The organism is Microbacterium sp. (assembly GCF_047607225.1).
In the GTDB taxonomy this organism is placed as follows: domain Bacteria; phylum Actinomycetota; class Actinomycetes; order Actinomycetales; family Microbacteriaceae; genus Microbacterium.
Genome location: NZ_JASGDO010000018.1, coordinates 1 through 42,504 on the forward strand (window position 1 = coordinate 1; position 42,504 = coordinate 42,504).

Annotated in this window: 42 protein-coding genes and 1 riboswitch; of the genes, 21 read left to right on the forward strand and 21 right to left on the reverse strand. The window is 69.9% G+C overall.

Translation table 11 applies throughout. The features are described from left to right. Both QM591_RS03170 and QM591_RS03175 read left to right on the forward strand, forming a co-directional pair. A partial coding sequence (locus QM591_RS03170) for a phage tail tape measure protein (RefSeq protein WP_415129534.1) occupies positions 1-3,314 on the forward strand: 3,314 nt, incomplete at its 5' end. Beyond that, on the forward strand, positions 3,308-3,649 hold the full coding sequence (locus QM591_RS03175; RefSeq protein ID WP_415129536.1) for a hypothetical protein: 342 nt from the start codon (positions 3,308-3,310) through the stop codon (positions 3,647-3,649). The genes QM591_RS03170 and QM591_RS03175, both read left to right, overlap by 7 nt. Before the next feature lie 535 nt (positions 3,650-4,184). On the opposite strand, the gene QM591_RS03180 is transcribed toward QM591_RS03175, so the two are convergent. The 3 genes from QM591_RS03180 to QM591_RS03190 all read right to left on the reverse strand — a co-directional run bounded on the left by QM591_RS03180 (position 4,185) and on the right by QM591_RS03190 (position 6,813). Then, positions 4,185-4,796: a hypothetical protein gene (locus QM591_RS03180; protein ID WP_415129538.1), complete on the reverse strand. Its 612-nt coding sequence runs from the start codon at positions 4,794-4,796 to the stop codon at positions 4,185-4,187. A gap of 299 nt (positions 4,797-5,095) precedes the next feature. Next, a complete protein-coding gene (locus QM591_RS03185) occupies positions 5,096-6,289 on the reverse strand; it encodes a hypothetical protein (RefSeq protein WP_415129540.1) in 1,194 nt (397 codons plus the stop codon). Beyond that, a complete protein-coding gene (locus tag QM591_RS03190) occupies positions 6,280-6,813 on the reverse strand; it encodes an RNA polymerase sigma factor (protein ID WP_415129542.1) in 534 nt (177 codons plus the stop codon). Before QM591_RS03190 ends, QM591_RS03185 begins: the two co-directional genes overlap by 10 nt. Positions 6,814-7,327: 514 nt before the next feature. Between QM591_RS03190 and QM591_RS03195 the strand changes: the two genes are divergently transcribed. Together QM591_RS03195 and QM591_RS03200 are read left to right on the forward strand one after the other, a co-directional pair. Beyond that, positions 7,328-7,531 carry a hypothetical protein gene (locus QM591_RS03195; protein WP_415129544.1) on the forward strand — a complete coding sequence of 68 codons (204 nt, stop codon included), beginning with the start codon at positions 7,328-7,330 and terminating at the stop codon, positions 7,529-7,531. A gap of 89 nt (positions 7,532-7,620) precedes the next feature. After that, a complete protein-coding gene (locus tag QM591_RS03200; protein ID WP_415129546.1) occupies positions 7,621-9,702 on the forward strand; it encodes a bifunctional lysylphosphatidylglycerol flippase/synthetase MprF in 2,082 nt (693 codons plus the stop codon). Between the two features lie 23 nt (positions 9,703-9,725). On the opposite strand, the gene QM591_RS03205 is transcribed toward QM591_RS03200, so the two are convergent. From QM591_RS03205 to QM591_RS03225, 5 genes are all read right to left on the reverse strand, one after another. Further along, positions 9,726-10,052, reverse strand: coding sequence for a DMT family transporter (locus tag QM591_RS03205; RefSeq protein ID WP_415129611.1), 327 nt, complete (start codon positions 10,050-10,052; stop codon positions 9,726-9,728). 8 nt (positions 10,053-10,060) lie between these two features. Continuing rightward, positions 10,061-10,124, reverse strand: a riboswitch (guanidine-III (ykkC-III) riboswitch). 58 nt (positions 10,125-10,182) lie between these two features. Further along, on the reverse strand, positions 10,183-11,064 hold the full coding sequence (locus QM591_RS03210; RefSeq protein ID WP_415129548.1) for a zinc-ribbon domain-containing protein: 882 nt from the start codon (positions 11,062-11,064) through the stop codon (positions 10,183-10,185). Between the two features lie 46 nt (positions 11,065-11,110). Then, positions 11,111-11,962, reverse strand: coding sequence for a CPBP family intramembrane glutamic endopeptidase (locus QM591_RS03215; RefSeq protein ID WP_415129550.1), 852 nt, complete (start codon positions 11,960-11,962; stop codon positions 11,111-11,113). Next, positions 11,959-12,624, reverse strand: coding sequence for a tRNA (guanosine(46)-N7)-methyltransferase TrmB (gene trmB / locus QM591_RS03220; protein ID WP_415129613.1), 666 nt, complete (start codon positions 12,622-12,624; stop codon positions 11,959-11,961). The genes QM591_RS03215 and trmB overlap by 4 nt, the downstream gene beginning before the upstream one ends. Positions 12,625-12,709: 85 nt before the next feature. Next, positions 12,710-13,561 carry a DUF3097 family protein gene (locus tag QM591_RS03225; protein WP_415129552.1) on the reverse strand — a complete coding sequence of 284 codons (852 nt, stop codon included), beginning with the start codon at positions 13,559-13,561 and terminating at the stop codon, positions 12,710-12,712. 204 nt (positions 13,562-13,765) lie between these two features. Between QM591_RS03225 and QM591_RS03230 the strand changes: the two genes are divergently transcribed. The 4 genes from QM591_RS03230 to QM591_RS03245 all read left to right on the forward strand — a co-directional run bounded on the left by QM591_RS03230 (position 13,766) and on the right by QM591_RS03245 (position 17,942). Continuing rightward, positions 13,766-15,727, forward strand: coding sequence for a TPM domain-containing protein (locus QM591_RS03230; RefSeq protein ID WP_415129554.1), 1,962 nt, complete (start codon positions 13,766-13,768; stop codon positions 15,725-15,727). 81 nt (positions 15,728-15,808) lie between these two features. Next, entirely contained in the window at positions 15,809-16,546 is a 738-nt protein-coding gene (locus tag QM591_RS03235) for a PspA/IM30 family protein (protein ID WP_415129556.1), read from the forward strand. A gap of 128 nt (positions 16,547-16,674) precedes the next feature. Further along, complete coding sequence (locus tag QM591_RS03240; protein ID WP_415129558.1) at positions 16,675-17,484, forward strand: arginase family protein; 810 nt, start codon at positions 16,675-16,677, stop codon at positions 17,482-17,484. After that, a complete protein-coding gene (locus QM591_RS03245) occupies positions 17,481-17,942 on the forward strand; it encodes a Fe-S oxidoreductase (RefSeq protein WP_415129560.1) in 462 nt (153 codons plus the stop codon). The genes QM591_RS03240 and QM591_RS03245 overlap by 4 nt, the downstream gene beginning before the upstream one ends. Here the strand turns inward: QM591_RS03245 and QM591_RS03250 are convergent. The 3 genes from QM591_RS03250 to QM591_RS03260 are packed head-to-tail and all read right to left on the reverse strand — an operon-like array spanning position 17,926 to position 19,657. Beyond that, complete coding sequence (locus QM591_RS03250) at positions 17,926-18,393, reverse strand: SIP domain-containing protein (protein ID WP_415129562.1); 468 nt, start codon at positions 18,391-18,393, stop codon at positions 17,926-17,928. The genes QM591_RS03245 and QM591_RS03250 overlap by 17 nt on opposite strands. A gap of 39 nt (positions 18,394-18,432) precedes the next feature. After that, positions 18,433-19,158, reverse strand: coding sequence for a tyrosine-protein phosphatase (locus QM591_RS03255; protein WP_415129564.1), 726 nt, complete (start codon positions 19,156-19,158; stop codon positions 18,433-18,435). Beyond that, positions 19,151-19,657, reverse strand: a complete 507-nt coding sequence (locus tag QM591_RS03260; RefSeq protein WP_415129566.1) for a carboxymuconolactone decarboxylase family protein — start codon at positions 19,655-19,657, stop codon at positions 19,151-19,153. Before QM591_RS03260 ends, QM591_RS03255 begins: the two co-directional genes overlap by 8 nt. Before the next feature lie 87 nt (positions 19,658-19,744). Between QM591_RS03260 and QM591_RS03265 the strand changes: the two genes are divergently transcribed. The 8 genes from QM591_RS03265 (at position 19,745) to QM591_RS03300 (ending at position 27,316) form a co-directional block, all read left to right on the forward strand. Beyond that, entirely contained in the window at positions 19,745-20,686 is a 942-nt protein-coding gene (locus tag QM591_RS03265) for an alpha/beta fold hydrolase (RefSeq protein ID WP_415129568.1), read from the forward strand. Positions 20,687-20,857: 171 nt separating this feature from the next. After that, entirely contained in the window at positions 20,858-22,369 is a 1,512-nt protein-coding gene (locus QM591_RS03270) for an ABC transporter substrate-binding protein (protein WP_415129570.1), read from the forward strand. Further along, positions 22,366-23,316 (forward strand): ABC transporter permease, encoded by a 951-nt coding sequence (locus QM591_RS03275; RefSeq protein WP_415129572.1) that lies wholly within the window; start codon positions 22,366-22,368, stop codon positions 23,314-23,316. The genes QM591_RS03270 and QM591_RS03275 overlap by 4 nt, the downstream gene beginning before the upstream one ends. After that, a complete protein-coding gene (locus QM591_RS03280) occupies positions 23,313-24,218 on the forward strand; it encodes an ABC transporter permease (RefSeq protein ID WP_415129574.1) in 906 nt (301 codons plus the stop codon). The genes QM591_RS03275 and QM591_RS03280 overlap by 4 nt, the downstream gene beginning before the upstream one ends. Then, positions 24,215-25,003, forward strand: a complete 789-nt coding sequence (locus QM591_RS03285; RefSeq protein ID WP_415129576.1) for an ATP-binding cassette domain-containing protein — start codon at positions 24,215-24,217, stop codon at positions 25,001-25,003. Before QM591_RS03280 ends, QM591_RS03285 begins: the two co-directional genes overlap by 4 nt. Then, on the forward strand, positions 25,000-25,791 hold the full coding sequence (locus QM591_RS03290) for an ABC transporter ATP-binding protein (protein ID WP_415129578.1): 792 nt from the start codon (positions 25,000-25,002) through the stop codon (positions 25,789-25,791). Before QM591_RS03285 ends, QM591_RS03290 begins: the two co-directional genes overlap by 4 nt. 75 nt (positions 25,792-25,866) lie before the next feature. After that, positions 25,867-26,979: a M4 family metallopeptidase gene (locus QM591_RS03295; RefSeq protein ID WP_415129580.1), complete on the forward strand. Its 1,113-nt coding sequence runs from the start codon at positions 25,867-25,869 to the stop codon at positions 26,977-26,979. Further along, positions 26,963-27,316 (forward strand): protealysin inhibitor emfourin, encoded by a 354-nt coding sequence (locus QM591_RS03300; RefSeq protein WP_415129582.1) that lies wholly within the window; start codon positions 26,963-26,965, stop codon positions 27,314-27,316. Before QM591_RS03295 ends, QM591_RS03300 begins: the two co-directional genes overlap by 17 nt. Here the strand turns inward: QM591_RS03300 and QM591_RS03305 are convergent. From QM591_RS03305 to QM591_RS03315, 3 genes are read right to left on the reverse strand one after another with little or no spacing between them, the layout of a single operon-like run. Next, positions 27,299-27,910 (reverse strand): GNAT family N-acetyltransferase, encoded by a 612-nt coding sequence (locus QM591_RS03305; protein ID WP_415129584.1) that lies wholly within the window; start codon positions 27,908-27,910, stop codon positions 27,299-27,301. The genes QM591_RS03300 and QM591_RS03305 overlap by 18 nt on opposite strands. A 29-nt stretch (positions 27,911-27,939) precedes the next feature. Next, complete coding sequence (locus tag QM591_RS03310; RefSeq protein ID WP_415129586.1) at positions 27,940-28,641, reverse strand: uracil-DNA glycosylase; 702 nt, start codon at positions 28,639-28,641, stop codon at positions 27,940-27,942. Further along, positions 28,641-29,141 (reverse strand): phosphoribosyltransferase, encoded by a 501-nt coding sequence (locus QM591_RS03315; protein WP_415129588.1) that lies wholly within the window; start codon positions 29,139-29,141, stop codon positions 28,641-28,643. The genes QM591_RS03310 and QM591_RS03315 overlap by 1 nt, the downstream gene beginning before the upstream one ends. A gap of 173 nt (positions 29,142-29,314) precedes the next feature. Here QM591_RS03315 and QM591_RS03320 point away from each other — a divergent pair, with 173 nt between their 5' ends. Beyond that, positions 29,315-30,751: an MFS transporter gene (locus QM591_RS03320; RefSeq protein WP_415129615.1), complete on the forward strand. Its 1,437-nt coding sequence runs from the start codon at positions 29,315-29,317 to the stop codon at positions 30,749-30,751. Positions 30,752-30,775: 24 nt separating this feature from the next. Here QM591_RS03320 and QM591_RS03325 read toward each other — a convergent pair whose 3' ends face one another. Next, positions 30,776-31,549 carry an SDR family oxidoreductase gene (locus QM591_RS03325; protein WP_415129590.1) on the reverse strand — a complete coding sequence of 258 codons (774 nt, stop codon included), beginning with the start codon at positions 31,547-31,549 and terminating at the stop codon, positions 30,776-30,778. Between the two features lie 157 nt (positions 31,550-31,706). Between QM591_RS03325 and QM591_RS03330 the strand changes: the two genes are divergently transcribed. After that, a complete protein-coding gene (locus tag QM591_RS03330; protein ID WP_415129592.1) occupies positions 31,707-33,029 on the forward strand; it encodes a bifunctional o-acetylhomoserine/o-acetylserine sulfhydrylase in 1,323 nt (440 codons plus the stop codon). 208 nt (positions 33,030-33,237) lie between these two features. Then, positions 33,238-34,440 (forward strand): homoserine O-acetyltransferase MetX, encoded by a 1,203-nt coding sequence (gene metX / locus QM591_RS03335; RefSeq protein ID WP_415129594.1) that lies wholly within the window; start codon positions 33,238-33,240, stop codon positions 34,438-34,440. 4 nt (positions 34,441-34,444) lie between these two features. On the opposite strand, the gene QM591_RS03340 is transcribed toward metX, so the two are convergent. The 3 genes from QM591_RS03340 to QM591_RS03350 are packed head-to-tail and all read right to left on the reverse strand — an operon-like array spanning position 34,445 to position 36,885. Next, positions 34,445-34,753 (reverse strand): thiamine-binding protein, encoded by a 309-nt coding sequence (locus tag QM591_RS03340; protein WP_415129596.1) that lies wholly within the window; start codon positions 34,751-34,753, stop codon positions 34,445-34,447. Positions 34,754-34,773: 20 nt separating this feature from the next. Further along, complete coding sequence (locus QM591_RS03345) at positions 34,774-36,009, reverse strand: hypothetical protein (RefSeq protein ID WP_415129598.1); 1,236 nt, start codon at positions 36,007-36,009, stop codon at positions 34,774-34,776. Between the two features lie 42 nt (positions 36,010-36,051). Next, positions 36,052-36,885, reverse strand: coding sequence for an ADP-dependent NAD(P)H-hydrate dehydratase (locus QM591_RS03350; protein ID WP_415129600.1), 834 nt, complete (start codon positions 36,883-36,885; stop codon positions 36,052-36,054). Positions 36,886-36,926: 41 nt separating this feature from the next. Here QM591_RS03350 and QM591_RS03355 point away from each other — a divergent pair, with 41 nt between their 5' ends. Beyond that, positions 36,927-38,000 (forward strand): NADH:flavin oxidoreductase/NADH oxidase, encoded by a 1,074-nt coding sequence (locus tag QM591_RS03355; RefSeq protein WP_415129602.1) that lies wholly within the window; start codon positions 36,927-36,929, stop codon positions 37,998-38,000. A gap of 58 nt (positions 38,001-38,058) precedes the next feature. Here the strand turns inward: QM591_RS03355 and QM591_RS03360 are convergent, their stop codons facing one another. The 3 genes from QM591_RS03360 to QM591_RS03370 all read right to left on the reverse strand — a co-directional run bounded on the left by QM591_RS03360 (position 38,059) and on the right by QM591_RS03370 (position 42,039). Continuing rightward, positions 38,059-39,114 (reverse strand): hemolysin family protein, encoded by a 1,056-nt coding sequence (locus QM591_RS03360; RefSeq protein WP_415129604.1) that lies wholly within the window; start codon positions 39,112-39,114, stop codon positions 38,059-38,061. Then, a complete protein-coding gene (locus QM591_RS03365; protein WP_415129606.1) occupies positions 39,111-40,454 on the reverse strand; it encodes a hemolysin family protein in 1,344 nt (447 codons plus the stop codon). The genes QM591_RS03360 and QM591_RS03365 overlap by 4 nt, the downstream gene beginning before the upstream one ends. Positions 40,455-40,581: 127 nt before the next feature. Then, entirely contained in the window at positions 40,582-42,039 is a 1,458-nt protein-coding gene (locus QM591_RS03370; RefSeq protein WP_415129608.1) for a GuaB1 family IMP dehydrogenase-related protein, read from the reverse strand. Positions 42,040-42,228: 189 nt separating this feature from the next. Between QM591_RS03370 and QM591_RS03375 the strand changes: the two genes are divergently transcribed. Continuing rightward, on the forward strand, positions 42,229-42,504 hold a 276-nt coding region (locus QM591_RS03375; RefSeq protein WP_415129610.1), incomplete at its 3' end, for a 2-oxoglutarate dehydrogenase E1 subunit family protein.

Here is a 42,504-nt window from a genome sequence, read left to right on the forward strand (position 1 = left end):
CGTTCGCGTCGCAGGGTCTCCTCGGGTCGGACGCTGGCACGTCGCTGAAGACGATGCTGCTGAACCTGAACCCGACGACGAAGAAGGCCGCGGATCTCGTCGAGCAGTACAACCTGCAGGCGTTCGATCAGCAGGGGAACTTCATCGGTCTCGCGGAGTACGCGGGGAAGCTGCAGGCCGCGCTCGGTGGGATGTCGGCGGAGCAGCAGTCCGCGACTCTGAAGACGATCTTCGGGACCGACGCGTACCGTGCCGCCGCCGTCATGCTCGACGAAGGCGAGGGCGGGATCCGGAAGTGGATCACCGCCGTCAACGACCAGGGGTACGCGGCGGACACGGCCCGGGAGCGTCTCGACAACCTGAAGGGCGACATCGAGGCGCTCGGCGGGGCTCTCGACTCCGCGATGATCACGATGGGTGCCGCGGCGAACGGTCCGCTCCGTGAACTCGTGCAGGGGCTCACTGCTCTGGTCGACGGGTTCAACGAGCTCCCTGACGGCGCGAAGGATGCCCTGTTCTGGGTGAGCGCGGCCGGCGCGGCCGCTCTGACCGCGGGCGGCATCTACCTGAGCATGGTCCCGAAGATCGCCGCGTACCGGGCGAACATGAGCGCGCTCGGAGCGACCGTGTCGACGACGACGAAGATCGTCGCAGCGTCCGCGGCGACGCTGTCGGTCGCGCTGCTGGGCGCGTCGGCGGTCGTCGGCGTGTTGGCTCAGGCGCAAGCGGAGGCGCGGGAACGGGCCGAGTCCTACGCGGACGCGTTGACTCGCGGTGGCGACGCGGTGCGGAAGCTCGTGGTTGAGAGCTTGCAGGCCGAAGAGTCGTTCCTGTGGCTGAACAAGGGTTCCGCGTACGACGCGGCGGAGCGTTTCGGGATCAGCCTCGACACGCTCACCGACGCGGTGATGGGCAACCGGGACGCGATGGCCGAGCTGAAGCCGTTGTACGACGCGCTCAACGGTGACCTCGACGCGTATAACGCGTTGATGGCGAAAGGCACCGGCAGCAACGTCGAGAAGCAGCTCTCGTTCGAGGTGCTCACGCAGGTGCTCAACGAGCAGAAGGACGCGCAGGCTGAAGCGAACCGGCTCAACGAGCAGTCCGCGAAGGCGAACGCGGGAGCCGCCGCCGGCGCCGACGAAGCCGCGGCCGCGTCGCAGCGGCAGGAGGAGGCGCTGCGGGGCGTCGCGGGACAGGCCGGCTACACGCAGGACGAGATCGAGGACCTGTCCGACACGATCCGGAAGTTCGGGTCGGCCGCGCTGGACGTGCGGTCGGCGCATCGGGAGTTCGAGGCGGCTCTGGACGACGTGCAGTCCAAGCTGAAGGAGAACGGGAAGACCCTCGACATCTCGACCGAGAAGGGCCGCGACAACCAGGCCGCGATCGACGACCTTGCGAAGGGGGCTCTCGAGTACGCGGCGGCGCTGTACACGCAGACGGGCGATCAGAACAAGGCGTCGGCAGCGATCCAGAAGGGCCGGGACAGCCTCATCGACATGCTGGGCCGGTTCGGGATCACGGGCAAGGCGGCCGAGGAGTACGCCGACAAGCTGGGGCTGATTCCGGATCACGTGGAGACGTACGTCGAGGCCGTCACCGACCCCGCGAAGCAGGACATCGAACGGTTCATCAGCGCGATGGAGGGGCGCCGAGTCACCGTGTACGTCGACACGAAGGGCGGCTTCAAGTACCGGTTCCCGAACGGGAACGTCGCGTCGTTCGCCGGCGGCGGCGCGGTGAGCGGGCCGGGTACGTCGACGTCGGATTCGGTCCCGGCGATGCTGTCGAACGGTGAGCACGTCATCCCGGCGGACGAGGTGCAGGCCGCCGGGGGGCAGTCGAAGATCTATGAGTGGCGTGCGGCGATGCGTGGTGGTCTTCCCCGGTTCGCTCGGGGCGGCGCGGTCACGAAGACCGATGCCGACAAGGCGGTGCGTGACGCTGAGGCTGACGTGCGGCGTGAGAAGCGGGACTACGAGGACGCGAAGCGTGCGCGTGACGCGACTCGGAAGGGCACGAAGGCGCGGACGCGGGCTGAGAAGAAGCTCGACAAGGCGAAGGACGACTACGAGAAGGCCAAGGACGACCTGCAGGACGCGAAGGACGACGCGGCGCAGATCCGCGCGACGTACAAGCGGCAGCAGACGGACTGGAACACCGGGAACCGTCGGGGTGAGAACCGCGAAGCGGGGATGAACGGTCGTGGCCTGCAGCTGGTCGACGAGCTGCTCGATATCGCGGCGTTGCGGGGCGGGAAGGCCGGGAAGGCTCTCCGCGACGAGGCGCTGCGGTCGGAGAAGCAGTACCTCAGCCTGCAGAAGTCCGCCGCTGACGCGGCCGACGCGCTCGACGAGGCGGACGGGAAGCTGACCGGGTTGAAGGACTCGGCGGCGCGGATGGCTCAGGCTGTCGCTGATCAGATCCGGTCGGTGTTCAACCTGGCGTCGCTCGGGCAGTCGAAGACGGAGACCCGCTCGAAGGTGCAGAAGCAGTCCGTCACGGTCGGCGGCCGCACGTACCAGTTCGAGGGCGTGTCGACTGAGGAGGTCACGACCAAGCCGACGGCCGGCTCGTTCCTGGCTGGGTCGAAGGCGGCGGAGGCGCGGATCCTGGGATTCGGCGACAAGCTGAAGCGCCTCGCGGACAAGAAGTTCGATCCGAAGCTGCTCGAGGAGCTCGCGCTGTTGGGCGTGGAGAACGGGGAGCCGATCGCGGACGCGCTGCTGGGTGCGACGGCGTCGCAGGTGTCCCAGATCAACGCGTCGTACGGGAACATCGGCACCCTGTCTGCCGTGGCGGGTCAGACCGTCGCGGACGCGAACTTCGCTGCTCTCATCACCGAGGCGCAGAAGGACCGCGACGCGGCGAAGAAGAACGCGGACGACATCAAGAAGAAGCTCGAGACGGAGACGACTCGGATCATCACGAAGATCACCGACGCGCTGAAGGCGGGCGTGAAGAAGGCCGGCGGCGGTCCGATCATCGGCCCCGGCACGTCCACGTCGGACTCGATCCAGGCGTGGCTGTCGAACGGTGAGAACGTGTGGGACGCGGCGTCGGTGGACCGGTGGGGTGGGCAGGGCAACGTTGAGCGTCTGAAGAGGATGCGTCCCACGTCGTTCGGGTCGTCGACGTCGTCGACGGGCGACGGTACCGTGAGGGTCGAGGTGCAGATGCCGTCCTCGATGACGCTGCGGGATCAGGATGGTCAGGTGATCGGGCGGATGCGGGTCGAGGCTGACCAGCTGATGACGCGACGGCTGTCGCACGCGATGCAGGGTCTCGGGCAGGAGGTAGCGGAGTGGTGAACGACGACGGCGCCGTGCCGGACTTCGAGATCCCGGACGGGATGATCGACCACGACGTGTTCTTCGCGCAGTGCACGTTGGTCTACGAGACGCTCCTCGCGGGGAAGGACGCCCGCCCCTTGCTGTGGCAGTTCGTGAAGGAGTCCGGCGACGCATACGCCACGCTGGTCTCGCGGGCCGTGTTCCAGCCGGTGGGCGTCTTCCTGTATCGCTACTCGACGCCGGGTGAGGCGTTCAAGGTGTCGCGGGTGTTCGCGGATCTGATCGTGCTCGCTCGTGAGCTCACCCTCCGCGAAGAGCTCCGGAAGGCCCCAGAATCTCCATCGGAGGCCTGACCCTCACCGGGACACCTGCTGTGGCTGTGGTGGAGGTTCACGGGGCGCACACGGCTTCCTGCACGGTGCCCACGGGCACCGCCACCAGGAGCATGGGCAGGTGGGACATTTGCCCCACGTCGGAGGTGTCACGTTCGGTTATGCTCTCCCTGTGGAGCCACCTCCCCGCGCCAGTCTTGAAATAACAGAACGTCGGAACGCGCGGGCTTCGGGTGGCTCTACGCACGTCCACGGCCCGGTGGTAACCTCGGCGAGGTAGGGCACTCCCCCGCGCTAGTCCTGAGATAACGGACCGTCAGAACGCGCGGGCCTTGGGTGCCCTACCCACGTCCGGGTGCTGATGCTACGATCGAGGCCGATACCGGTACCCTCCCTGCGTCAGTCCTGAAATAACGGACCGTCAGAACACGCGGGCTCGAAGGAGCCGGTATCGCTTTGTCCGAGGGGTGGGGCCATGCCCCCTGACGACAACACCGACAGGACCGCCGGGGAGGTGCGTCGCCGGTCGAGCGGGTTAAGAGATTTTTCGGGAGGGCTACGACCAGCGTTGCCCGGCCCAGAATCCCGCCGGCCTGGCAACCTCCGCGAATGCTCGGCATTGGACGAACACGGGGCATCCGAGGCAGATCGACTCCATCTCCGCCTCTCGCCGTTCGTCGAGCTTCCCGTCTGAGACGAACACCCGGTAGCCGTCGCATGCCGGTCGGACGCGCTTCAGGGTCTCGTGCAGCACGTCGAACTCGTCACCGCCCCGCATAGGCTTCACGTTCACGAGCGGCTCGGGTGCACGAGTGGGTGCGGGAGGCCCTACGGGACGATCTGAGGTACACCCCAGCACCCCGGAGGGTTCCGGGCTCACGGTGCGGTTGGTGCGGTTCAGAGAGGCAGGAAGCGGCGGCGCGGACCAGCCCTCCTCTGCCGCGCGCTTCCGCATCCGGTAGTAGTGCACCGGCGACGCCTTCATTCGCTCATGCCACCACGCCTGCAGCACCGTCTTCTCCACGACCCGCTCACGCTGCCCGTCGACGACGCGCCACCCCATCGGCATGCCCTCTTGACGCCACCGTCGGATGTTCCGGTCAGTGCAGCCGACGAGCTTCGCGGCCTCCGTGTACGACAACCAGGTCTTCGAATCCAGATCCGCCATGACCGGCATCATGACACGCGGCGCGCGTGGCAACACGGTGGCAACACGTTGCCGCGAACATCGTGATTCAGCGTCGATCATGTGACCGAAAACTCCCGCAATCACAGCGATCTGCGGAAGCCGACCGGCGCGCCTGGGCGTGGTCTAGAGTTCCGGTACCAAAGGTCGCAGGTTCGATTCCTGTCGGGGGCACTCCGGGTTGTACGCGGAACGGGTGTGAGTTCGTCCGCGGAACCTCATGGCATGAGAAGACGCCGCCTGATTTCCAGGCGGCGTCTTCTCATTGTGCCGAGGCTCGGTCAGCGGGCCTCTAGCAGCTCCGCTGCGACCTCCCGGAGATCGCGGGCGAGCTCACGGGACTCGAGGACGACGATGCTCTCACCGTCTCTCAGGAGAAGCCGGGTCAGCGGATCCGCCGTGCCGACCTGGTCCGCCTGGTCTTCCCGATCGTCGATGACGGCTTTCTCCGCACCCGCGACCGTGGTGTCCACGGCCGCCGGCGCCAGCTCCTGGACGAGGCGGTCCCATCCCGCCGCCCCACCCGGGTAGATGGTCACCCAGAGCGTGGGGAAGGATGTCGCCTCGGACTGGTCGGCGTCCTCCGTCCACGCGCACGAGCCGATGACCGCTCCTGCACCGGCAGCGATCTCGTGCAGCGGGTCGGGCCTCGAGCCATCGGCGCTGACGGGACCCTCCACGGGGGTACCGCCCAGCGCGGACGGGAGATCGATCGCTGCTCCGATGTCATCGCAGCCCGCGAATCGCTCCCAGCCCGTCCGCTCCCCCGGTGCGCCCGGGGACAAACCGGGAAGAACCGCCCCGACCGCGTCCGCGACCTGATCCACGAGTCCCTCGGGGACATCCTCGCCGTACGTGGTCGCGCCGGGGCCTACGGTCACGAGGGCCCAGAGCTCATCCGTGGCACGAGCGACGCGGCAGCCGTAACCGTCGTAGCCGATCGGCTCACACCGCGCCGATGCATATCGGTCTGCGACACCTTCCGCGACCACCTCGGCGGGGAAGAGGTCCACCTGCACCTGCCAGGTCCCGCTCCATCGGCAGCTCAATGCTCCAAGGGTCTGCAGGGATGTCGAGGTGACGTCGTCCACGGTGCCTTGCCCGACGGCGGCGGGCAGCTCGGCGGACGGAATGACGTCATCGCACGAGCCTCCCGCGACGGCGACCGGCGTCTGCGGCGCTGTCGGCGGTGGTGCCGTCGGTGGCGGAGAGGACGGCGACGGCGCCGACGATCCGGTGGGGGTCGGACTCGCGGTCGCGGTCGGGCTCGGCGTCTGCGCGATGTGCGGCGGCGCCGGACGGTAAAGCGCCAGCGCCGACGCACCGACGACGATCGCGACAGCCACGGTCGCACCCGCGGCAGCGGTCAGTCGGGCCCTCCGCGCCCTCCGGACGCTGAGCGAGCGCGCTCCCGCGGTGATACGGGACCGGAGCTCGAGCTGCTCCGCCTGGTCAAGTTCCTCGTTCAGGCCCATGTCTCCTCCACGGTGGTGAGCTCATCGCGCAGTTTCGCCTTGGCCCGGGACAGACGCGATTTGACCGTGCCCGGAGGGATGCCGAGGATCTCCGCGGTCTCGCGCTCCGCGTACCCCTCGAGAATCGCGAGCACGACGACGTGCTGCTCGGCAACGGGCAGCCGCTTCAACGCCGCCAGCACACCTGTCTCGTCCGATGAGACCACTTCCTGCGTCGCCTGAGCCACGGGGACGCGGGCGATGAGCGACCGATACCGCCTTCGCGAGCGTTCCAGGTTGCGCGCCGCATTGCCGACGGTCACCAGCAGCCACGGCAGCGGGGAGCCATCGACCAGACGCACGCGGCGGCGGTGACGCCAGAGTTCGAAGAAGGCGATCGTGACCGCGTCCTTCGCGTCCTCGCGATCGTTGAGCAATCGGCGGGCGTGCGCGAAGAGCCTCGTGCGGTGGCGGTCGAAGAGCGCCCCTAGCGCATCCTCGTCGTCAACGAGCACGCGGCGCCAATCCGAGGAATCGTCATGCATCACACCTTGTATTGTCCGGCGACGCACGATCGGTTCACGCCGGGCACGGAAGACACAGATCTCCGACTGCGCAACCTCTTCTCAGAACTTTTCGCGAAGTCGCGTAATAGATCCGTCCTCGCCCGCTCTCTTCAGTTGGGTCCAGCGTTCGGGGGGAGGCGGACTCCTGCGGGGCCGGTCACCATCGGGGGAAGGTGACGGGCCCCGCCAAACTCAGCCGCGACATCGTCGCCGCACATGAAGATCGCCCCGGGGCCGAGGCCCCGGGGCGATCATTCTGCGGATTCGGTGTCTGTGTCCGGATCCCTTTCGAGTTCCTTCTGTCTCCGTTTTCCTTCGCGATGCCTAAATTACTCAGCCTCGGCCGGCCGTCAAGACGTGGCCACCAACTCGTCTCACGTTCATGTTGAGGCTCAGGTGGCCGCTCGCCCGACGACGGAATCATCCTCTCGATGGATACCGGTCCGCCCCGCGGGCGACGCGGGAGAACCAGCCCGGTTCGTACCGTCGAATCATGGCCACCGCAACCCTGCCCCGCGTTCCCGCGTCAGCGATCTCCGCGCCCTCGGCGACTCGTCGCACGGCGTCGGCCGGAGGAGCGGCGGTGCTGTCGATTCTCGGCACAGCAGTGGCGATCGGCATCGCCGCTCTCGGCCTCTTGGTCGTCCCGGCCGCCGCCGCGATCGTCTTCGGCCCCGCGCTCCTGAAACTGCTCTGACCTCAGGCGCCCGGGCTCACGCGGACCGGGAAAGACGGTGCCGCGTTCCGAGACACCCGCTCACGGAGGTCCACGGTTAGGGTGACATCATGACGGTCACGTCAGCCCGCGCACCGTCCCGCTCCCGTCTGGTCGCAGCCCTCGTGAGGCGTGCACCCGTCACACTCGGGTTCGTCCTCGTCCTGCTAGTCGTGGGGCTGGTCTCCGGCGGCCTCTGGCGCCCGGTCGGTGAGACACCCCTCATGGACCTCTTCGGCTACGGCGTTCCCGCCTTCGAGGCCGGCCGCTGGTGGACGCCGGTGACCGGGGCGTTCCTCGTCGTCACCCCGTGGGGGTACGTGCCGACGCTCGCGACCATGGTGTCGGTTGGTCTCCTGGAGGCCACGCGCGGGTCGCGCGTCGCTTTGAGCTACTTCTGGATCGGACATCTGTTCGCGGTGGCCGTGACCGCGCTGATCGTCTCGGTGTGCGCGGGCGCGGCCGATTGGGCGTGGGCACAGGAGCAGGTGCAGACGCTCGACGTCGGTCCGAGCGCCGGAGCGCTTGCCTGTCTCGCGGCCTTCCTCGGCACGCTGCGCACGTCCTGGCGCCTTCGCGGGTGGCTGATCCTCCTTGCGACCCTCACGATCGGTGTGCTGGTCCTCGGCACGCTCGCCGACCTCGAGCACATGGCCGCCGTCCTCCTGGTGCTGGGCGTGGACCGCAGTCTCACCCCGCGGCGCGCGTCGCTGCGCGAGCAACGCCTCGTCGCGCAAGTGGGGATGGTCTCCTTCGCCGCGATCGAGGTGATCCTCGCGTTCGTTCCCACCGACGGCCCGCTGGGCACCACCGCACCGCTGGGCGGATCCCCCTGGAGCACGGCGATCGATGTCGCCATCGTCTCCCTCGTCGTCAGCGGTCTGCGCCGCGCCCGTCGGTGGGCCTGGCGGATCGCGACCGCACTCGTGGGGCTCAACACTCTTCTCGCTGCCGCGCTCTGGGTCCTCCTCGTCGCCGACTCTGCGAGCGACGCGAGCGACCTCATCGACGGCGATGCCCGCATCGAGATCGCCGCGGGCATCCTGTCCTTCCTCCTCCTCGTCTACCTGCTCAGCGTGCGGCGGGCCTTCCAGGGCGATCGACACTCCCGCGTCGGCCGATCGCCCGAACCCGACGTACGCGAGGTCCGCCACGCGTTGACGACATACGGCGGCGGCACACTCTCATGGATGTCGCTGTGGGAAGGAAACTCCTACGCACGCACCTCCGGCGGGATCGTCGTCTACCAGCGCCGAGTCGGTGTCGCGATCGCCCTGGCAGATCCCCTGGGGCCCGTCGCCAGTCGCTCGGCGTCGGCGAGGGAGTTCATCGCAGCGGCTGAGCACGCCGGTCTCGTTCCCTGCTTCTTCAGCGCCGGCGCCGACACGCGCCGGGCCGTGCCGAGAGAGTGGCGCAGCCTCGTGGTGGCCGACGACACGATCGTCGACCTTCCCGATCTGGCCTTCCGCGGCAAACGGTGGAACTCGGTGCGGACCTCGCTCAACCGCGCCGAACGCGAGCAGGTCACGTTTCGGATGACCCGCTACGCGGATGAGCCCTGGGCAATCCACGCCCAGCTCCACGCGATCTCCGAGCAGTGGGTCGGCGACAAGGCCCTGCCCGAGATGGGGTTCACTCTCGGCACCCTCGCCGAGGCGGCCGATCCGGACGTGCGTATCGCTCTCGCCCTCTCGGCGGAGGGGAACGTCGAGGGTTTCCTGTCCTGGCTCCCCGTCTACGGCGAGGGCCGGGTCCGCGGCTGGACCCTGGATGTCATGCGCCGCCGCGAGGGCGGGTTCGGGCCCGTCATGGAATTCCTCATCGCGCAGTCCGCGCTGACCTTCCGCGACGAGGGGGCTGCTCTCATGTCGCTGTCCGGCGCCCCGCTCACGCACGAGTATCCGCCAGAGGCGCGGCTGCTCACCGATTTGAGCACTCGACTCGCAGACGCCCTCGAACCGGTCTACGGGTTCCGCTCCCTCCACCGGTTCAAGGCCAAGTTCCACCCCCGCTACGAGACGATGTACCTGCTCTTTCGTGATGAGGCGGACCTGACGCGGATCGCGGCGGGACTCACCCGGGCTTTCCTCCCCAGTGCGACTCTCGGACAGTTCGCGCGGGCGGGGGCGGAGCTTCTCCGACGCGACGAGTGACTCCGTCGCCGCGGCGGCAACGATCAGTGCTCGGCGCCGCCCACGAGCTTCAGGCCGACGACGCAGCCCACGAGACCGAGGATCAGGAGAGTTCGGAGGAGCGAGAACTCCTCGTCGCCGGTGATCATCGCCCAGGCGACGGTCAATGACGCACCGATTCCGACCCAGACCGCGTACGCGGTTCCCGTCGGGATGTCTCGCATGGCCCAGGCGAGGCCACCCATGCTCGCCGCCAAGGCGACGCCGAACACCACGGTCGGCCAGAGCCGGGTGAAGCCCTCCGACTTGCCGAGAGCAGTGGCCCACACGGCTTCCAGCACACCCGAGACGATGAGGATGACCCACGACATAACGACCTCCTGGCCAGTCTTGTCGCTCACCGGGTACTGATCCGTCGTCCGGGGACCCTGTCGAGGTCCGGGACCCAGCTTACGGCGGCAACCTGCTCACCCTCTGTGCACCGCTTACCCGTCCGCCCCCTCAGCGCAGGTACGCATCGACCATCAGGGGGCCGCGAATGTCTCGGAGAGCATCGACCAGCCTCGCGAGAGCGCGCGCGTTCCAGGCGCCTATCCGCACGTCGTGCGGCCCGAGCGGCGGCAACTTCCCCGTCCGCAGGCGGATCACCTCCCATCCGGCAGCGCGGACGGCGCGGTCCTTCCGGCGGTCGGTGGCCTCCCGCTCCCCGACGTGCTCGAGCCCGTGGCGACCGATGGAGTCGTACTCGACCGCGATGCGCAGCTCCGGAAGTAGCAGGTCCGGCCAGACCTCGAGGTGGCGGAAGAAGGGGCGGGCCACCCTCAGGGCGGTCAGTCCCGGCGTGAGGGCCAGCGCGCCGAAGACGTCGGCACGCACCCGTTCCTCCACCGCCGAGGCCGGCGGGGGTGCACACACCGACTCGAACGGCTCTCCGACGGGGAGCGACGGAGTCTTGTCGCACACCTCGAGCGCCGGACGCGGCCGAGCCGGGCGCGCTCGCAGCACCGCGGTCTCCTGGACCATGGGCTCGCCGGGCAACGGCACGCGGTCCCGCATCGGAAGGGCCAGAGTCCGTGAAGGACGAGCGTTCTCGGCACACTCCGGGCACCAGGCACTCCGCCGACGCTGCCGTCCGGGACGGGAGCGCTGCTCCGCCGGGGTCGCGGCGAACCGGTGCCCGCGCTCGCATTCCCACAGCAACAGCACGTCGGCGGCCGGCGGGACCTGCGAGAGCGAAAGGCCGGCGTTGAGCTCCGGATGATACTGGCGGATCAACGCCGGATAGCTGGCCCAAGCCTCCCGGTAGGTACCGATGGGATACGGCACCGCGAGCGCCTTCGACCACTGCCGACGCGACCACCACGCTTCCACCCGCTCCGGCATGCCGGGAGGCTACCGCCCACCATCGACACGGTCGCGAGGCGCCGGGTCAGGGACTGATGAAGAAGATCGCGTCCAGGAGACCGGGGTTGTGGGCATGGACGAGCACGGCGAACACCACCGCGTCGAACAGCAGGTGCACCGTCACGACGTAGCCGAGGGAGCGGGTGCGCAGGAAGATGATCGCCTGGAGGAGCGCGAAGGGGATCGTCAGCACGGGTCCCCACGCCTGGTAGCCGAGCTCCCACAGGAAGGAGACGAACACGATCGCCTGCAGAACGTTGGCCGTGGCATCGGCGACGTGACGGCGCAGCAGGGCGAAGCAGGTGCAGATGAAGAACAGCTCGTCCCAGATCCCGACCGCGCCGACCCCGACGAACAGCCGCGCCACGAGGTCGGGAGTGTCCACGACGGGCCAGTTCTGGTAGACGCCCGACGTGATGAAGTAGAACGGCAGGATCGCCCACCCGAGAAGCAGCACGGCGACCAGCCACGCCCATTGCCAGCGGGTCCAGCGTCCACCTCCCCGCCAAGGGAAGCTGACGGCGTGATCGCGGTACACCCATCGCGAGACGGCGTAGGGGACCGCGACCGCACCCCCGAGCGCGAGGGTGAAGCGGAGCATCGCAGCGTTGTCGAGTTCCGCTTTGAGAGGGATCGCACTGACGATGAGCAGGCCCAACGCGATGAGTGACAGATCGCGGGCAAGCGACCTCTCTGCGGTCAGGACGGCGCGGCGCTCCCCCATCATTGCCGCACCGACCCCGACCGCGAGGAGCAGCCACCCGAGCCAGGGCTGGAGGAGCACGAAGAACGCGGGCGCAGCAAGGCAGACCGCGAGCGCCGGGAGCACGCGCCAGGACAGCGCCGGACGGCGGAGCTCGACGGCGAGATGCGTCACGCGCGCTCCCGCCGCCGGTAGGCGAGGTCACGGATCTCCCGCCCCTTGGCGAGCCCCTTGCGCTCGAACGCGGTCATCACCCGGCCGTCGAACCGGGGCGCCCACTCACCGTCGAACGCGGGCGCGAACTCCGCCGCATCGGCGAACACCTCCCGCATCTGCAGGGCGTACTCCTCCCAGTCGGTGGCGAGGCGAAGCACTCCCCCCTCGCGAAGCGCGCGTGCGGCCAGGGGGACGAACGCGGGTGCGATGAGGCGCCGCTTGTTGTGCTTGGTCTTGTGCCACGGGTCGGGGAAGAACACCCAGATCTCGTCGACGGAGCCGGCGGGCAGGAGATGTTCGAGCACTTCGGGTGCGTTGGCCTCCACGAGTCGCAGGTTCTCGAGGCCGGCACGATCGGCATCGAGCATGGTCCGTGCGAGGCCCGCGCGGAACACCTCGACCGCCACGTGGTCGCGCTCCGGGTGGGCCGAGGCGGCGTGGACGATCGCGTGGCCCTGTCCAGAGCCGATCTCGACGATGAGCGGCGCCGTGCGGCCGAACACCTCCGCCGGGTCGACGACGCTCCCAGGGCGAACGCTCGTCGCCGCGGCGTCGCGCTCGACGGTGAGCAGGAACCGCGGAGCAAGCTCCGCCCAGCCGCGCTCCTGCGCATCGCTCATCCGGCCGCTGCGGCGGACGAACGAGACCGGCTTGTCACGGAAACGTGGTTCGGAGGGCTCGCTCACTTCGGCATCGGGCACCGGTTCAGGCTACCGACCCGCCGTCCGCCGTGACGAAGTCGATGAGTTCCTCCACCCGCCCCAGGAGGGCCGGATCGAGGTCGCGATAGGTCAGCACGGCCGCCAGAATGCGCTGCCAGCTGCGGGCGAGGTCTGCCGGGGTGTCGGCCGGCCAGCCCAGGGCGCGACTGACCCCGACCTTCCACTCGACCCCACGAGGAACCTCGGGCCACCGGGCGATGCCGAGGGCACGCGGCGTGACGCACTGCCACACATCGACGTGCGGATGCCCGACGATTCTGACGAAGCGGCCATGCGGACCGCGTCGCACCGCCTCGGCGAGCCGTGTCTCCTTGGAGCCCGGGACGAGGTGATCCAGCAGCACCCCGTACCGGCGCTGCGCGGAGGGCGGATCGTCCCGCAGCACCTCCTCGAGGAGGTCCGCCCCCTGCAAGAACTCCACGACGACGCCTTCGATGCGCAGGTCGTCGCCCCACACCTTCTCCACGAGCTCCGCGTCGTGCTTGCCCTCGACGAGGATGCGGGACGCACGTGCGACGCGTGCCCGGGCCTGCGGTGCCGCGAAAGAGCCGGAGGCCGTGCGGGCCGGCCCCGAGGTCCGACGGGGCGCGGGGGCGACGAGTTCCACCGCCTCGCCGTCGATGAGGAAACCCCCGCCGAGAGGGAACAGTCTGCGGTTCCCTCGGCGATCCTCCAGTTCGATCAGGTTCGACTGGCGACCGACGACCGCGCCGCAGAAGCCGTCGGCGACCACTTCGACCACGAGGTCCCGTTCCGCCTCCACACGGGGCACCGGTCGGCGCCCCGCCTCCCGCCAGCCCGGAGCCAGCACGTCGCTTCCGTACCTGTCGTCCATGAACCCTCCGAAGCGGTGAGCCTAGTCGGCTCATCGTGCTCCGCACGGCAGACGCGCCCGCGGGCGGCCCGGACGGGCCCGGCACGGAGGACCAGGACTCGGCGGATCCACAGGCGCGAAGGCCCGTCTCACCTTTCTCCGCATGCCGCGCGGAGAATAGACTCACCAAGGGTGAGCAGCACGCCCGGCGAGGAGGATTCACCGATGCGATCGCGCAAGTCATCGGTGCTCCTCGTAGTGCTCGCCCTGATCTCGTCCGTCCTGTTCGGTGCGGCCATCCCCGCGGCGGCGACCCCTCCGGTCTCGCTCGGGTCCTCGCGTGTACTCGACGACGCCGGCGTGCTCAGCTCGTCGGAGGAGCGCGAGATCGTCGCACGCTCGGAGGCGCTGTCCGAGTCGTCTCGGCTCGACCTGTGGGTCGTCTACGTCGACCGTTTCACCGACCCGTCCGATCCCTCGGAGTGGGGAACCCAGACGGCTCGGCTGAACGGCCTCGGTCTCAACCAGTACGTCCTCGTGGTCTCCACTGACGGGCGCACCTTCTACCTGGCCGGGCAAGCCGGCGGCCCCGTCAGCGATGAGCAGCTCGCGCAGATCGAGCAGGATCGTGTCGGCCCTGCCCTCGGGAACGACGGGTGGGTCGCCGGTGCGATCGCCGCCGCTGACGGACTCGCCGCCGCACGCGGCGGAGACGGCGGCGTGAACCTCGGCGTCGTGCTGTTCGTCCTGCTCCTGGCCGCCGTCCTGGGCGTGCTGGTGTGGCTGTTCGTGCGGTCTCGCCGCCGCGCGGCCGGCGCGGCGGGGGGATCCGCCCCGGCCGTGCCGATCGAAGAGCTGGCGCGTCACGCGGCCTCCGCCCTCGTCCAGACCGACGATGCGGTAAAGACGAGCGAGCAAGAGCTCGGGTTCGCGCGCGCGCAGTTCGGCGATGAGGCGGCGGCCGAGTTCGAGGCGACGATCGCTCAAGCCAAAGCCGACCTCGACGCCGCCTTTTCGCTGCAGCAGAAGCTCGACGACGACATTCCCGACACCGATGACGAGGTGCGGGCCTGGAACACCCGGATCATCGAGCTCTGCACGCACGCGAACACCGAGCTCGATGCGAAGGCCGAGGCTTTCGACGAACTCCGCAAGCTCGAGCAGAACGCCCCCGAGGCGCTGACTCGGGTCCAGGAGCTCCGCACGGAGATCGCCGCCCGGGTGCCCGATACGACGGCAACGCTGACGGGACTCCGACAGGAGTACGCGGCGGACGCCCTCGCCACGATCGCCGACAACGCGGAGCAGATCACGCAACGGCTGGCGTTCGCCGATGAGCAGGTGGCCCGCGCCGAAGCGGCCATCGGCGCGGGCAAGGGCGGTGAAGCGGCCGTGAGCATCCGTGCGGCCGAGGAAGCCATCGGCCAAGCCCGTGCCCTCGAAGACGCGGTGGCCCGGATGCGCGACGACCTGCGCGCCGCCGAGAGCCAGGCCGCTGCCCTCCTCGCCGAGATCGACGGTGACCTCGCCGCGGCCGCCGCCCTTCCCGACGTCGACGGCCGCGTGACAGGTGTCGTCACCGCCACCCGTCAGCAGACCGAGGCTGCGCAGCCGCTGCTCACCGGCGCGGAGCGCGACCCGCTTCGCGCCCTCGAGCTCCTCGAACGCGCCAACGCTCAGATCGACGCGCTGCTGGCGGGGATCCGCGACGAGCAGGAACGGCAGCGGCGTGCTGCCCAGCAACTGGAGCAGTTGCTCGCGCACGCCCAGGCGCAGGTCTCGGCCGCGGAGGACTTCATCACGTCGCGCCGCGGTGCAGTCGGCGCCACCGCCCGCACCCGGCTCGCCGAGGCGGGCGCGTCCATCGTCCACGCTCGGCAGCTCGCCGCCACCGACCCGACGGCGGCGCTGTCGGCCGCGCAACGCGCGAACGAGCTGGCCGCGCAGGCGATCCGTCAGGCCCAGAACGACGTCGGGGCTTTCGGCAGCGGATCCGGCAACGGCGGTGGGAATGTCATGGGGGCGGTGCTCGGCGGCATCCTCCTCAACTCGATGCTCGGCGGGGGCGGAGGCGGCAGGCGCGGCGGCGGGCCGACCATGCGCTCCGGCGGCCGCGGAGGCGGCTTCAGCTCCGGCAGTTTCGGGGGCGGCGCCACGCGCACCCGGCGAGGCGGAGGACGATTCTGAGCCGCACGACCGCCCCCTGACCCTTCGCAACACACGGATGAACCCACGACCACAGAACCTCATGTGAGGAAAGGAAAACCGATGGCAAAGCAGTCCATCTTCGGCCGCATCTCGACCCTCGTGAAGGCGAACATCAACGCCCTCATCGATTCCGCCGAAGACCCCCAGAAGATGCTCGACCAGCTCGTCCGGGACTTCACCAACAACATCGTCGACGCCGAATCCGCGATCGCCGAGACGATCGGGAACCTGCGCCTGCTCGAGCGTGACCACGCCGAGGACGTCAAGGCCGCCGCGGAGTGGGGCAACAAGGCGCTCGCCGCCAGCCGCAAGGCCGACGAGCTGCGAGCGGTGGGGAACACCGCCGACGCGGACAAGTTCGACAACCTCGCCAAGATCGCTCTGCAGCGCCAGATCAGCGAGGAGAACGAGGCGGCGGCCATCGCCCCCTCGATCGCTGCGCAGACCGAAGTCGTCGACAAGCTCAAGGACGGCCTCAACGGCATGAAGCAGAAGCTCGAGCAGCTGAAGTCGAAGCGTGCCGAGCTCCTCGCCCGCGCCAAGACCGCCGAGGCCCAGAACAAGGTCCACGACGCCGTCAAGTCGATCGACGTGCTCGACCCGACGAGCGACCTGGGCCGCTTCGAGGACAAGGTGCGCCGCCAGGAGGCCCTGGCTGCCGGCAAGGCGGAGATCGCCGCATCGTCGCTCGACGCCCAGTTCAACGAGCTGGAGGACATGGGAGAGCTCACGGAGGTCGAAGCACGTCTGGCCGCCCTGAAGACCGGTGGCTCGAGCTCGGCCGCGATCGAGCAGTAATCCGATCGTCGCAGCGCCGGGTGTCGTCCGCGACCCCGGCGCTGCGCCGTTTCCTCCGCCCGCGCGCGGACGTGCCGCCCGCACCCGGGTCCGCCGCCTCCGTCACGACGGAGGAGGAAGATGGGAGCATGACCCGATTTCTCGTGGTGCCGCAGTGGCAGGGATCACCCGCGGCGCGAGCGATGCTGCTCGCGGAAGGCGCAGAGGCGATCGCCGGCGACCTGCCCCGCGCCGCACGCACCCCCGTCGAGGTGCCCGTCGAGGCAGGCGAGTCGCTGGAGACCGGTATCCGTCGCTTCAGCGCCCTGACGCGCGTTCGCGACGCCGTGTCCGAGGCGCTGGCGGCGTCGTCGGAGCCGGCCGTGATCGTGGGTGGTGACTGCAGCGTCGCGGTCGCGGCCATCGCCCACGCCGCAGGCCACCACCCCGACCTCGCCGTGGTGTGGTTCGACGCTCACGCAGACCTTCATTCGCCGCAGACCAGTGTGTCCGGCGCGTTCGCCGGAATGGCCCTCCGCGCCGTGTTCGCAGACGGCCCCTGGGGGCCGGCGTCGGTGACGGCGGATCGGGTCGTCCTCGCCGGGGCTCGCGAGTTCGACCCCGCGGAGGAGGACGTGCTGCGCTCCTCGGCCGTCACGCACATCCCGGCCGACGCGCTGGCCGACCCGGCGACGATCGCCGATGCGGTGGCGGCATCGGGGGCCGACGCGGTCTACGTGCACGTCGACCTCGATGTGCTCGACCCGGCGGTCCTTGCCGGCGTCTCGCAGGCGGTCCCGTTCGGCGCCCGCGGCGAGGACATCGCCGGTGCGGTGCGAGAGCTCCGCAGCCGCGTCCCGCTCGTCGGCTCCTCGATCTCCGGCTTCGCGCCCGCCACGCCGGACGCCGCGGTGGACGACCTCGGCACGATCCTGCGCATCGTCGGAGCCCTCGCGTGATCGCCGTTCCCCCGGCCGGGTGGGAGGAGAGGGCGCGGGCCGCCGTCGCGCGGGGCGAGCGCGGCGACCGCTGGATCCCGTCGGTGCTGCTGGATTCGCCGATCAGTCGTCTCGGCTTCGCGTGGGGCACCGCCGTCGGATGGGTCTGGGGCACGCTCTGGTCGACCGGTCGCGTGGAGCGCCGACAGGGGCTGTGGGTCTTCCGCGGAATGCCCGCCTGGACCTTCGGACGGGGCGGGGTCTGCGTCGGCGGCTGCTTCCTCACGGGGAGCGGTGTCGTGACCGACGCGGTGCTGCGCCACGAGGCCGTGCACGCACGGCAATGGCGTCGCTACGGCTTCCTGATGCCGCTGCTGTACCTCCTGGCGGGTCGAAACCCCCTGACGAACCGCTTCGAGATCCTCGCCGGTCTCGAAGACGGCAACTACGTTCCCCGCGGAGTCAGCGCGCGGGAGTGAGGCCGAATCGCGGCGGAGTGTGGATGTCGGCGGGATCGATCGCCCGCACCTCGGTGAGGTGCTCGACGATGTCCGCGGTTCCGAGGTAGCCGCCCAGCAGATGCACGTGGGTGGGGTGACCCGGCTCGCACAGCATCTCGTCTGCCCACGCCGTCACCGCCCGTGCCAGCGCCTGACCGGGCGTGCATCCCCGACCGGTGCCCGGGGCGCCGGTGCGCCGCGACCGGTCGAGCCAGGTGACGATCATGCGCGCCGGAACGGGAAGCTCACCGATCCAGCTCTCGTCGGGAACCTCGATGAAGACGCGACCCGTCGAGCAGAGGGGAAGTGTCGCGATGAGCGCCTGGAGCTCGGCCAAGGAGTGTTCGTCCGCCGTGATCAGCTGCTGGGCGCGCGCGTGCTTGGACGCACGGCAGGCACTGGTGCTGTGATCGGTCGCGGGGAGACTCATGACAGCTCCCACTATACGCCAATGAAGGCGAGCCTTACCTCAGTCGTCCATGACGAGGGCGCGGCGCAGGGCCCGCAGCTCCTCCTCGGAGACTCCGTGGGTTCGGAGATAGCCGGCCGCTCCCCCGTAGCGCTGTCGCACGTGGTCGAGGAGGCCCCGCATGACCGGCGCCGGGGAGCGGGTGGCGAGCGTCTCCAGGTTGCGCGCCTCGGGATGGGCGCGGCGGAGGTAGGCGAGGACCATCGCATTGCGCTCTGCCGGCAACGCCGCCTCGGTGCGCGCATAGTCTGCGATCACCTCATCCTCGGCGACTCCGGCGGCGGCGAGGACCAACGCGACGCTCACCCCCGTCCGGTCCTTCCCCACGCTGCAGTGCACCAGAACGGGACCGGCGGTGATCACGCGACGGGCGACGCGCACGAGGGCGTCGCCCGAGTCGTCCACGATCGTGCGGTACAGCGCGTCGAGGGTGACATCGGCGCGGAAGAAGGAGGCCACCGAGCCGGCGAACAACGGCACACGATCCACCACGACCTCCAGACCGCGCAGGTCGGTGGGTTCGTAGGCCACCTCGGTGTCGTCCCGCAGATCGACGACCGTGCGAATCCGCAACGCTCTGATCGCCTCGCGCCCCTCCGCGGTGACCCCGGCGAGGTTCCCCGAGCGGAACAGCACGCCCGGACGGGTGCGACCGCCCTCAGCGGCCAGTCCCCCGGTATCGCGGAAGTTCAACGCGCCCGGGACGAGATCCTCGGGCTCACGCATCGCCGGAGCGCCCTCCGCGCGGCGGCACGGGGTAGCGCCCCGCGATCGTGAGGCGATTGAACGCGTTGATGGAGATGAGGAGCCAACTGATCGCGACGTACTCCTTCTCGGACAGGATGCCCCCCACGCGGTCATAGACCTCGTCGGGGATGCCGTCCTCGTGGATGAACACGTACCGCTCCGTCAGCTCGAACGCGGCGCGTTCCCTGGTCGAGAACACGCCGGAGTCACGCCAGGCCGCCAGCTGCGTGAGCTCGTCGACCGTCACTCCCGCCGCGACGGCACGGTCGCCATGCACGCGCAGACAGTACGCGCATCCGTTCAGCTGCGAGGCGTAGAGGAGGGTCAGCTCCTTGAGGCGGTCGTCGATCCCGGCCTCGGCGGCGATCGAGCCGACCGTTCGCGCGAAGGCCTCCAGGGCGTCGTAGGCGGGTCGAGCGGAACGCGCGAGGTGGACGCGGCGCTCCGCAGTCGCGTCCGGGAGCGGTTCGTGGGTCATGCGGCCAGCCTATGCCGCCGCACGGGCGGACGCCGGGCGACGATCACCGGACGGCGCGCCCCGCCGCCGAAGTGGCACAATGACCGGATGGACGACGCGTCGGACGAGTTCCGATTCCTTCCCGAGCAGGCCGCGGATCTCGACGTCGAGGTGATCCCGCCCGTGGCGCGACTCACGGCCACCCTCCCCGAGGGCCGCGAGGTGAGTGCACTGCGTTTCGGCGAGGGGCCGCCCGTCGCGGTCTTCCTGCATGGCGGCGGGCTCAACGCCCACACCTGGGACACGACGATCCTGGCGACCGGTCTTCCCGCCATCGCCGTCGATCTTCCCGGCCACGGCGATTCCTCGTGGCGGGACGACGAGACCTACAGCGGGCGCACGCTCGCCGAGGACATCGCGCCGGCGATCCGGGAATGGACGGACGCCCCCTTCGTCCTGGTAGGCCATTCCCTGGGAGGACTGGCCGCCGCCGCCGTGGCGGCACGCCATCCCGACCTGGCCCGCGAGCTGATCGTCATCGACATCACTCCGGGGCTCGACCCCGACGGCGGGGCGGCCCAGATCCGCGCGTTCTTCGCCGGGCCGACGGACTGGACCTCGCGCGAGGAACTCGTCGAGCGCGCACTCGCGTTCGGGCTCGGCGGCAGTCGCGCGGCGGCGGCGCGCGGCGTGTTCCTGAACTCCCGTGTACGAGCGGACGGCCGGGTGGAGTGGAAGCACCATTACGCCCGCATCGCGAACCGGCTCGCCGCCGACTCCACCGCCGCCGACGAGGCCGAGAAGAAGCAGCGCACCCTGCGCGACGCCCTCGCCTCCTCGGGATGGAAGGACCTCGCCGATGTCACCGTCCCCCTCACGCTCGTCCGAGGAACACGCGGGTTTCTGACCGATGCCGATGTCGCCGAGTTCCGACGGCGACTCCCCGCGGCGACGGTCATCGAGCTGGAATCGGGTCACAACGTCCACGAGCAGATGCCCGCGGCACTCGCCCGGATCGTCGTCGACGCCGCGCACCCGGACGGCGAGTGACGGCCGCGCGTGACGATTCCGGAACGTTCGTGACGGCCGATGCCCCCGACTCCTGCTGCGGACTCTAGGCTGTTACGCGCACCCGAGTCGGCGGGCGCGCTCTCACGACCTCCAGAAGCCGGAGACGTGAGGCAGACGCGTCGCCCGCCCCTGTGAAAGGAACACCCCCACATGCTCCGCAGATCCGCTCTTCTGGCCGCAGGGCTGTTGGCATCCGGCGCGCTGCTTCTCTCTGCGTGCACGAGCAGTCCGACCCCTGCGCCGTCGGCGACCGAGATCACTCCCGATCCTGACGCCGTCGCGAACATCCGCCTCGTTCTGGAGCCGAGCAACCTCGACATCCGCGAGACCGCGGGGGCCGCGCTGGATCAGATCCTGATCGACAACGTGTACCAAGGCTTGGTCGCGCGTACGCCGGATCAGAAGATCGTCCCCTCGCTCGCCAGCGAGTTCGAGATCTCGCCCGACCGTCTCACGTACACCTTCACGCTGCGGGAGGGCGTGCTCTTCCACAACGGCGACGAGCTGAGCGCAGAAGACGTCGTCTGGTCCCTCGAACAGGTGAAGAAGAACGCCACCTATCGGGATTCCGCCCGCCTTGCGGCCGTCGAGGACATCCAGGCCGACGGGCAGACCATCACCCTCACGCTCAGCGAGCCGGACTCGACGCTTCTGTGGAACCTCACCGGCCGCGCCGGTCTCGTCCTCGAGAAGGGCGACAAGACCGACCGCAAGACGGCGGCCAACGGCACCGGCCCCTTTACCCTCGCCAGTTGGAAGCAAGGCGACAGCATCACGCTAGCCCGCAACGACGACTACTGGGGGACGAAGGCCGGCGTCGCCGAGGTCGTCCTCAGCTACGTCCCCGACACGCAGGCCGCTCTCAGCGGCGCCCTGGCAGGTCAGTTCGACGCACTGACCGGATTCGACGCCACCCTCACCGACAAGATCGAAGCGAACGGAGACTTCGCCGTGGTGGTGGGCAAGTCGACCGACAAGGGCACGCTCGCCTTCAACTCCACCAAGGCACCCCTCGACGACGTGCGCGTCCGCAAGGCGATCCGTCAGGCGATCGACCACGACGCGATCATCACCGCGCTCGGCGCAGGCCAGACCCAGTACGGCCCCATCCCCGAGCTCGACCCGGGCTTCGAGGATCTCTCCGCCGTCGCGCCCTTCGACCCAGAGGCGTCCCGCGCGCTGCTGGCCGAGGCCGGCGTGTCCGATCTCACGCTGACCCTCACGATCTACAGCGGCTACGGCACGACGGTGTCCCAGATCCTCGTCTCGAACCTCAACGACGTGGGCATCACGTTGAAGGTCAATCAGGTCGAGTTCCCCACGTGGGTCAACGACGTGTACGTCAATAAGGACTACGACCTGAGCTTCGTCCTGCACACCGAGGCACGCGACTTCGAGAACTGGGCGAACCCCGACTACTACTTCACCTACGACAACCCCGAAGTGCAGCGCCTGTACGCCGAGTCGATCGCCGCGACCGACGACGCCACCGCCGCCGACCTGCTGAAGCAGGCCGCGCGCATCGTGTCGGAGGACCACGCCGCCGACTGGGTCTACAACGGGGCGTCGGTGGTGGCCGTCGGAACCAACATCAGCGGCCTGCCGTCGGTCAACGTCAACGAGCGCCTGAACCTCTCCGAGCTGGTCAAGAGCAAGGGGTGATCCGGTACGCGCTGACGCGACTGGCCCTGCTTCTGCTGGGCCTGCTCGTCGCCAGTGCACTGATCTTCGCGGCGCTGCGCGTGCTGCCGGGCGACGTCGCACAGCTGATCGCTGGGATCAACGCGTCGCCGGAACAGATCCAGGCCATCCGGGAGAACCTGGGGCTCGACCAGCCGCTGATCGCCCAGTACGGGTCGTGGCTTGCCGGGATCCTCTCCGGCGACCTCGGCACGTCGCAGCTGACGGGCACGCCGGTGATCGACGAGCTCGTCGAGAAGAGTGAAGTGACGCTGCCGCTCGGGGTCCTGGCGATGACGATCGCCCTGATCATCGCGCTCCCCTTCGGTGTGCTCTCGGCCCTTCGTCGCGGTCGCCCCGACGGCACCGCACTCAACGTCACGGCACAGACCATCGCGGCAGTGCCCGTGGTGTGGGCGGGGATGATGCTCGTCGTCCTCTTCGCCGTCTGGTGGGGCTGGCTTCCCGCCCAGGGTTTCCCCCGCGCCGGATGGAGCGATCCCGTCGCGGCCGTGCGGGCCCTCCTTCTCCCGGCGATCACGATCGGGGTGGTGGAAGGAGCGATGCTCATGCGCTTCGTCCGCTCCGCGACCCTGCAGGCCGTCGGCCAGGACTACGTCCGCACCGCGGCGGCGCAGGGACTCACCCGCACGCGCGCGCTGCTGCGCCACGGGCTGCCCAACGTAGGACTGTCGATCATCACGGTGCTCGGCCTGCAAGTGGCGGGGATCATCGTCGGCGCCGTCGTGATCGAGCAGCTGTTCGGGCTCCCCGGCATCGGACGCATGCTGGTCGACGACGTGAGCAACCGCGATCTGCCGAAGGTGCAGGGTGAGCTCCTGGTGCTCACGGGGCTGGTCCTCGTGATCGGCTTCGTCGTGGACCTCGTCCATCGGGTGCTCGACCCTCGCCTGCGGGAGGCCGAATGATCCGGCTCCTGTGGCTCCGGCGCCTGTGGGCGTCGTCGACGGGGCGCTTCGGCCTGCTCGTGGTCGCGGCGATCGGGATCGTCGCCCTCGTCTCGCTCTTCTGGCTCCCCTTCGAACCGAAACGCGTCGACATCGCCAACCGCTGGGCGATGCCCGGGTGGCCGCACGTCCTCGGCACCGATGGCTCGGGGCGCGACATCCTGAGCCTTCTCATGGCCGGCGCTCGCACGACCGTCTGGGTGGCCGCCGGCGCCGGAGTGGTCGCGACGCTTCTCGGGCTCGCTCTGGCGGCCCTCGGCGCGCTCACGGCGCGATGGCTGCGAGAGACGGTCGCCGTGATCGTCGACATCCTCATCGCCTTCCCCGTGCTGCTGATCGCGATGATGATCTCCGCTGTTTGGGGCGGGTCTCTCTGGGTCGTGATCGTCTCGGTCGGCATCGGGTTCGGCGTGAACATCGCCCGGGTCACCCGACCGGAGCTGCGACGCGTCCTTCACAGCGACTTCGTGCTCGCGGGTCGCGCGAACGGCCTCACGCCCTTCCAGAACCTCTGGCGGCATCTCCTCCCCAACGTCGCGCCCGTCTTCATCGTGCAGCTGTCCTGGGGGATGGCGGTGGCCGTCCTCGCCGAAGCAGGCCTCAGCTACCTCGGTTTCGGCGCACCTCCGACCGAGCCGTCCTGGGGTCTGCTCCTCAAGGAGCTGCAGGACTACATCTCGGTCCATCCCCTGAGCGTCGTGTGGCCGGGAGCGACGATCACGATCACCGTGCTCGGTCTCAACCTGCTGGGAGACGCTCTCCGCGACGCCACCGATCCCACCCTGACACGTCGACGCACGAGCGGGTCCCGCACCGCCACACCGCGCGCCGTCGCGACGCATCAGCCCGGGGTGATCTCGTGAGTCTGCAGGTGCGCGAGCTCGTGATCGAGATCGACGGCCGACGGGTCGTCGACGGGGTCTCTTTCGACGTTCCCGATGGCGCGCGCGTCGGTCTCATCGGCGAGTCGGGCTCCGGGAAGTCGTTGACGGCCATGGCCGTGCTGGGGCTCCTTCCCGACGGCGTCACCGCGCGCGGGAGCGTGCGATGGAACGACCGCGAACTGATCGGGCTCCCCGACCGCGAGCTCGCCCGCCTGCGCGGGGCGGAGATCGGGATCGTCTTCCAGGAGCCACGCACCGCCCTCAACCCCATCCGCACGGTCGGGAGGCAGATCGCAGAATCGCTGCGGATCCACGAAGGTCTGGGACGACGCGACGCTGCAGCCCGTGCGATCGAGGAGGCGGACCGTGTGCGGTTGCCCGATCCGGCACAGATCGTGCGCCGCTACCCGCACCAGCTCTCCGGGGGCCAGCGCCAGCGGGTCGCGACCGCGATGGCCCTCGCATGCCGGCCGCGGCTGCTCATCGCCGACGAGCCGACGACGGCCCTCGACGTGACGATCCAGGCCGAGATCCTGGAGCTGTTGGCCTCGCTCGTCGAATCCGACGGGATGTCGCTCGTGTTCATCACGCACGATCTGGCGGTCCTTTCCCGCGTCGCGAGCCACGCCGTCGTCCTCGAGCACGGCCGTGTCGTCGAGCAAGGGCCGCTGTCCACGCTGCTGCACCGTCCGTCGTCGCCGGTGACCCAGGCGCTGCTGCGCGACGCCACGGCGACGCTCTGGCGTCCAGGAGGCGCGGGATGACCCACACGCTCCTGCGGGCCCGCGGGCTGACCCGCCGCTTCCCCACCCCCGGCCGCGCCCCCTTCGCCCCCACCCGGTGGACGACGGCACTCGACGACGTCGACGTCGACGTCGTCGAAGGAAGCGCGCTCGGCGTGATCGGCGAGTCGGGGTCGGGCAAATCGACCCTCGTCCGACTGCTCCTGGGTCTCGACTCCCCCACCGCCGGGACGGTGGAGTTCGACGGGCAGGCCGTGGCCGCCGGTGCGCGCGCCCGGTCGCTGCATTGGCTCCGCCGTCAGACTGGGATCGTGTTCCAAGACCCCTACGCCTCGCTGGATCCGCGGATGAGCGTGGGACGGATCATCGCCGAACCGCTGTGGGCGCTCGGGGTGCCCGGCGATCGACGCGCCCGTGTCCGCGAGGTACTGACCGCCGTGGGCCTGGAGGCCGAGATGGCGGACCGCTATCCTCACGAGTTCTCCGGCGGACAGCGGCAGCGGATCGCCTTCGCTCGAGCGATCGCGCACCGTCCGCGCCTGCTGATCGGAGACGAGCCGCTGTCCGCGCTCGATGTGACCGTCCGCGCACAGATCTTGGAGCTCATCCGTGAGCTCAGAACCACGCAGCAGCTGACGCTCGTGCTCGTCTCCCACGACATCGGCGTCGTGCAGAATCTGTGCGATCAGGTCGTCGTCATGAAGGACGGGCGGATCGTCGAGGAGGGACCCACGGAGAAAGTGCTGCTGACCCCACAGGTCGCCTACACCCGGCACCTCCTGTCCTCCATCCCCACGATCGCTCCCTGAGCGGCGGCGCGGGGGGCACGCGGCGGTGGGGAGAGTCGGCGGAGGACGTCGGAGGCGCGCGTTACCCTGACCGTCATGGACGTCCTGCTCGATGACACCGAGGCGCTGCACAGCCCGGCCCACGCGATCGTTCCGGCCTACCTTCTCGCTCGGCTCGCCGCGTCCCGCGCCGCGCACGTCAGCGTCGCCTCCGCGGCCGCGCGCGCCACTCTGGCCACTCCTCGCGCGTACCGCCCGTCCCCACCCTCGCGCGCGACGCTCGATTTGTCGGTCGACGGCGCGGGTGGGCTCGTAGTGCACGCCTCCCCGGCACCCGACCGCGTGATCTCCGACGCCCAAGGGCGGGAGGAGCTCCCGGGGGTGACCGTGCGCCGGGAGGATGACCCCGCCACCGGAGACGCGGCCGCCGACGAGGCGTTCGACGGCTTGGGCGCCACTTTCGCCCTCTTCGCCGAGGAGTATGGACGGAACGCGATCGACGGCCACGGTGGCGCGCTCCCCGCCACCGTGCACTACGGCGATCACTACGACAACGCGTTCTGGAACGGCGAGCGGATGGTGTTCGGCGACGGAGACGGCGAGGTGTTCACGGGCTTCACCCGGTCGCTCAGCGTCATCGCGCACGAGCTCACCCACGGCGTGATCGAGAGCGCTGGCGGCCTGACCTACTCGGGGCAGTCGGGCGCGCTCAACGAGTCGATCGCAGACGTGTTCGGCGTCCTCGTCGACCAACGCACGGCCGGACAGCGGGCCGACGAGGCGAGCTGGCTGATCGGCGCCGAGATCTTCACCGACGCGGTCCAAGGTGTCGCGCTGCGCTCCCTGAGCGCCCCCGGAACCGCCTACGACGACGACGTGCTCGGCCGCGATCCGCAGCCGGCGCACATGCGCGACTATGTCGAGACCACCGCCGACAACGGCGGCGTGCACATCAACTCAGGGATTCCGAACAAGGCGTTCCACGCGGTGGCGACCGCGCTCGGCGGTTACGCATGGGAACGAGCGGGACGCATCTGGTACCTCACCCTCACGTCGGACTCGTTGACACCGGCGAGCGACTTCGCGGCATTCGCAGATGCGACGATCGCCACGGCCGCGCGAGAGTACGGTGAGGAATCGGAGGAGCACACCGCCGTTCGGACGGCCTGGACCGGAGTCGGTGTGATCGAGGATGCAGCCATCGCCTGAGTCGCCGTCGGTCCCGCCGCACGTGTCGATCGCCGTCGAGCGCACGGGCGGCATCGCGGGCCTCGTGCGTCGCTGGACCGTGGATGCCGCGCGCGACGAGGACGATCGATGGGCGTCGCTGGTGGCTGCCTGCCCGTGGCCGGAGGCAGACTCCGCCGTCACCTCGGTCCCCGTCGGCGCCGATCGCTTCTGCTGGTCGCTGACCGCGGTGCAGGACGGCGACACCCGACACGTGGAGTTGGGCGAGTCCGAGCTCGACGGCCCGTGGCGCACGCTCGTCGACGCCGTCCGCGCCGCCGATGCGACACGGCCAGCGCCCTCAGCGACGGAAGAGTGAGCGCTTCTTCTTCGGGGTGAGGTGCTTCTGCAGGTAGATCGTGCCCAGCCAGCGCCCGAACTTGTGCCCCACCCGTCCCATCCGGCCGACCTCGACGAACCCGAGTTTCTCGTGCAGGGCCACGGACGCCTCGGCCCCCTTATCGCTGATGACGGCGACCATCTCGCGGATCCCCAACTCCTCGCACGCCGCGATGAGCGCCTCCAGCAACGCGCGACCGAGCCCCTTGCCCGTGGCCGCCTGGCCGAGGTAGACGGAGTTCTCCACGGTGTAGCGGTACCCCGACTTCCCCGTCCACGGAGACACGAGCGCATAGCCGAGGATCTGACCCCCGGGCGAGACGGCGACGAGGAAAGGAAGGCCGAGCTTGTGCAGATAATCGAACTTGTCGACCCACTGGGTATGCGTCCACCGCTTCTCGTCGAAGGTGACGACCGAGTTGGTCACGTAGTAGTTGTAGATCTCGCGCACATCGGCCATGTCGGTACGCTGCGCCGGGCGGATCTCGAACGAGAAGGGTCGCTCCGGCTCGGTGGCACGACGCAGATGTCGCGGCAGCCGGCGGCGACCGGTCTCGTACTCCTCCTCCAGCATGCCCACAGCCTAAGGGCGGCGGATGACGATCATGTATCGCGCGCCGGGATCGCCCAGTCCACGGGAGCGACCCCCCGCTGCTCGAGCAGCGTGTTGGCACGCGAGAACGGTCGGGAGCCGAAGAAACCCCGATGCGCCGACAGCGGTGAGGGATGGGCCGACGCGATCACAGGCGTCTCACCGAGGAGAGGACGCAGTCCCGCGGCGTCGCGTCCCCACAGGATCGCGACGAGGGGCACGCCTCTTCCCACGAGAACGCGGATGGCGTGCTCGGTCACCTTCTCCCACCCCCAGCCGCGGTGCGAAGCCGGAGCCCCGGGAGTCACGGTGAGCACTCTGTTGAGGAGCATGACACCCTGGTCGCTCCACGCCGAGAGGTCGCCGTGTGCGGCACGCGGGATCCCGAGATCGGTCTCCAGCTCCTGATAGATGTTGGCGAGGCTGCGCGGCAGTGGCCGGACGTGCGCGTCGACGGCGAACGACAGGCCGATCGGATGGCCCGGTGTCGGGTACGGGTCCTGCCCGACGATCAGCACCTTGACGTCGCGCAACGGGCGGCCGAAGGCGCGGAGCACGCGGTCGCCCGCCGGGAGATAGCCGCGTCCTGCCGCCGTCTCTGCGCGCAGCCTCTCCCCGAGCGCGGCGATGTCGGGAGCGACGGGAGCCAGGGCATCCGCCCAGTCCCGGTCGATCAGGCCGTCTGCGGCGAGCTGGTCGAGGGTCCGGGCCATCACGCGCTCCGCTCGCGGCCGGCGTCCTCCTCGACCACGGTGCCCTGCGCCGACCAGGGGAAGTCGATCCATTCCGCCGTCTCGCGCCAGGAGTAGTCAGGGAGGGCCACCGCGCCGGGCTTGGTGTAGATGCACACCGATCGCACGTCGGCTCCGACGTCGGCCAGGAGCTTCACTGCCAGCGCGAGGGTCCGCCCGCTGTCAGCCACGTCATCGACGAGGAGGACGCGCTTTCCGGGCAGATAGCCGAGGTCGAGGTCCGGCGGCAAGACCTCCGGCGCATCCCGCACCGTGCCGATCCCGGTGTAGAACTCCACGTTCAGAGCACCGCAGCTCTTGACCCCGAGACCGTAGGCCACCGCCCCCGCCGGCAGGAGTCCACCGCGAGCGATCGCGACGACCACATCCGGCATGAAACCGTCGGCAACGATGCGCCGCGACAACGCACGCGTCGCGGCACCGAACCCTTCCCACGTCAGCGTCTCGCGCTCCTGCGTCACTGTCGTCCTCCTCGCTTCCGTGCCAGCCTACGGCCGGACAAGGGGTGCCGATTCCCGGGGCGTCGAACGAGGACGGCACGCGACGACGGTTCTAGACTGACGCCGTGCCCACCCCTCGTGACCTCGGCGGCGCCGCGCCGTCCTCGCGTCTGTCCACGCTCCGAACGTCCACGATGGGGATCACGGCCGGCCTCATCGGCTGGTTCATCCTCGTGGAGATCGTCTCGGGCATCCTGCAGGGGTACTACGTCCCCCTGTTCAGCGACATCGTCGTCGCGCTCGGCATCCACGACGCCGACGTCAACTGGTTCGAAGCGGCGCAGCTCCTCCTCTCCGCGCTCGTCGTCCCCGTGCTCGCCAAGCTCGGCGACATGTACGGCCACAAGAGGATCCTGCTGATCGCGGCGATCCTCACGGCGGGCGCCACCTGGTGGGTGGCCTTCGCGGGATCGTTCTGGTCCTTCCTCATCGCCTGGGCTCTCCAGGGGTTCTACGTCGTCTGGCTGCCGCTGGAGATCGCGCTGATCTTCGAACGCGGACGGACGCAGAACCGCGGAGTTTCCCTCACCCGGCGGGCGGCGGGTCTGCTCGTGGTGGGTCTTCAGGCCGGGGCGATCATCGGCGCGCTCGCGGCGGGACGGATCTACGCCGCCACCGGCGGCGACCTCACCCTGACCCTCATCGTGCCGGCGGTGGCGGTGACCCTGATCGTCTTCGTGATCTGGCTCTGGGTTCCGGAGTCCACACCCCAGCCCGGTCGGTCGCTGGACACGTGGGGCTTCGTGATCCTCGCGTGGGGACTGCTTCTGGTCACGAGCGCCCTGGCGTGGATGCGGCTGATCGGCACCCTGCACCTGGGCCCCCTCGCCTGGACCGGCGTCTGGGCGCTCCTCCTCCTCGGCATCGCCGTGCTCATCGGCTTCGTCCTCTTCGAGCGGCGCCAGGACGACCCCGCGATCGACCTCCGGGTCTTGGCGCGGCCGGAGATGTGGCCCGTGCAGGCGACGGCGTTCCTCATCGGGATCAGCCTCCTGGGCGCGCAAGGGCCGCTGTCGACGTACGTCGGCACCGACCCGTCGCTCGGCTACGGACTGGGCCTGGATGCGACCGAACGCTCGAACGTCATCGGGGTCTACCTCGTATCCCTCATCGTCGGCGCCGTGCTGTTCGCGGTGACCTCGCGGCGCGCGAGCCCCCGCGTCGTCCTCATCGTCGCCGCCGTGCTGGTGGGCCTCGGATATGCGCTGTTCCTCCCCTTCCACCTCGAGCTCTGGCAAGTGTTGCTGAACCTATCGATCGCAGGCCTCGGATGCGGCGCGCTGGTGGGCGCGATGCCGGCCGCGGCTGCCGCGGCCGCTCCCCTCGGGCAGACGGGCGTGGCCTCGGCCCTCACCAACACGACCAAGACCGTCGGCGGCGCGTTCTCCTCGGCCGTCTTCGGCGTCGTGCTGGCGGGAGGGGCCGGAGCCGTCGCGAGCGAGACGGCCGCTTCCCTCGGCGGTTACCTCACGGTCTGGGCGGTCTGCGCGGCAGGGGGGTTCCTCGCCGCGCTGCTCCTCCTGTTCGTGCCGAAGGTCGCCTTCGCCGACGCGCCGGAAGCCGTCGGCTGACCGCGCGACCCCTCGAGCGGACGGTCAGCGGCGGGGACGCAGAACGCCCCGGGCGAGCAGGTGCTGCGCCGACTGCGCGACCGGACGCATGGTCACGAGGTCGAGGTTCACGTGACCCGGCGCGTTCAGGGCATAGGCGATGACGTCGGCGACATCGACCGCGGTCAGCGGGTCGGCGACCCCTTCATAGACGCGCTCGGCGGCTGCCTGATCGCCCCCGAGTCGATTGAGCGTGAACTCCTCCGTGAAGACCATGCCCGGCGCGATCTCGGTGACCCGGATCGGCTCTCCGTTGAGCTCCAGCCGCAACGCCCGGACGAGCATCGACTCCCCCGCCTTCGCGGCGTTGTAACCGGCTCCGCCGGGATACGCCGTCTGAGCAGCGGTGGAGGTGACGTAGAGGGTGTCGGCGTGGCCGCCGTCCGCGATCGCGGCGCGAAGCTGCGGCAGGAGGGCGGCGGTCACCGTCTGGGCAGACAGCACGTTCGCCTCGAACATCCACCGCCAGTCGGCCGGGTCGCCGTCCTCGACGCGGTCGGTTCCGCGGGCGCCGCCCGCGACGTGCACGAGCGCGTGCAGAGGACCGGTGGCGGCGACGTGGTCGGCGAGCGCGTCCACGTCCGCCTGGGCGGTGAGGTCCGCCGCGAAGGAGCGCGATCCCACGGCGGCGTCGAGGTCGGCGAGTCGGTCCGCGCGGCGCGCGACCCCGACGACGTCCCATCCGGAGCTCCGCAAGGAGTGGACCACCGCCTGACCGATTCCCGAACTCGCCCCGGTGACCACTGCGCGTCGTGTCATGCCTCCACGCTACGACACGACGCCTGCTCCGCCCGGCCCGGGAACGTTACGTCACATTTCCCGGCCATTGTTGACAGAGGCGGTCATCCCTACTCTCGGTGGAGTCGAAGAACGCCCCCGTCCTTCGTCTTCCCACCCGAATCCGCAGGAGACCGACATGTCCGCAGCCGAGAACTGGCGCTTCGAGACCAAGCAGATCCACACCGGCGCCGCGCCCGATCCGGTCACCAAGGCCCGGGCCACACCGATCTACCAGACCACGTCGTACGTCTTCGACAACGCCGACCACGCCGCGAACCTCTTCGCGCTGGCCGAGTTCGGCAACATCTACACGCGCATCCAGAACCCGACGCAAGACGTCGTGGAGCAGCGGATCGCGGCCCTCGAAGGCGGCACCGGCGCCCTCCTCGTGGCCTCGGGCCAGGCCGCGGAGACCTTCGCGGTGCTCAACATCGCCCAGGCGGGCGACCACATCGTCTCGTCGAGCTCGATCTACGGCGGCACCTACAACCTCTTCAAGTACACGCTCGCCAAGCTCGGCATCGAGGTCACCTTCGTGGAGAACCAGGACGACGCCGAGGAGTGGCGCCGCGCAGTCCGCCCCAACACGAAGCTGTTCTTCGCGGAGACCATCGGCAACCCCAAGATCAACATCCTCGACATCCGCACCGTCGCCGACGTGGCGCACGAGTCCGGCGTCCCGCTCATCGTCGACAACACGATCGCGACCCCGTATCTCATCCGTCCTTTCGAGCACGGCGCCGACATCGTCATCCACTCGGCCACGAAGTTCCTCGGCGGTCACGGCACGGTCATCGGCGGCGTGATCGTCGACGGCGGAAAGTTCGAGTGGTCGAAGAACGTCGCGAAGTTCCCCGGCCTCACCGAGCCCGACCCCTCCTACCACGGCGCCTCGTACACGACGGCCGTCGGCGACGCGCTCGCCTACGTCATCAAGGCGCGCGTGCAGCTGCTGCGCGACCTCGGCGCGGCGATCTCCCCGCAGAGCGCGTGGCTGCTGATCCAGGGGATCGAGACGCTGTCGCTGCGCATCGAGCGCCACGTGCAGAACGCGCAGGAGATCGCGGAGTGGCTCGAGAACCACGACGACATCGCGTCGGTCAACTACTCGGGCCTTCCGACCTCGCCGTGGTACGCGGCGGCGAACACCTACGCACCCAAGGGCGTCGGTGCGGTCCTCTCGTTCGAGCTGAAGGGCGGAGTGGAGGCCGGCCGCGAGTTCGTCAACTCGCTGTCGCTGTTCAGCCACCTCGCCAACATCGGCGACGTGCGCTCGCTCGTGATCCACCCCGCCTCGACGACCCACTCGCAGCTCACGCCCGAGCAGCAGCTGACGACGGGTGTGACGCCGGGTCTCGTTCGACTCTCGGTCGGCCTCGAGAACGTCGACGACCTGAAGGCCGACCTGGAGCAGGCCCTCGCGGCGGCGCGGCGGGTGTCCGACGCGGCACGTGCCTGATCGGCCGTCCCGCGTCTGATCGTTCCTCCTCAGAACACGGCAGGTGCCCCGTCCTCCGGGACGGGGCACCTGCCGTTGGTCCGTCTGGCGGGCCAAAAGCAGGCTGGCCGGGTGGTGCCGGTCACCGGGGCCCGGTAGAGACCGATCGAGCCTGCTTTCGGCACGTAACACGACGGATCCCCCCGCCCCGACGGGCGAGAATGGGGGCATGGACTGGCAGACCTCCGAAGACACGGTGCCGAGCGCGCCGATCACGGAGGCCGATGCGCGCCTGCTACGGGCTCGGCCGCCCGCAACGGGGGCCTGGCGCGACGGCGACCCTGCCGGCGACCGCCGGTTCGCCGCTCTCGGCAGCTTCCGCACCGAGGGCGGCAGGGAGCTTCCCAGCATCCGTCTCGCGTACGAGACGTGGGGCACGCTGTCGGAACGTCGTGACAACGCCGTGCTCATCCTCCACGCCCTCACCGGCGACAGCCACGTGCGGGGACCGGCCGGGCCGGGTCACGCCACGGCGGGGTGGTGGGACGACGTGGTCGGCCCCGGTGCTGCGATCGACACCGACGAGTGGTTCGTGGTCGCCGCCAACATCCTCGGGGGGTGCCAGGGCTCGACGGGCCCCGCGAGCATCGCACCGGACGGATACGAATGGGGGCCCCGCTTCCCCCATCTGACGGTGCGCGACCAGGTCGACGCACAAGCGCGCCTCGCCGACGCGCTCGGCATCCAGGTGTGGGCCGCCGTGGTCGGCGGGTCGATGGGCGGGATGCACGCTCTGGAGTGGGCGATCGGTCACGCCGACCGAGTCGCGCGACTCGCAGTGCTGTGCTCTCCTCCCACGACGACGGCCGACCAGGTCGCCCTCAACTCGGTGCAGCTGGAGGCGATCCGGATGGATCCGCGCTTCGCCGGCGGTGATTACTACGACGCGGCGGACGGTGAGGGTCCGCACCGCGGGCTCGCCCTGGCCCGGCGAATGGCGCTCCTGAACTACCGGAGCCCTACGGAGCTGAACCAGCGCTTCGGCCGCAGCTGGCAGTCGGACAAGGACCCGCTACGGGAGGGCGGACGATACGCCGTGGAGAGCTACCTCGATTTCCACGGGAACAAGTTCACGCGGCGCTTCGACGCGAACGCGTACCTCACCCTGGTGGAGGCGATGAACTCGCACGACGTCGGTCGGGGACGCGGAGGGATCGAAGACGCCCTCGCGCAGGTCGCCGCGCGCACGCTCGTGCTCGGGATCGACAGCGACCGCCTCTTCCCGGTCGACGGTCAACGACGCATCAGCCGTGGGATCCGCTCGACCATCGACGACGACACCGTCGTCCTGTCCAGCGACTTCGGCCACGACGGGTTCCTCATCGAGACCGAGGCCGTCGGCCACCACCTCCGGCGGCTGCTCGAGGTGTGAGAGCTCAGCCCGCCTCGTCGATCGCACGCTCCAGGCGCTCGATCTTTCCGTCGATCTCCCCCTCGTAGCCCGGCCGGATGTCGGCCTTGAGCACGAGCGACACGCGGGAGCCGAACGGCATCACGGCATCGGTCGCACGCTTCACGACATCCATCACCTCGTCCCACGTGCCCTCGATCTCCGTGAACATGCTGGTCGTGCGGTGAGGCAGCCCCGAGTCGCGGACGACGCGGACGGCCGCAGCGACGGCATCGTGCACGGAGCCGTCGGCGCGGCCGGTACCGGAAGGGGCGACGGAGAAGGCGATGAGCATGGGGGGTCCTCTCGGAGCGGTCAGGACAGTTCGGCGGAGCCGCGTGGCTCGGCGCGCACGCGGGTGTGAACGGGTGGTCGCACCCGCAGGAGGCGGACGACCATCCAGACGAACAGGATGACCAGCATGCCGTTGCGTGCCGTGAGGATGCTGACGGCCAGCGGCTCAGGAACGAGGATGCCGTTGTAGAGCACGGGATAGACGAGCTGCGTCAGGAAGGCGGTCACGAGCGAGAGGACGGCCGGGGTGAGCCATCGTTCGCGGTCGAGCAGCAGCCCGACCACGAGTGGAGCGACGAGCCAGGCGAGGTACTGCGGCGAACCGACCTTGTTGAACACGATGAAGCCGGTCACGAGCGCGAGCGAGAGGACCGGGAACAGGGCGTGGAAGGTCGCGCCCCGCCAGGCCTTGACGGCGCCGATCGCGACGACGCCAGCCATCGCGAGGACGAGCAATGGAGTCATGGCCGCGATCACCGGGTCGATCTCCGTTCCGGTCACCTGGAACGTGAGCAGGTCGTAGGAGTAATACACCGAGAAGCCGTCGAGGCCCAGGAGCGCACCCCAGAGGTACGGCGCCGCGACGGGAGCCTCCACCTGCAGGCCCCGTGTCGTCTGGTCGCCGACGAAGCCGAAGGCGTTCGCCCCGCCGCCCGCCGCCCAGACCACCGCGAGCGTCAAGGCCGAGATGACCACGGCGCCGCCGACCACCGCGGAGCGACGCCGCAGGGCGACCAAAGCCGCTGCCATGACCGCCGCCGGCCACACCTTGATCCAGGTCGCGACGGACAGGACGATCGACCCGAGCCACGGCCTGCCGACGAGCCACAGCGAACCGGTGATGACGAGGGGAACGGTCAGGCCGTCGAGGCGGTAGAGCCCCACCGGCCCGAGCGCGGCGATCGAGGTGAGCCAGAACCAGGCCGCCACGACGCGACCGGTCGACCGCCCCCGCCCGACGACCATCGCGAACGCGAGCGCGTCGACGAGGGTGACGAGCACGGCCCACGCGACCGTGTAGGACCCGACGAACGGGACGAAGGCGTGCGCCAGCACCATCGGCACGAGTGCGACCTGCGGATACACCCACCGGGTGTCGATCCCCACGATCGCTCCGCCCTGCAGCGCCTGGACCGACCACGGCTCGTAGACGCGGTACACATCCCCCATGGGTTCGTTGGGCATGAGGAACCCCAACCATGCCACGCCCGCGTGCACGGCGACGAAGGCGATCCACAGCACGGCACGCTTCGACATCCTCCCCATCCTAGGGAGCCACGGCGACCGGCCCGAACGCGGTCATCCCTCGGCCAGCACGCCCGCGACGGCGGCCGGCAACGCCTCCGCCACATCGAGCGCCGTGACCGGCCCGCCCCCGCGAGAGACCACGGCGATCGTCCCCGCTCGTGCGTGGAGCCACGCTCCCGCCGCCGCAGCCCGCGCGATCTCCTGCGACGACGGCTCCGCCGCCGACCGCGCCACGACTCCCGCGACCACCGCGCCGATCGTCCCGGCCAGGACATCGCCGGTTCCCGCCGTGGCGAGCCAGGGCGTGGCGACGGGGAGCTCGATCAGCGAGCCGTCGGCGCCTGCGACGACCGTCTCGGATCCCTTTCGCACGACGCACGCCTTCAGCGCCCGAGCGGTCTCCGCGACCCCCTCGGCGTCGGTCCCTTCCGAGCCGAGACCCAGGGCAGCGCGAAGCCGCGCATGCTCCCCCGCATGCGGCGTGACGATCCGAGGCGCCGTGCCGCCGATCGCGAGGTCGAGCGCGCCGGCATCGACGACGACCGGAGCCACCCCCGACAGCAGCTCCCGCAGCGCCGCGGTCTCGCTCTCGGCACGTACGGACGGATCCGTCCCCGAGCCGATGACCCACGCCTGGACACGCCCCTCCACCGTCACCGTCTCGGGTCGACGCGCCAACACGAGCGAGGCCGCCCGCTCCGGCCCGACGTAGCGCACCATCCCGACTCCGGTCCGCCAGGCCGCCTCGACACCGAGCACGGCAGCGCCCGGGTAGGCGACCGAGCCGGTGCGCAGGCCCACCACTCCCCGGGAATACTTGTCGTCGGATGCCGTTGGCATCCGCAGGAGCTCCGCCGTGTCGGATGCCGTCCATCCCCTGTCCATGGCGCCACCCTACCGGCGCCCTCTCCTGGAGCGACGACCGTATGAGCCAGCTGTTCTCCCCCATCGACATCCGCGGCATCCGGGCGCGCAACCGCCTGTGGGTGGCTCCGATGTGCCAGTACTCGGCCGTCGACGGCATGCCCAACGACTGGCACCACGTTCACCTGGCCCAGTTCGCCTCGGGTGGGGCGGGCGTGGTCATCACCGAAGCGACGGCGGTGTCTCCCGAAGGGCGCATCTCGCCCGAGGACACCGGAATCTGGAACGATGCGCAACGCGACGCGTGGCGCCCGATCGCGGCCGCGATCCGCAGCCGTGGCGCGGTCGCCGGGATCCAGCTGGCCCACGCCGGACGCAAGGCGTCGACCTGGTCGCCGTTCACGGGTCGCCGTGGCACCGTCCCCGTCTCCGAGGGCGGCTGGCAGACCGTGGCGCCCTCGGAGGTCGCCTACGACGGGTTCGAGCAGCCGCGGGCGCTGGAGGTCGCCGAGATCGACGCCCTCGTCGAGGACTTCGCCGCCGCCGCGGCGCGTGCCGTCGCGGCCGGGTTCACGGTGCTGGAGGTCCACGCGGCTCACGGCTACCTCCTGCACCAGTTCCTCTCGCCGCTGTCGAACACCCGCACGGACGAGTACGGCGGAAGCCTGGAGAACCGCGCGCGACTGCTGCTCCGTGTCGTCGAGGCCGTGCGCCAGGCGGCACCCGACGCCGCCGTCTTGGTCCGGTTCTCGGCGACCGACGCCGCCGACGGCGGGTGGGATGTGACCCAGACAGCGACCGTCGCCGGCTGGGCGGCCCAGCGCGGCGCCGACTTCTTCGACATCTCCAGTGGCGGCCTCGTCGCCCATCAGCAGATCGTGACCGGACCCGGCTACCAGGTGCCGCTCGCTGCCGCCGTGCGCGCCGCCGGCGCCGGCCCCGTGGGGGCGGTGGGCGAGATCGTCGACGGATCGCAGGCGGAGGCGATCCTCCGCGCCGGCGACGCCGACGTCATCCTGGCCGGCCGCGAGTGGCTCCGCGACCCGCACTTCGCACTTCGCGCCGCCACCGAGCTGGGCGACCCCGACGCGGACCTCTGGCCCGTGCAGTACGTGCGGGCCCGCCCGGCCCGCTGAGCGCTCGCCCGGGCCCGGTCCGGCCCGGGTCACCATCCCCCGGACCGGAATGCGGCTGTCAGCGTCGTCGACGGGTGGCGTCGTGCACTTCTCCGACGAGCTCCTCGATGATGTCCTCCAGGAACAGCACGGCCGTCGTCTCACCGCGACGGTCGCGGACCTGGGCGAGGTGGCGGCTGGATCGGCGCATGAGGGCGAGGGCGTCCTCGAGGTCGGTCGTCTCGGAGACGGGGACCATTTGGTGGATGCGCTTGGCTGGGATCCTGGTCGTCGCCGCCGCGTCCGGTCCCGGACCCTCCGCCGCCCGCAGCACGTCCTTGAGGTGGACGTAGCCCACGGGCGACCCCGCCTCGTCGACGATCACGTAGCGCGAGAAGCCGTGCCGCGAGACGGCGCGTTCGATCTCGTCGGGTGTCGTCGACTCGGGAAGGGTCACCAGCTCCGAGAGCGGCACGGCGATGTCCATCGCCTTTTTCTCGGTGAACTCGACCGCCGCCGTCACCGCGCCCGAGGCGTCGTCGAGCACGCCCTCGATCCGCGACTGGTTGACGATCGTGGCGACCTCGTCGAGCGTGAAGGTCGAGGCGGCCTCGTCCTTGGGCTCCACGCGGAACAGGCGCACGACGTGGTTGGCCGTCCAGTTGAGCGCGACGATGATCGGATGGAAGAGCTTGGACACCCAGACGAGGGGTGTCGCCAGCAGCAGCACGGCCCGGTCGGGAAGGGAGAAGGCGAGGTTCTTCGGGACCATCTCGCCAAAGACGACGTGCAGGTAGGAGACGAGGACCAGCGCGAGGGCGAAGGCGATGCCTCCGATGACCGCCTCACTCCAGCCCGTGAGCCCCAGCGGCACCTCCAACAGGTGGTGGATCGCCGGCTCCGACACGTTCAGGATGAGCAGCGAGCAGATCGTGATGCCCAGCTGGCTCGTGGCGAGCATGAGCGTGGCGTGCTCCATCGCGTACAGCGCCGTCTTCGCCGCACGTGATCCCCGCTCGGCGAGAGGCTCGATCTGTGAACGGCGCGCCGAGATCACGGCGAACTCGGCGCCGACGAAGAAGGCGTTGAAGGCGAGGAGCACGAACAGCCACGCGATTCCGGCCCAGTCGTTCATCGCTGCCCCCCGTCCGACTCCGCGCGCACGACGGCCTCCGCATCGGGCGGAAGGGCCCGTGGCGTGAACCGCACCCGATCGACGCGGCGTCCGTCCATCCGGTGCACCGTGAGTGTTCCGTCCTCGATCTCGACTGCATCGCCGACGATGGGGATGCGCTCGAGCGTCGACATGATGAAGCCGCCGACGGTGTCGTAGACGTCACCTTCGGGAACGCGGATGCCGGTTCGGTCGAGCACCTCGTCGGGGCGCAGGTCGGCGGGGAAGGTGACGGTGTCGACGCCGCGGACGATGCCGGCACGATTGCGGTCGTGCTCGTCGAGCACCTCTCCGACGATCTCCTCCACGAGATCCTCCAGCGTCACGACGCCTGCGGTTCCGCCGTACTCGTCGACGACGATCGCCATCTGGTACCCCCGACCGCGCAGCTCGGACATGAGCGCGTCGAGGTGGACGGCCTCCGGCACGCGCAGGGGCTCCTCGGCGATCGCCGCGGCCGGGACCTCGGCGCGTCGGTCACGCGGAACGCTGACGGCCTGCTTGAGATGAACGATCCCGGTGATGTCGTCCATCGAGTCGTCGTAGACGGGAAAACGGCTGTGACCCGTCCGCCGGGCGAGCTGGATGACGTCTTCCACGCTGTCGCCCGCCGCGACGGCGTGCACGCTGGGACGCGGGGTCATGACATCGGCGGTGGTCAGGCGGGCGAAGGTGAGCGTCCGGTCCAGGAGCGAGGCCGTGTCTTCTTCGAGCACTCCGGCGCTGGCGGAGCGACGGACGAGGCTCGAGAGCTCCTCCGCTGTGCGAGCGCCCGAGAGCTCTTCCTTCGGCTCCACCCCCATCGCGCGGAGGACGCCGTTGGCGCTGCCGTTGAGCACGACGATCGCAGGGCGGAACACCGTCGTGAAGGCGACCTGGAAGGGGATGACGAGTTTCGCGGTCTGCCGCGGCACCGCGAGGGCGAAGTTCTTGGGCACGAGCTCGCCCAGGATCATCGAGAAGACCGTGGCGACCGAGATCGCGACGATCGTCGCGATGGGGCGCACCGCCGTTTCCGGGATCCCCCAGCCCGTGAGCAGCGGGGAGAGCAGGTTCGACAGGGCCGGCTCCATCGTGTATCCGGTGAGGAGCGTGGTCAGGGTGATGCCCAGCTGCGCGCTCGACAGGTGCGTCGAGGTGATCTTCAGCGCGCTGATCGTCAGAGACAGTCGCGACTCACCGGCGGCCTGCCGCTTCTCGAGCTCGGCGCGGTCGAGGTTCACGAGAGCGAACTCGCTGGCGACGAACAGGCCCGTGCCGATGGTCAGAAGGAGCCCCACGCCCAACATGACGTAGTCCATCACACGTCACCCCCGCTCGCGCGGAAGAAGGGTCGGTGGGGCGAGCGTCTGCAACTAGGAGGGTCGTCCATTGTGCAGACGATTGTACGGCACACCACCCCTGGGCAAGCCGATGGCCGAGCAGTGGCTACCAGCTGACGGGCAACGCCTTGCCCTCTTCGTATCCGGCCGCCGATTGCAGTCCCACGAGGGCGCGCTCGTGGAACTCCGCCACCGTCGCCGCGCCGGCGTACGTGAACGACGAACGCACCCCCGAGGTGATCATGTCGACGAGGTCCTCCACCGACGGCCGCAACGGGTCGAGGTAGATCCGCGACGACGAGATCCCCTCCGCGAACAGCTCCTTGCGCGCGCGTTCGTAGGGGTCGAGCCGCCCGAAGCGCCCATGCACGGCCTTCGTGGACGCCATGCCCCACGACTCCTTGTACACGCGGCCGGCCTCGTCGGTCTGCAGCTGCCCCGGCGCCTCCAGCGTCCCCGCGAACCACGACCCGATCATGACCGAGGCGGCACCGGCGGCCAGCGCGAGGGCGACATCGCGCGGGTAGCGCACGCCGCCGTCGGCCCACACGTGGGCACCCCGCTCGGCCGCTGCCTGTGCGGTCTCCAGCACGGCGGAGAACTGCGGCCGCCCCACAGCCGTCATCATCCGAGTCGTGCACATCGCCCCCGGGCCCACTCCCACCTTGAGGATCGACGCGCCCGCATCGACGAGGTCGGCAACGCCCTCGGCCGTGACGATGTTGCCCGCTGCGATCGGCACACCGAGATCGAGGGCGGCGACCTCCCGGAGCGCCCGGAGCATCCCCTCCTGGTGTCCGTGTGCGGTGTCGACGACGAGCACGTCCACACCGGCAGCGACCAGGGCCTTCGCCTTTTCGGCGACGTCGCCGTTGATGCCGACGGCAGCGGCCACGATGAGGCGCCCGCTCGCGTCGACAGCCGGGCGATAGAGAGTGGAGCGCAGCGCAGTGCGCTGCGAGAGCGTCCCCACGAGATACCCGTGGTGGAGCACGCAGACGGTCTCCGCCTCGGCGGCGACGATGAGGTCGAAAGCGTGGCGGGCATCGGTCACGTCGTCGGCGTCGATCGAGGCGACTCGTCCGCGGACCAGATCCCCCAGGCGGGCGTCGGGGAGGGCGGTGCCCAGGCGCTGGGCCGGGACGACCCCGAGCACGTCGTCGCGGTGCACGCGGCCCTCACGCTCGACAGCGACGACGATCCCGTGCCCGTCCGTCGGGGGCAGCAGGAGCGCGGCCTCGGCGACCGTGGCCTCGGGCGGCAGCACCAGGGGGGTGTCCCACACCACCGGCTGATCCTTGACCCAACGGATCGCGGCATCGATCTGCTGCAGCGCCATGTCCTGCGGGAGCACGGCGAGACCACCGCGGCGAGCCAGCGCCGCTGCCAGGCGAGGACCCGTGACCGAGTTCATGTTCGACGCCACGAGCGGAAGCGTCGCCGTCGTCCCGTCGCCGGGGGCGAGGTCGACGTCCAAGCGGCTCGTGACGGCCGAGCGCCGGGGAACGAGGAAGACGTCGGAGTACGTCAGATCGACCTGGGGTCGCGCGCCGGAGAACTGCATACTCCGAGGCTACCCACTCGCCGCTGTGCCGGGCCGGGACAGCCGCGAACTCCGGGCGCACTCCCCCCTCTCACCGGGAGGGAGGAACGAACGACGAGCCCTATTCCTGGGCTACCCTTGATAGTCGTGCGCGCGGGCCACGACAGTGCCCCGCACGATCTGAACTTCACCGATGAAAGCAGGCGAATCGTGTCCAGCCAGGTGACCGGCGTGGGAACATCGAACGACGGCGAATTCGGGGCCAACGAGTGGCTCGTCGCCGAGATGTACGAGCAGTACACGAAGGACCGGAACTCGGTGGATCGCGCCTGGTGGCCGATCCTCGACGCCTACCAGCCGCAGGCGGAGACCGCGAGCGCCGCGACGGCTTCCGCGCCCCCCTCCTCCGCGCCCGCCCCGGTGTCCGAGGCGCGGCCGGTCACGGCGCCGATCCCGGTCGTCGGCACGGCGCCGGTGGCCCGCACC

Bases quoted from the DNA above. Each gene is read 5' to 3' on its own strand.
- QM591_RS03195 (WP_415129544.1), top strand. From the start codon at position 7,328: ATGGCCACCGCAACCCTGCCCCGCGTTCCCGCGTCAGCGATCTCCGCG.
- QM591_RS03260 (WP_415129566.1), bottom strand. From the start codon at position 19,657: ATGACCCACGAACCGCTCCCGGACGCGACTGCGGAGCGCCGCGTCCAC.
- QM591_RS03345 (WP_415129598.1), bottom strand. From the start codon at position 36,009: ATGTCGAAGCGTGCCGTGCTGTGGATCGCCTTCGTCGCCGTGCACGCG.
- QM591_RS03270 (WP_415129570.1), top strand. From the start codon at position 20,858: ATGCTCCGCAGATCCGCTCTTCTGGCCGCAGGGCTGTTGGCATCCGGC.
- QM591_RS03230 (WP_415129554.1), top strand. From the start codon at position 13,766: ATGCGATCGCGCAAGTCATCGGTGCTCCTCGTAGTGCTCGCCCTGATC.
- QM591_RS03300 (WP_415129582.1), top strand. From the start codon at position 26,963: ATGCAGCCATCGCCTGAGTCGCCGTCGGTCCCGCCGCACGTGTCGATC.
- QM591_RS03210 (WP_415129548.1), bottom strand. From the start codon at position 11,064: ATGCCGGAGCGGGTGGAAGCGTGGTGGTCGCGTCGGCAGTGGTCGAAG.
- QM591_RS03240 (WP_415129558.1), top strand. From the start codon at position 16,675: ATGACCCGATTTCTCGTGGTGCCGCAGTGGCAGGGATCACCCGCGGCG.
- metX (WP_415129594.1), top strand. From the start codon at position 33,238: ATGGACTGGCAGACCTCCGAAGACACGGTGCCGAGCGCGCCGATCACG.
- QM591_RS03330 (WP_415129592.1), top strand. From the start codon at position 31,707: ATGTCCGCAGCCGAGAACTGGCGCTTCGAGACCAAGCAGATCCACACC.
- QM591_RS03235 (WP_415129556.1), top strand. From the start codon at position 15,809: ATGGCAAAGCAGTCCATCTTCGGCCGCATCTCGACCCTCGTGAAGGCG.
- QM591_RS03185 (WP_415129540.1), bottom strand. From the start codon at position 6,289: ATGGGCCTGAACGAGGAACTTGACCAGGCGGAGCAGCTCGAGCTCCGG.
- QM591_RS03180 (WP_415129538.1), bottom strand. From the start codon at position 4,796: ATGGCGGATCTGGATTCGAAGACCTGGTTGTCGTACACGGAGGCCGCG.
- QM591_RS03370 (WP_415129608.1), bottom strand. From the start codon at position 42,039: ATGCAGTTCTCCGGCGCGCGACCCCAGGTCGATCTGACGTACTCCGAC.
- QM591_RS03255 (WP_415129564.1), bottom strand. From the start codon at position 19,158: ATGCGTGAGCCCGAGGATCTCGTCCCGGGCGCGTTGAACTTCCGCGAT.
- QM591_RS03190 (WP_415129542.1), bottom strand. From the start codon at position 6,813: ATGCATGACGATTCCTCGGATTGGCGCCGCGTGCTCGTTGACGACGAG.
- QM591_RS03325 (WP_415129590.1), bottom strand. From the start codon at position 31,549: ATGACACGACGCGCAGTGGTCACCGGGGCGAGTTCGGGAATCGGTCAG.
- QM591_RS03355 (WP_415129602.1), top strand. From the start codon at position 36,927: ATGAGCCAGCTGTTCTCCCCCATCGACATCCGCGGCATCCGGGCGCGC.
- QM591_RS03305 (WP_415129584.1), bottom strand. From the start codon at position 27,910: ATGCTGGAGGAGGAGTACGAGACCGGTCGCCGCCGGCTGCCGCGACAT.
- QM591_RS03310 (WP_415129586.1), bottom strand. From the start codon at position 28,641: ATGGCCCGGACCCTCGACCAGCTCGCCGCAGACGGCCTGATCGACCGG.
- QM591_RS03365 (WP_415129606.1), bottom strand. From the start codon at position 40,454: ATGGACTACGTCATGTTGGGCGTGGGGCTCCTTCTGACCATCGGCACG.
- QM591_RS03290 (WP_415129578.1), top strand. From the start codon at position 25,000: ATGACCCACACGCTCCTGCGGGCCCGCGGGCTGACCCGCCGCTTCCCC.
- QM591_RS03250 (WP_415129562.1), bottom strand. From the start codon at position 18,393: ATGAGTCTCCCCGCGACCGATCACAGCACCAGTGCCTGCCGTGCGTCC.
- QM591_RS03265 (WP_415129568.1), top strand. From the start codon at position 19,745: ATGGACGACGCGTCGGACGAGTTCCGATTCCTTCCCGAGCAGGCCGCG.
- QM591_RS03350 (WP_415129600.1), bottom strand. From the start codon at position 36,885: ATGGACAGGGGATGGACGGCATCCGACACGGCGGAGCTCCTGCGGATG.
- QM591_RS03225 (WP_415129552.1), bottom strand. From the start codon at position 13,561: ATGGACGACAGGTACGGAAGCGACGTGCTGGCTCCGGGCTGGCGGGAG.
- QM591_RS03340 (WP_415129596.1), bottom strand. From the start codon at position 34,753: ATGCTCATCGCCTTCTCCGTCGCCCCTTCCGGTACCGGCCGCGCCGAC.
- QM591_RS03280 (WP_415129574.1), top strand. From the start codon at position 23,313: ATGATCCGGCTCCTGTGGCTCCGGCGCCTGTGGGCGTCGTCGACGGGG.
- QM591_RS03360 (WP_415129604.1), bottom strand. From the start codon at position 39,114: ATGAACGACTGGGCCGGAATCGCGTGGCTGTTCGTGCTCCTCGCCTTC.
- QM591_RS03200 (WP_415129546.1), top strand. From the start codon at position 7,621: ATGACGGTCACGTCAGCCCGCGCACCGTCCCGCTCCCGTCTGGTCGCA.
- trmB (WP_415129613.1), bottom strand. From the start codon at position 12,624: ATGAGCGATGCGCAGGAGCGCGGCTGGGCGGAGCTTGCTCCGCGGTTC.
- QM591_RS03205 (WP_415129611.1), bottom strand. From the start codon at position 10,052: ATGTCGTGGGTCATCCTCATCGTCTCGGGTGTGCTGGAAGCCGTGTGG.
- QM591_RS03295 (WP_415129580.1), top strand. From the start codon at position 25,867: ATGGACGTCCTGCTCGATGACACCGAGGCGCTGCACAGCCCGGCCCAC.
- QM591_RS03320 (WP_415129615.1), top strand. From the start codon at position 29,315: ATGGGGATCACGGCCGGCCTCATCGGCTGGTTCATCCTCGTGGAGATC.